This window comes from Halospina sp. K52047b, assembly GCF_008709855.1.
GTDB classification, from domain to species: Bacteria; Pseudomonadota; Gammaproteobacteria; order Pseudomonadales; family Oleiphilaceae; genus Halospina; species Halospina utahensis_B.
The window spans coordinates 1-57,671 of the sequence record NZ_VYJH01000013.1 but is presented as its reverse complement, the minus strand read 5'-3'; the positions used below and the strand labels follow the sequence as shown (position 1 = coordinate 57,671).

The window sequence follows — 57,671 nt, the reverse complement described above, 5'->3', positions numbered from 1 at the left end:
TCCTGGATCAAGCCCACCCGCGCGGAAGACCTTGCCATTGCCTCCCTTAATCCCGTGGGCACCAGCCGCGCCCTGATCCTGGTGCTCGGTGCGCTGCTTGGCGGCATGCTGGGCGTGTTCATGGCGTTCTTCGTGGAATTCGCCGCCCGCGTCCGCGAGGCGGAAACCTCCTCGTAGGAGCGAGCCTCGCTCGCGATTTTTGGGTATCGCTTGCGGGGCAAGCTCCTACGGAACAGCGTTTCCGTATTGCCATGTAGGAGCGAGCTCTGCTCGCGATGGTCTCTGGTATCGCTTGCGGGGTTCGCTCCTACAGTGGGGGAGGCGGCTTTTCCCGGGGGTGCAATGGTGAAAGGGTCCCCCTTTCACGATGAAATACCCTCCTGAGACACCCCGGCTTCTACGTATTGCTTTCCTTTCATTAACGTCCTTCCAGAACAACGCTTTAACAGCGTCTTTGTTGTTTCCGAACGCTCTGGCACAGCGCCTGCAATAGGTCAGGCAGAGCTGAACCAGAGACTGAACGTGCAGGAGGTGGAGCCTTCTGCGTTCCCGGACAACAACAAGGCGCTGACCAGCCATGACCAAACCACTCGAAGATGTGCGGATCATTGATCTGACGCACATGCTCTCCGGACCCTACGCCGGCATGCTGCTGGCGGATCTGGGAGCGGAGTCGATCAAGGTTGAGCCGCTCAAGGGGGAGGGCACCCGCTCGCTGCTTGCCGGTAACCCCAAGTTCTCCCATGGCGGGCAGGGGGCGTACTTCATCACCCTCAACCGCAACAAGAAAAGCGTGTGCATCGACCTCAAGAGCGAGGATGGCCTGGCCATCTTCTATGATCTGGTGCGTGATGCGGACGTGGTGCTGGACAACTTCTCCGCCGGCGTTCCCACCAAGCTGAAGATCGACCACGAGCACCTTTCCGAGATCAACCCGCAGATCATCACCTGCTCGGTCACCGGCTTCGGCGAGGACGGGCCCAACTACCAGCGCCCAGCCTTCGACCAGGTGGTGCAGGGCATTGGCGGTGGCATGTCGATCACCGGCCATGACGCCGAGCACCCGGCGCGCGCGGGCATTCCCATTGGGGACCTTGGCGGCGGCATGTTCGCGGTCATGGGCATTCTCTCGGCCCTGCACTCGCGCACCACCCATGGCTACGGCCAGCACGTGGACATCTCCATGCTCGACTGCCAGGTCAGCATGCTCAACTACATGGCCACCATGTATTTCCTTTCCGGCGAGAACCCCTCGCCCATCGGCAACAGCCACTTCGTGCACGTGCCCTACGACGCCTTCCGCACCAGCGATGGCTTCGTGATCATCGCGGTGATCTTCGACAGCTTCTGGGACAACCTGGTGGAGCTGCTCGACATCGATGAACTGCGCGACCCGGAGTACCGCACCCAGCCCGGGCGCTTTGCGGACAAGCACCGCATCAACGGCATCCTGACCGAGCTGCTGCGCACCGAGTCCACCGCGCACTGGGTGGAGCTGCTCTCCGGCGCCCGCATTCCCTGCGCCCCAGTCAATCGTCTGTCCGATGCGTTGAACGACCCCCAGGTGCTGTTCCGCAACATGGTGGTGGATATTCCCCAGCCGGACGGCGGCACCGTTCGTGCGCCCGGCAACCCCATCAAGCTCTCCATTGACGAGCCCGACTCCTACACACCGCCGCCGCTGCTGGGCCAGCACACCAGTGAGGTGCTGGAGAAGCTGGGCTACAGCGCGGACCGGATCCGTTCACTTCTGGATAAGGGGATCGTTGGATGATGGCAACCGCCGTAAACGATTCAGTCGTCATCAATGAGGTCGGCCCCCGGGACGGCCTCCAGAGCCAGGGCAAGACGCTGACACCAAGGGAACGCCTGGAGCTGATCCAGCGTCTTGTTAATACAGGGCTGCGTCACGTTGAGGCGGGCAGTTTCGTCTCGCCGAAGGCCGTGCCGCAGATGGCCGGCACGGATGAGGTCTTCCAGGGTCTGCCTTCAAAGGATCAGGTGCGCTACGCCGCCCTGGTTCCCAACATGAAGGGCTATGAACTGGCCGTGGCGGCCGGTGCGCGGGTGGTGAACGTGGTGCTCTCGGTCACCGAGACCATGAACTACGAGAACATCCGCCGCACTGTGGATGAATCCGCCACCGACTTTGAGGGGATCCTCGAGCGCGCCAGTGCCGAGGGCGTTGCGGCCCAGGCCTATCTGGCCGTGGCCTTTGAATGCCCCTTTGAGGGGCCGGTCAATCCGGAAGTGGTCCGCCATTACGCCGATCGCATGACGGCGGCCGGTGCGGAGAAGATCATCATCGCCGACACCATCGGTGCTGCCAACCCGAAAGGGGTGCAGGCAGTGCTTGAGGCCGTTGGCGCTGTGGTGCCGGTCAGCCGGATCGCCTGCCATTTCCACGACACCCGCGGCATGGCCCTGGCCAATGTGCTCGCCTCGCTCAACTACGGGGTCCGCGAGTTTGACGCCTCCATCGGTGGCCTTGGTGGCTGCCCGTTCTCGCCCGGTGCCACCGGCAATGTGGCCACCGAGGATGTGGCCCAGATGCTGGAAGCCATGGGCTACGACACCGGCATTGATCCGCTGGCGCTGGTGCCGGTGGTCCGCCACGCCCAGGCGCTGACCGGAACGGAGCTGGGGGGCAAGAGCTTCCGCTGGCTCGCCCGCCAGTACGACGGCCAGCAGGGAGGTGAACCCAATGGTTGCTAAGGTTTTCGGATTCGTCGCCCAGATCGCCCCCTGGGCTGTGGTCGCCAGCCTCGGCTATGCCGCGGCCTTCATCCACCCGACGGTGGAACCGCTGCCGCTGCCCCAGCCGCTGAAAGAACCACGGGACATCTTCTACGACGTGGCCAGCGCCAATGGCGAACGCTTCTGGTTCGTGGGCAACGCCGGCACCGTGCTGGAGGGCACCCGCGAGCCGCAGGGCTGGGAGCGCCACACCATGCCCGAGGCCATCAACCTCCAGGGTGTGGCCGTGACCCCTGAGGGTACCGTGGTGGCCGTGGGGAACGAGGGTGCGGTCTTCATCCGCCGGGCGGGGGAGTCGGAATGGACATCCCAGCGCCTGCCAGTGTCCGAACGCGCCGGCAAGATGGTGGACGCGGCCTGGCTCAAGGGTGAGCTCTGGGTCGTGGGCGAGATGGGCGCGATCTTCCGCAGCGATGACGGCGGCCGCAACTGGCAGTCACTGGGCCTGGATGAGGACATCGGGCTCAACGACATCAATGCCGCGCCTGACGGCACCCTCTGGATCACGGCCGAGTTCGGGGAGCTGATCCACTCGCAGGACAACGGCCAGAGCTGGCAGACCCGGACCTTCGGTTCCGAAAGCCTGCGCTCGGTCGACTTCACCCAGAACGGCGCCGGCGTGGTGGTCGGCAACAACGGCACCATGCTGTACCGCGCCGGCCCGGACAGTGACTGGCGCAAGCTTGACCCCGTGACCTCCGAGCACCTGTACGACGTGGGCTTTGACGGCGAGCGCTGGCTGGCTGTCGGTAACTCCGGCGCCCTGGTCACCTCCACCGACGGGCAGCAGTGGCAGAGCCGCGAGCCCGAGAACTTTGGCAGCGGCTACCACACCCGCCTCCAGACCACTGAACGCGGCACCGTGATCGCCGGCCAGACCATTGGCCTGCTGCGGGCCTCCGACTGGAACACCTGGCCGGTAGCAGAGGAGAACCAATGATGTCGCTCAGCCGTTTCGCTCAGGCCCTGTCTGAATTCTGTATTCGCCACCGCAAGCCGGTGACGGCCCTGATCGTGGTCTCCACGATCGCCATGGCGGCACTGCTGACGCGCCTGGAGGTCTACACCGAGTTCAGTGACATGGTGCCTCAGGGCCACCCTTACGTGGACGTGCACCAGGAGTACAAGGAGACCTTCGGGGGCTCCAACAAGGTGTCGATCATGGTGGCGGCCGAGGAGGGCACCATCTTCCAGCGCCCAATCCTGAAGGAGGTGCAGCGCATCACCCAGGAGCTGGCCAAGGTCAGTGGTGTGAATCCCTTCCAGATTACCTCCCTGGCCTCGCGCAAGCTCAAGTCCGTGAACGCCTCTTCCCGGGGCATCGAGAGCGTGCCGCTGATGTGGCCGGATGTGCCCGAGACCCGCGAGGGCGTGGACAAGCTTCAGAGCGCGGTGCTCAACAACCCGCTGGTCTACGGCATCTACGTGGCCCAGGACCAGGGGTCGACGCTGATCCAGGTGGACTTCTACGACAACCTGGTGGACTACACCAAGATCTTCCCGCAGATCCAGTCGATCCTGGATGCCTCGCCGGTCGAGGACCAGGTCGAACACCACATTGTGGGCCAGCCGGTGCTGTACGGCTGGGTGAACCATTATCTGGGCGAGACCGTGAACATCGCGCTGGCCTCGCTGGGGGCGATGCTTCTGGCGCTGTTCCTGCTGAACCGGACCTGGCGCGGGACGCTGCTGCCGTTGCTCAGTGGCGTGGTCTCGACCATCTGGGCGCTGGGCATCGGGGTGCTGCTGGGCTTCAACTTTGATCCGCTGGTCATCGTGGTGGCGTTCATCATCACCGCGCGCTGCTTCAGCCATGCGGTGCAGCTGATCACCCGGTTTGATGACCTGTGCGACGGCGAGGGCGTTCAGCCGAAAAAGGCCGCCGAGCAGACCATGAAGGAGCTCTTCCGGCCCGGGCTTCTGGGGCTGGTCTCGGACGCCGGCGCCATCCTGTGCGTGGTGCTCACGCCCATCCCGCTGCTGCAGAAGGTGTCCATCATCGGTGCCATCTGGGTCATGACCATCGGCTTCTCCGCCGTGATCCTGACCCCGGTACTGCTGAGCTGGGTTAAGGCGCCGCTGCGCAACGCCCACCCGCTGAACCTGCGCTTTCTGCTGACCGCGGTGCTGAGCGTGGCGGTGAAGGTGGTCGAGACCCGCGCCCGCTACGTGGTGCTGCCGGTGACCGCCATCGCGGTGGGCCTGCTGGTGTTCAAGGCCACAGACCTGACCGTGGGCGATGCCACCCCCGGCTCGCCGATCCTTTGGGAGGACTCGTCCTTCAACCGGGACAGTGCGCTGATCAATGAGCAGTACCCGGGCACCGAGCAGATGTTCATCGTGCTCTCCGGCGGCGACGACGTGCTCAAGCGCCCGGATGTGCTCGACTGGATGCAGCGCTTCCAGCGCCGCATGGAGCGCATGCCGCAGGTCGGGGGCAGTCTCTCGCTGGCGGACATCGTGGTGGACGTGCGGCGCAACCTCTATGAGGGCAACCCGCGTTACCGCGAGCTGGGCAACAGCCAGATGGAGAACGGCGAGCTGATCAGCTTCTACATGCAGGGCGCGGCGCCGGACGATCTGGCCCAGTACGCCAACCCCATGTTCAGCGACGGCTCGGTGATCCTGTTCCTGCAGGACCGCAAGGGCGAGACCCTGCGTCAGGCGACCTACCAGATCAAGCGCTTCATCAATAACAACCCGCTGGATGGCGTGGACGTGCGCATGGCGGGCGGCTCGCTGGGCATTATCGCGGCGGTCAACGAGGTGCTTCTGAGGGACCAGGTCGAGGCGATCGCGCTGGCGCTGCTGGTGGTGATCCTGTCCTGCCTGGTGGTGTATCGCTCTTCCGCCAGCGGCATCTTCTTCATGGTGCCGGTGCTGATCTCGAACGTGGTGACCTTCGCGTTCATGGCCTGGCAGGGCATTGGCATGAGCATCAGCACCCTGCCGGTGGTCGCCCTGGGCATCGGGCTGGGGGTGGATTACGCCTTCTACATCGTGGACTCGGTCAAGGAATACCTTGAGAAAGAGCCTGATGGCGATGCCGTGGAAGCCATCCGCCAGTCCCTCTATTCCGCTGGACGCGGGGTGCTGCTGACGTCAGTGACCCTCGCCGCCGGCGTGCTTCTCTGGTCCTTTTCCTCTCTCCGCTTCCAGGCGGAGATGGGCATGCTTATCGGGTTGTGGTTGCTCGTTTCAGCGTTCACCTCGCTGTTCGTCATGCCCTCCCTGGTAAGGGTTCTGCGCCCGAAGTTCATCTTCGGCCAGGCCCCGCAGACTACCCCGGCTGATCAGACAGCCGGAAAACCTGCTCCTTCCACGTACTGACTACGGGTGAACGACATGAGCACATACAACAAACGCGGCCTGGTCCGCAAAAACGTCCCGAGGCGTCTGCTGCTGGCAGGGGCAATTGCTGCGGCATCAGCCGGGGTCACCACGCCGGTGTATGCCGAGGAACCGAACTGGCTGCTCAAGGACTGGGAAATCAGTGGCTATCTGCGCCAGTACGTTGGCATGAACCTGGAGAACCCGACGCTGATCGGCCCCGGCCCGGCGATCTTCGATGGCACGCAGGAGGACGATTACAAGTACGACCTCTCGATGCTGCGCTCCGTGGGCAAGCTGAACCTGTTCCGGGACTTCGGCGACGGCACCCGCTTCAAGTTCAGTGGCCGGATCTCGCGCGAGGTGAACACCGAGTACATGCGCGACATGCAGCGGGTGGCCGAGGAATGGTCGCAGACCCCGGGCGGCGATGGCACCGCGTACCGGGATCTCAAGCGCGACGTCTACAACGACGAGGAAATACGGGCGGCCTGGGTCCAGATGGACCTGACGGATTCGACGAACCTGAAGCTGGGCCGGCAACAGGTGGTCTGGGGCGAGACGGACTTCTTCCAGCTGATGGACGTGGTTCACGGCTACGACTTCCGCTGGCGGTCCTTCCTGGAGCCGGAGAACGAGGAACTGCGTAAGCCGCTCAATATTGTGAACCTGCGCCAGCGCATCGGCGACGGCGATCTGCAGGCAATCTACATTCCGGGCGAGCTCAACGACAAGGAAGACTTCGGCAACAACTACGACGTTGAGGGTGGGCGCTGGGCCAACCAGCCGAACCGGGGTGTGCAGTTCCAGTCGGCCCCGTTCGGCGCGAGCGTGCGCTACAACTACGAGCACCCGGACGCGGATGTGACAGATGGCGCTGGCGGTCTGCGCTGGAACAGTACGATCGGCAACTGGGGCTACTCGCTGGCCTGGTTCCACGGGCCCAACCCGAACCCGGTGGCCAACCCAAATCCGGCCACCAACAACACCGCGCCCACACTGAGTGATGGGCCCTATGAAGGGGTGTATGAAGGCGAGTCGAACTGGGCCGGGGAGTTCATCTTCCCGACCATCGATGTGTTCGGGGTGACCGCGAACAACTACTTCCCGGCACTGGATGTGGTGTTCAGCACCGAGCTCGCCTACATCCCGGATGCGCCCTATAACTTTGGCCTTGAGAGTAACGGTAATCCTGCGTCCACGCAGGCCTGCGGGTTTTTCCCCGGCTTCTGTGGTATTAAGGAGAAGAACCTCTTTCGGTCGATGTTCCGCATCGACAAGCAGCTGGACCTCACCGACCTGATCGGCACCAGCCGCCCGTCGTTCGCCAGTATCCAGATCTTCAACAACTGGATCACGGATTACGAGGGCAGCGACCAGCTGGTCAACACCGCCGGCTTTGGCGGCAAGACCGAGGAGTTCAGTTCCATCCTGACCGCCGTGCTCTCGGCGAACTACGCCAACGACACGGTGAATCCGTCACTGGCCGCGGTCTCCGACCTGACCTATGGCGGTGGCGTGATCATACCGGCTGTTGAACTGGTACAGGGGGACCACATCCGTATTCGTCTCGAGGGGAACTTCTTCTTCCACGAGACCGACCAGGACCGCCCGCTTCAGGGTTTCAACGACACCAACCTGTTCGGGTACTTCTCAGGCAATGACCAGCTCATGGCCCGCCTGACCTACCAATTCTGAGGAGAACAACAATGACCATCCAACCCACGATCCGAAAGATGACACTGGCGCTGGCCATGGCGGCTGGTTCCAGCGGGGCCCTGGCGGCGGCGCTTTCCCCGGGGGACAAACTGAACGCGGACAACCTGGAGCAGCGCCTCCAGGATACCTTCGAGGGCAACACCATTGAGTCGCTGCTGACCGATGTGCAGCAGCGCCTGATCCAGGAGGAGGGGCTGGTGATCACCCTCAAGGAATCCGAGCCCGTGAAGCTGGGCGAGGACTACATGGCGGCCACCGAGAAGTATTCGGACCAGGCCACCTTCGATCCCGAGACCCGGCTGATGGAAGGCTGGGTGGCGGGCATGCCGTTCCCGGATGTGACCGAGGACACGCCGCACGCGGCGGAGAAACTGGTTTGGAACCACCACGTGGCCCAGCCCACCAAGAACTTCCAGGACTACCCGAAGTTCGCGTACCTGTTCGTGGATGACGAGGACGGACTGGAACGCCGCCAGGAGTGGGTGTTCAAGCGTTTCTACACCAAGGGGCGCCTGGGCGAGGAACAGACCGAGGTGGGCGATGAGGATGTGCTGTTCAAGCAGCTGCTCTACGCCACCTACCCGAATGACATCCGGGGCCTGGGCCTGTTCACCATCCGCTACGACGGCCCGCAGCTGGATGACAGCTGGGCCTACCTGAAGACCGTGCGCCGGACCCGGCGGCTGTCCGGCGGGACCTGGATGGACCCGATCGGCGGTACCGACCAGCTCAACGACGACATCGAGATCTTCAACGCCCACCCGACCTGGTACCCGGAGTACAAGCTGCTGGGCAAGCGCACCATCCTGGCCGTCGCCCACAGCCAGAACCGCTCCTGGAACCTGGACGCCAGCGGCCCGGAGGAGTTCCCGATCATCGACCTGGACGACGCCCCGCACTGGAACCCGCAGGACGAGTGGGAGCCGCGTGACGTCTGGGTGATCGAGGCCACCGCGCCGCCGGAGCACCCCTACAGCAGGAAGGTCATGTACATGGACACCGAGTTCCCGCGCTTCTACATGGCGGACGTCTATGACCGCAAGGGCGAGTTCTGGAAGTGGATGAACTACAACCTCAAGACCGTGCCCACCGAGGACGGTGATCGCGGGATTGTCTCGGCCGCCGGCTTCACCATCGACTACCAGCGTCGCCACGCGACCATCTTCATCCTGCACCCGGATGTGCGCCTGAACACGCCCGGAACCGGTCCTGAAGACATCAGTCTGCGTGAGCTCGAACGGGCGGCGGAACGCTGATGCCTCGCCTTTCAACCATCGAGCAACGGGCGGCTGACGCCCGTTGCCACCAATCGTCTGTAGGAGAGCATCTATGAGCTTCAGATTGGGTGTGGATGTCGGGGGTACGTTCACGGACCTGCTCCTGATCAACGATGCCACCGGTGAGGCGTTCACCTGCAAGGTGCCCTCAACGCCGAGTGACTCCTCCCAGGGGGTACTCAACGGCATTGAGCAGATCTGCCGCACGTCCGGGGTCAAACCACAGGACATCACCTCGGTGATGCACGGCACCACGGTGGCCACCAACGCCATCCTGACGCAGAAAGGCGCCCGGGTTGGATTGGTAACAACCCAGGGCTACCGCCAGGTGCTGCACATTGCCCGTTCCTACGTGCCGGGCGGCATCGGCGGCTGGGTGATCTTCAACAAGCAGCCACTGCTGGCCTCGCTGGAGGACACGGTCGAGGCCCATGAGCGTATCGGGGCCAAAGGGGATGTGGTGACGCCGCTGGATGACAACGACATCCGGGGCAAGCTCCAGGCGCTCAAGGAAGCGGGCGTGGAGGCGGTGACGGTCTGTCTCATCAACGCCTACGCCAACGGCGAGCACGAGCGCCGCATCGGTGAGATCGCCGCCGAGGTGATGCCGGACATTCCGGTGTCGCTGTCCTCGCGGGTGGTACCGGAAATGCAGGAGTACGAGCGCACCGAGACCACGGTGGTGAACAGCTTCGTTCACCCGGAGGTGTCGAGTTACCTCAGTCACCTGGAAAAGGAAATCGCCCACCGGCTGGCCGATGATGTGCACCTGTCGATCCTGCGCTCCGACGGTGGTCTGGCGGCCAGCGAGGCGGCGGCCGCGACACCGGTCAACCTGTTGCTCTCCGGCCCTGCCGGCGGCGTGGCCGGGGCTATCTGGTTCTGTTCGCGGGGTGGCTTTGACCGGGTGCTGACCTTCGATGTGGGGGGAACGTCCACGGACGTGGCCCTGATCGAGAACAGCAGCGCCCGGCTGCGCCGCGAAACCCAGGTAGGGGACGTGGCGGTACGCGCGCCCTCGGTGGACGTGCGTACGGTCGGGGCCGGCGGCGGCTCCATCGCCTTTGTGCCAGAGCTGACCAAGGCCCTGCGCGTGGGCCCGGATAGCGCCGGTGCCACACCAGGCCCGGCGGCCTACGGCCAGGGCGGTGAAGCCCCGACCGTGACCGACGCCGACGTGGTGCTGGGTTACCTGCCCGCCGACCAGAAACTGGGCGGCAACATGGCCCTGCGCAAGGATCTGGCGGAAAAAGCGGTCCAGACCGTGGCGGACGCCATGGACCTGTCGATCAAGGACGCGGCCGAGGGCATCGTGCGTATTGCCAACGAGCACATGTTCGGGGCCCTGCGCCTGATCTCCGTGGAGCAGGGCTATGACCCCCGGGACTTCGCGCTCTGTGGTTTCGGTGGCGCCGGCCCGCTGCACGCCAACGCCCTGGGGATCCTCATGGATGCCTGGCCGGTGATCATCCCGCCCTCGCCAGGGGTGCTGTGCGCCTACGGGGATGCCACCACCCGGGTCAAGGACGAGGCGTCGCGCTCACTGGTCAGGGGCTTCTCAGGCCTGACGAAGGAGGACGTGGTCGCGACCCTGGACCAGCTGACCCAGCAGGTGAATGACTCGCTTGCGGACCAGGACATTCCCCGGGACCAGCAGGTGGTGACCTGGGAGGCGGATGTGCGCTACCAGGGCCAGGCCCTGCTGCTGACCCAGGTGGTCGAGCCCGAGACCCTGCGCAGCGAGGGACTGGACGTGCTCCGGCGCGCCTTCGATGCCGAGCACCTGCAGCTGTTCAGTTTCTCGCTGGATGAGGAGCACGAGCTGGTGAACCTGCGCGCCACCGCCAGGGCGCCGCGCCCGAACATCCGGGAGCGCCAGTGGGCGGTCAGCGAGACCAGTTCGGATGTCGCCATCGTGGGCGAGAGCCCGATCTATTACGAGGGCCGGGACTACAACGCCACGCTGTACGACCGCGACCACCTGAGTCCGGGCCATGTGGTGGAAGGGCCGGCTATTGTCATGGAGATGGACTCCACCACCGTCATCCTGCCCGGTTACCACGCCACCGTGGACAGGGTCGGGAACCTTCTGATCGAGCCTGCCAGTCCGGGCAAGGAGTAACTGCGATGCCAGCCACACTGAACGAAACCAACAATACTCCGCTGAAGCGGGTCGATGTGGACCTGGTCACCCTCGATATCATCGAGAACGCCATGTCCAACGCCCGCAAGGAGATGGACGCGGTGCTGATGCGCACGGCCATGTCCCCGGGCATCCGCGAGCAGGGCGACGCCTTCCCGATGATCGCCAACCACGAGGGCAAGATGGTGGTGGGCCAGTTCGGCTCCTTCATCTCCGGGTTCGTCAATTCCTATAACGGCGACATCAACGAAGGCGACGTCTTCCTCACCAATGACCCCTATGCCTGTGACGGCGCGGTCAGCCACCTGCCGGACTGGCTGATCCTGGTGCCGGTGTTCAAGGACGGGCGGCTGATCAACTGGGCGGCGATGTTCGGGCATATGTCCGATGTGGGCGGCAAGGTGCCGGGCAGCCTGCCCACCGATGCCACCTCCATCTTCGAGGAAGGCATCCGGATCCCGCCGATGAAGATCTACCGCGGCGGCGTGCTCAACGAGGACGCGCTGGACATCATCCTGCACAACGTGCGGGTGCCCAGCTGGGACCAGTCGGATTTCAATGCCATTGTGGCGGCCTGCCGCACGGCGGCGCGGCGCTGCATCGAGCTGGCGGAACGCTTCGGTGACGACATCTTCACCAGCGCGCTGGGCGAGATGCTGGAGCGCAACTACGTGGCCATGCGCGAGATCATCCGCAACGTGGTGCCCGAGAGCAAACGCTCCTTCGAGGATTACATCTGCGATGACGGCGCGGGTCTCGGGCCCTACACCATGCGCTGCACCCTGTGGCGCGAGGGCGACAAGGCCATCTTCGACTTCGAGGGCACCGACCCCCAGGCACCGTCATCGGTGAACTTCTACCTCAACGAGGAGATGTTCAAGATGTTCTTCGGGGCCTTCACCATCAACCTGTTCGATCCCTCGATCCTGTTCAATGATGGCTTCTACGACCTGGTGGAGGTGCGCATTCCCCAGGGCTCGATCCTCAAGCCCAACTTCCCTGCGGCGCTGTCGTGCCGGACCCACCTGCTGGGGCGGCTGTTCGATGTGATGAGCGGGCTGCTGGGCCAGGGCTCGCCGGATGCCATGAACGCGGCCGGGTTCTCGGACTCGCCGCACTTCATGTACTCGGGTTACGACGACAACGAGGAATGGTTCCAGCTGTTCCAGATCGGCTTCGGGGGTATTCCCGGGCGCCCGCTCGGTGATGGGCCCGACGGTCACTCGCTGTGGCCGGGCTTCACCAACGTGCCCAACGAGTTCGTGGAGGCGTACTTCCCGATCCGGATCGAGACCTACGAGACCATCACGGACTCCGGAGGTGCGGGTAAACATCGCGGCGGTAATGGCATCCGCGTGGGCTACCGCTTACTGGCCAACGGCGAGGTCTCGATCCACGACGACCGCTGGCTCACCTACCCCTGGGGCGTAAACGGTGGGGATCCGGGCATGCGCAGCCGCAAGACGCTGCTGCGGGCGGACGGTTCCGAGCAGATCCTGCCCTCCAAGTGCGACCACGTGACCGTGCGCAAGGACGACCTGCTGCTGTTCGACACCTGGGGCGGTGGTGGCTGGGGCAACCCGCTCGAGCGCGACCCCGAGGCCGTTGCGACCGACGTGAAGCGTGGACTGGTGAGCGTGGACGGGGCGCGGCGCTACGGCGTGGTGCTGGACGCCAATGGCCGGATCGATGCCGCCGCGACGGAAAGCCTGCGCGGCGAGATGGCGCCCGGCCGGGATACCACGGAGCTGTTCAACCGGGGCGGCACCATTGCCGAGATCAAGGCGCGCTGCCTTGAGGAGACGGGGCTGCCGGCACCGGAAACTCCGACCTGGGACAAGCAGGGAGCCTGACCATGAGCCTGACTTCCCGATCCCTTGCAAGGGCAGAGCGTTACGCGCTGGTACTGGTGGACATGAGCGTGGGGTTCACCGACCCCGTGCAGAGCGCCCTGGGCACCGAATCGGCCGCCGTGGTGGCGGCCAACCAGCAGTTGCTGGCGTACTTCCGCGAGCAGGGGCTGCCGGTGTTCTACACCACGGTGGCCTACAGCGAGCCCGACCAGGCCCGGATCTTCCGGGAGAAACTGCCGTCGCTGGAAGTGCTGGCGCTGGGTTCCGGCATGGAGGTGATCGACCCCAGGGTCGCGCCCCGTGACAACGAACCCGTGATCATCAAGCACTGGCCCAGTGGCTTCTTCGGCACCGACCTGAACGAGTTCCTGAAACAGGCCGGTGTGGATGGCGTTGTGGTGACGGGCATGACCACCAGCGGCTGTGTCCGGGCCACCGCCCTGGACAGCCTGCAGAACGAGTACCGCACGATCGTGGTGCGCGATGCCGTGGGCGACCGTGATGCCCAGGCCCATGACGCCAACCTCAAGGACCTGGAGACCAAGTATGTGGACGTGCTTTCCCTGCAACAGACACTGGCGCTGCTGGCCGGTGATGATTAGCCGGACGGTGGTGCCCGTGGCGCTGCTGGCGCTGGCGGGCTGCAGCGCGCTTCCGGGCCTCGGTGAGGATCCGCTGAAGGCGGAGCTGGAGGCCAGGCTGGCGAGTGAACCGGCGGCCTGTGCCGACTATCGCGCGGCCTACGTGGCGGGGTTCGAGACCCACGTCCAGGGGCTCAGTGTCGATCAGCAGGCGCTGACGCAGCAGGGGCTGGAACGGTTGGAGAGCAGCCGCGCCATCCTGGCGGCCAATGACCTGGCGCGCACGGACTGCACACGCCCCCACTGCATCATCGAGCCGTTGGATGCGGGCAAGCTGGACAGCTGGTGCGGCTACCGCCTCGACCGCAGTGACGGGCCCGAGGTGTTCCAGTGGTTTGAGTGGTCGAAGGTGGAGAATGAGTGATGATGGCAAGAACCCTGTACGACAAGCTCTGGGACAACCACCGGGTCGATGATCTGCCCGATGGCAGTTCGCTGATCTACATTGACCGCCAGCTCCTGCATGAGGTCACCTCGCCCCAGGCCTTTTCCGGGCTGCGCATGCAGCACCGGCCGGTGTGGCGCACCAGTGCCAGCATCGCCGTGCCGGATCACGCGGTCCCCACCCGTGACCGGGAGGCCGGCGTAACGGGCATTGCGGACCTTGTGGCCCGTCGTCAGGTCCAGCGCCTCACCGATAACTGCGATGAGTTTGGTATTGAACTGTTCCCGCTGTCGGACTCACGCCAGGGGATCGTGCACGTGATCGGCCCGGAGCAGGGCCTGACCCTGCCGGGCATGACCATTGTCTGTGGCGACTCGCATACCGCCACCCACGGCGCCTTCGCGACCCTGGCCATGGGCATCGGCACCAGCGACGTGGAACACGTGCTCGCGACCCAGACCCTGAAAATGCGGCGCCAGAAGAACATGCGCGTGGTCTTCGACGGCCGGCTTTCGCCCTGGGTCACGCCCAAGGACCTGGTCATGGCCATGATCGGGCGCATCGGCACTGCCGGTGGCACCGGTTACGCCATTGAGTACGCCGGCTCGGCCATCCGCTCACTGAGCATGGAAGGGCGCATGACCATCTGCAACATGAGCATCGAGGCCGGCGCGCGGGCGGGCATGGTGGCCTATGACAGGGTCACCGAGGATTACGTGCGTGGGCGCCATTACGCGCCGAAAGGCGATATGTTCCAGCGCGCGATCGGTGTCTGGCGGGACCTGGTCTCTGACGAAGGGGCGCATTTCGACCGCGAGGAGCACTTCGATGCCGGGGCACTCTCACCCCAGGTCTCGTGGGGCACCTCCCCGGAGATGGTTTGTGGTATAAGTGAATCCATACCCCGGCTGGAAGAGGTCGCCGACCCGGGGTTGCGCGAGGCCTACCGGCGGGCGCTGGATTACATGGCGCTGGAACCAGGGCAGCCGCTGGCGGGCATAGAGCTGGATAAGGTGTTCATCGGCTCCTGCACCAATGCGCGCATCGAGGACCTGAGAGCCGTTGCGGCGGTGGTTGAGGGCCGGCGGGTGCACGAGCGGATCCGCCAGGCCCTGATCGTGCCGGGCTCGGGCCAGGTCCGCGAGCAGGCTGAGCGTGAGGGGCTCGACCGCATCTTTCTGGAGGCCGGCTTTGAATGGCGGGCGGCCGGGTGCTCGATGTGTCTGGGGATGAACGACGATCGCCTGTCCGAAGGCGAACGCTGTGCCTCGACCTCGAACCGCAACTTCGAGGGGCGCCAGGGTAAGGGAGGACGTACCCATCTCATGAGCCCGGTGATGGCCGCTGCCGCTGCAGTAACCGGGGCCATCACCGACGTACGGGAGTTGTGACCATGCAGCCTTTCAGTACCCATACCGGTATCGTGATCCCGTTTGACCGGCGCAATGTGGACACCGATGCCATCGTGCCCAAGCAGTACTTGAAGATGCTGGAGAAGACCGGCTTCGGGGCCTTCCTGTTCGATGACGAACGCTACCTGGACCCCGGTGATGTGGAAACGCCGATCACCGAGCGCCGCCCGAATCCGGACTTCATTCTCAACCAGGCGCCGTACGACAAAGGCAGCATCCTGCTGGCACGGGATAATTTCGGGTGCGGCTCCAGCCGTGAGCACGCGGTCTGGGCGCTGGCGGATTTCGGCATCCGGGTGGTGATTGCGCCGAGCTTCGGCGAGATCTTCTACAACAACTGCATCAACAACGGCCTGCTGCCGGTGATCCTGAAGCAGGCCAGTGTGGAGGAACTGTTCGCCTGCTGCCGCGAGCACGCTGGCTTTGAGCTGACGGTGGACCTGGAAAACCAGACGCTGGTGAACCCGGCGCAGGGAGAGTGGCCCTTCCGGATGGAAGACGGTCACCGCCAGGCGCTGTTGCAGGGGCTGGATGAGATCGGGCTGACGCTGGAACGGGCGGAGGCCATCCGGGCGTTCGAGGCCAACCGCCGCGCCCGCGAACCCTGGTTGTTCACTGAGTGAGGGGCAGGCCGTGGAGTTCAACAATGCGGAGTCACGACGGGTCCAGATCTGCCTGATCGGCAATTCCAAGCTCAACCAGATGGTGCACTCGCTGATCCCGGAATACCGGGGCGTGGCGGACATCACCATCATCGACAGCATCTTCCACGATGCCCTGGGCGCGGCCCGGCGGATGGTGGAGTCCGATGCCGTGGATATCTTCATCAGCGCCGGCGCCAACGCCCACTACCTCAAGGATACCCTGCCCAAGCCGGTGGTGGTGCTGGAGGTGCGCCAGTCGGATATGATCAATGCCGTTCTGAGGGCGTCTGGGATCAGCAACCGGATCCTGCTGCTGACCTACAAGCACCAGCCCACCTGGACGGAGTTCCTGTCCTACTTCAATGGCCTGGAAGTGGTGCACAAGACCTACGGCACCGCCGAAGAGGCCCGGGATCTGTTCCTCAGCACCGACCTCAGTGAGTTCGGTGTGGTCATCGGTTCCAGCTATGTCTGCGATCTGGCGGAAAAGGCCGGACTGCCGGGAACCCTGCTGTATTCCAAGGCCTCATGCCGGGCCATGATCGAGCAGGCGGTTGATACCGCGGCCCGGAACAAGGTGGAGCGCGAGCGCGATGCCTTCATCGATTTCCTGCTCTGGCAGTCGACCAAGGCGCTGGTGGTCACGGATGTGATGGACCGGGCGGTGGCGTTCAATGAGCGGGCGTTTGAGCTGATGCCGAAGCTCAAGCGGGGGCGCGGCGTGAAGCGCTTCCTGGACCCCAGGTTCGAAAACCACACGGAAATGGTGGCCGAGGGCATGGTGCTCAACGACCGGCTGTGCCGGGTAACCAAGCGCCTGTTCGAGGTGGACGGCAATCACGTGGGCCACCTGTTCTCGATTGTGGCCTCGCCCGTAAGGCGCGAGGACGACAGCGATGATGCCTCACGCTCGCTCGTGTTCCAGTCGCCGCAGATGACCGAGGCCAGCCACTTCCTGTCCATCTATGGCGCCACCCCGGGGCCGGTGCTGCTGCGCGGGGAGACCGGCACCGGTAAGGAACTGGCGGCCCGCCAGATCCATGAGGTCAGCCTCAACAGCAAGGGGCCGTTCGTGGCCATCAACTGCGCGGCCATTCCCAGCGAGCTGTTCGAGGCGGAGCTGTTCGGCTATTCCGACGGTGCGTTCACCCATGCCCGCAGCGGCGGCAAGTCCGGTCTGCTGGAGTCGGCCAACAACGGCACCTTCTTCATGGACGAGATCAATTCGCTGCCGCTGCCCCAGCAGGCCAAGCTGCTGCGCGTGTTGCAGGAGCGCGAAATCAAGCCGGTGGGCTCGCGCACCACGGTGGCGCTGAACATCAAGTTCGTGGCCGCCTGCAACCATGACCTCTACGAGGAGGTCCAGGCCGGGCGTTTCCGGGAGGATCTCTACTACCGGCTGAATGTGTTCAACGTACGCCTGCCGGCATTGCGCGAGCGGATCGAGGACATCCAGCCGTTGAGCCACCACTTCCTGAAGAAGCTTGATGAGCAGTATCAGGTGGATGTGGACATTGAGGCGCTGGCCACGCTGTTGCAGCCGTACTTCGTGCGCTTCAACTGGCCCGGGAACGTGCGCCAGCTGGAGAACATGCTGGAGCGGTTGCTGGTGTCGGTCACGCTGTACGAGTCGCTGGCGGATTTTGAGAAGGCATTGCCGAGGCTGGTGCCGGAACTGTTCCCGGAGGACTGCGTGGAGCCTGAAGGGGTGGCCGTGGAAGGGCGCCTGCGCCAGGTGGAGCGCGAGGAGATCCTGAAGGTGCTCGGTCAGTTCGGGGGCAATAAGACCCGGACCGCCGAGTACCTGGGGATCAGTCAGACGACGCTGTGGCGCCGTCTGAAAGAGCTGTGAGGCCCGTTAAAGGGCCTGCATCTGCTCCGGGTTGAACTGCTCCAGCGAGCCCGGCTCGATGTAACGCTTCCAGTTGTCGAAGATTTCCCGACCCGCGAGAAAGCCCTCGAAAATGGCATGGTCCGTCATCCGGGGCGTGACGCAGTCGCCCACCCGGTGGACGTTGGGCAGCTGGGCTTTCAGCTCGAAGTACAGGTCTTCCAGCGGCAGGTGCCGTACTGCCATCACCACTGAATCAATGCCTTCCAGCGTTTCGGTCTCGCCCGTGTAGAGGTTGAAGATGTCCACGCTGTTGTCGTGAATGGCGCCGACCCAGCTGTTGAGGGTGTGCGTCATGCCCGCCTTGAACAGGTTGGCGTACACCACCGGCTGGTCCAGGGTGGTGGCCAGCTTGTGGAACAGTGCGTTCCAGCGCGTGACCACATGCACCTGGTGGCCGCGTTCGGTCAGAAGCTCGGCGATGCCGGCGGAGTAGCGTGTGCCGTGTTCATCCACGATCAGCACCCGCTTGCCGATGCTGTCGGGCTTGCCCAGAACCTCGTCCACGGTGATCACGTGGTTGCTGTCCGCGCCCGGGACCTGGGCGACAAGGGGGTTGATGTCGCTGTAGCCGCTGCGATCCGGAGTGGAGCCGGTGGCCACGATGATGCCGTCCGGGTTCAGGCCCTTCACGGAATCCAGGGTGGCGGTGTGGCCGGTCCTGATGTCGACCCCCAGTGTCGCGATCTGGGCCTTGAGGTCCTTCACGATCCACTGGAAGGAGTCCCGCCGGGGGAGCTGGACGATCTGGTTCACCTGGCCACCCAGCTGGTTTTCGCGCTCGAGCAGGGTGACCTTGTGGTTGCGGCTCGCTAGGCCTTCGGCGGCCTTCATGCCGGCGGGCCCACCGCCGATCACTACCCAGTGCTGGGCACGGCCGGCCATCTGGATGGTCTCCGGGCCGAACACCGCTTCGCGCCCGGTGGCCGGGTTGACCTGGCAGGTCATGGAGGTGCCATGGAACAGGCGCGCCACACAGCCCTGGTTGCAGCGGATGCAGTGGTAGATCTCGTCCTCGCGGCCGGCCTCGGTCTTGTTCGCGAACGCCGGGTCGGCGATCTGGGCGCGCGTCATGGCCACCATGTCGGCACCGCCATCTTCCAGGATCCGCTCCGCTTCGGTGGCATTGCTGATGCCGGAAACGGCGAACACCGGCAGTGACAGGGCCTTCTTCAGGCGGGTGATGGGTGGCACCAGCCAGGAGTCCGGTACATCGTAGGGCGGCATGATGTAGGAGGCGGACTGATAGATCCCGGCGGTGGTCATGACGTAGTCGATCAGGCCCTCGGCCTCGATGATCCGTGCGATCTCGATCCAGTCATCGGCCTGGAGCCCGCCCGGGACCATCTCATCCACCGGCAGGCGGATGCCCACGATGATGTCATTGCCCACGCGCTCGCGCACCGCCCGGATAACCTCCAGCGGGAAGCGCATGCGGTTGGCCAGTTCACCGCCGTATTCGTCGGTGCGCTTGTTGAAGGCCGGCGACAGGAACTGGTGCAGCAGGTAGCTGTGGGCCAGGTGCACCTCGATGCCGTCGAAACCGGCTTCCCTGGTGTACTCGGCGGAGCGGCACCAGCCTTCCACCACCTCGTCCATGTCGCTGCGCTCCATGGCCTTGGCCATCTCGCCGAACACCGGCGACTTGATGTTCGAGGAGGACCACAGCACACGGTAGTCATCCATGGCGTGGGTCTCGCCCATGACACCGAAGTGGTTGAGCTGGGCGAAGATGTGCGAGCCGTGGCGGTGAACGGCGTCGGTCAGTTCGCGGTCCCGCTCCACCATCTCGTGGCGGTAGCCGTAGGGGTAACCGCGGGTGAAGGTGTTGGAGGTGGGGTGGATCAGCCGGTTGCCGGTGATCATCAGCCCGATGCCACCCTTGGCGCGGGCCACGTGGTAGTGGATGTCGCGGTCGGTGGTGATGCCGTCGCGCGTGTTGAACGCCATGGCATGGGCGGACTGCATGATCCGGTTGCGCAGTGTGACGTTGCGGATCGTCAGTGGCTTGAACAGGTTGGGGTATTGGGCGTGGGTCATTCCGATGGCTCCTTGATGGGATTGTTATTGCTCTGGGATATGGGCCTTTCGGAAGGCCCGGAACGGCGCTGGGCGCCGGGTTGGTAATGACTGATCAGGATGCCCGCGAATACGGCGATGGCACCGGCGATCTGCGCCACGGTCAGGGCCTGGTCGAGCACCAGGTAACCCAGCAGCATGGCGGAGATGGGACTGAAGAACAGGAAGGCGGTGATCAGCACCGGCTCGAGGTGGCGCAGTGCGCGATACCACAGGAAGTAGGGCAGCAGCGTGCCGATCACCGCCAGGTAGAAGTAACCGCCCAGGTGGCCGGTCTCCAGCTGCTGGAAGGGCAGCTCGAAGGCCAGGGCAAAGGGCAGCAGGAAAAGCCCGCCGAGCAGCAGCTGCCAGCCCGTGAACGCGAGCGTGGGGATGGCCAGCTGCCAGCGTTTGACCAGCAGGATGCCCAGGGCCATGGAGAACGCCGCTACCAGAGCGGCGGCGATGCCGACCGTGTCCCAGGCGAGGCGGCTGGGCGCGATCAGGATCATCGCAACGCCCCCCAGGCCAATGAACACACCCACGGCGACGTGCCGTGGTGTGCGGGTTCCGAAGAGAAGCCAGCCCATGACCATGATCAGCAACGGCTGTGAGGCCACCAGCAGTGCGGCCAGCCCGCCCGGTAAGCGGTAGGCGGCAACAAACAGCGGCCAGTGCAGCAGCGACATGCACAACAGGCTGACCACCGCCAGCTTACCCCACTGGCTGCGGTCCGGGCGGTAGCGGGTCATCAATGTGATGACCAGCCCCACCGGCAGTATCCGCAGCACGGCCGCCATCAGCGGCTTGTCCGGGGGCAGCAGCTCGGTGGTCACCAGGTAGGTGCTGCCCCAGATTGCCGGGGGCAGCGCCGCCATGAGCAGGATCAGGGCACGGTGAGCGGGGCTCACAGAAGCTCCTTGCGCCAGCTCTCGTCAAAGCCCTCCAGCGCGCCGTGCTCGATGAACCGGTCCGGACTGTCCAGCAGTTCCCGGCCGGCGAGCATGCCCTCGTAGATCACGTCCTGGAGGGGACGGGGGAGCTGGGCATCACCGACGCAGTGCAGGTTCTCGATGCGCCCCTGGAGCGCGCCGTAAAGGGCGTTGTCCGAACGGTGGCCACAGGCCATGACGAAGGTGTCAGTCTCCAGAACCTGGGTGTCCTGGTCGGTGAACAGGTTGAACAGCTGCGTCCTGCCGCCGTCGATCCAGCGGACCCAGGCATTGATGGTGTACTCCAGCCCCTTGCGGAAGACGTGCTGGTAGTTCACCGGCAGGTCCAGTGTTACGGCCAGGTTGGGGGCCAGGGCGTTGAAGCGGCTGATCAGGTGCACGTTGTGGCCCCGGTCCAGCAGGAATTCCGCCGCGCCCAGGGCGTAACGGCCGCCATCCTCGTCGAACAGCACGACGTTTTTACCCACGGAGCCGGGGTTGTCCAGGATGTCCATCACGCTGAGCACGTTGGCCTGGTTGGTGCCCGGGACTTCGTCCACGGCGGGGCGGGTGGAGGTGAAGCCGGTTTTCAGCGGTACCGAGCCGGTGGCGATGATGACGCCGTCCGCCCCGAACGCTTCAATCTCGTCGGCGCTCCAGCTGGTGTTGAGCCGGATATCGACGCCGGCCTTGCGCAGCTGGCGTTCCAGGTCGCGCGGGATGAAGCCGAACTTGTCGCGCCGTGGCAGCTGGGCGGCGTAGTTCACCTGCCCGCCCAGCTTGCCGGCACGTTCGATGAGGGTCACCTCGTGACCGCGCTGCTGCAGCGTCAACGCGGCTTTCATGCCGGCAGGGCCGCCCCCGACAACAAGCCAGTTCGCCGGTTTCCGGGCGGGCTGCAGCGTGTGCGCCCCAAAGGCCTGCTCACGCCCGGCGGCGGGGTTCACCACACAGGAGATGGCATTGCCCATCATCAGCCGCGCAATACAGCCCTGGTTGCAGCGGATGCAGTGGTTGATCTCGTCCTCACGGCCTTGCTGGAGCTTGTTGGCGAAGGCCGGGTCGGCGATCTGGGTGCGGGTCATGGCGACCATGTCCGTGGCGCCGCTGGCGACCAGTTCCTCGGCGCTGTCCGCATCCACGATGTGGCCGACGATGAACATGGGCACGTTCGGGTTGACCGACTGGATGGCCTTGCGCATGCGGGCGCCGTCCTTGACCAGCCAGTTCTCGGCGTAGTCCCCGGGCGGGATCTGGTCGGCGTGGGCGGCGTAGGTGCCGGCGGTGGCGCTGACGTAGTCCACCTTGCCGGTGGCGACCAGCAGCTTGGTCATCTCGATGGCCTCATCGGCCTGCATGCCGCCAGCGGTGCACTCGTCCATGGAAACGCGGATGCCGACCATGAAGTCCGGCCCCACGGCCTCGCGCACCCGATCGATGGTCTCGATCGGGAAGCGCACGATGTTCTCACGGCTGCCGCCGTACTCGTCGGTGCGCTTGTTGTAGACGTAGGACAGGAACTGCTGGTGGAGGTAACCGTGCGAATAGTGCAGCTCCACGCCGTCAAAGCCGGATTCCTTGGACTGTACCGCCGTGTGGGCAAAGGCCTCGGAGACTTCGTCCATCTCGGCCTTGGTCATCTCCCGGGCCCACTCGTTGTAGGCGGGGGATTTCATGGTGGAGGGGCCCCAGACCACGCGGTAGTCGTCCTGGGAGCCGCTGCGCCCCTGGGGGCCGAAGTGGATGAGCTGGGCCACGATCCGGCCGCCGAACTCGTGCACCGCCTGGGTCATCTGGGCGTCGCGCTCGACAATGGCCCTGAGGTTGCCGCGGGCCATGGTCCGGTGCGGGCCGGTGGAGTTGGGGTGGACATGGCGCGCGCCGGTGACGATCAGGCCAATGCCGCCCTTGGCGCGCTCGGCCTGGTAATAGATGTCGCGGTTGTTGGTCAGTCCATCGCCGGCATGGAAGCCCTTGGCATGGGCGGTCTGCATCAGCCGGTTACGGATGGTGACGTTGCCGATGGTCAGCGGCGTGAACAGGTTCGGGTAGGCGTGGGAATTGTTATTGGTGCTCATGGTGGACCCCTTTGTGTGGTTCAAGGAGGTGTAGCAAACCGCAGGCCAACCCGGATAGGCTTTTAAAAACATGTGGTTATGGTTGTGGTTCGGGGTTTGGGAGGTGGGGGTGATCCATTGTGAAAGGGTGCGTCTTTCACAGCTGAAAAAAAGGCGCCGACCCGGAGGTCGGCGCAAGGACAGCGCTCGCATCGCTGTATCGGAGGCAGGGTGGTGCGCGAGTTGATGCTGGCTTACTTGAGAACGTTGGGGCCGCTCATGAACACAAAGACCCGGGAGAATTTGCCGTCCTCGACGTACCAGAAATTGCAGTTGGTGAGTTTGATCTCGCCGCCGTCTTCGGTTTTCAGGTAGACGTTGAAGCGGGCGGCGATGCTCTGGGTGGCTTCATCCGCCGTGCACTCGAAGTCGCCGTGCCAGATCTCGGTGTAGGAGTCGAACAGGGTCTGGAACATCTGGCGAATCCCGTCATCCCGGCCTTCGTGGACGATCGGGTCCGTGGGCACGGTGAGCGTGGCGTTGTCGTGGAAGTTGGCGAGCACGCCATCCATGTTCTTCCTGTCGACGTTGGCGAAGTAATCCATGGTCGCCTTTTCGATGAGCTGGTCGCGTGTGAGCTTGGTCATTGGGGTTATCCTCTCTGGTGTTGTTGGTGGCCTCGGACAGTCTCAGCCGCCTTTCACGATCTGGTGGTAGACCTCGAAATTGGGCTTCTCCGGTGCGGGATAGGCCTTCTTGCTGTGGGTCAGCCCCAGTTCCAGCATCATCTGGCAGGTCTTGAACGTGACCTGGCCCGGGTTGACCACCGGCACCGGGAGTCGTTCGGCCAGGAAGGCGTGGGACTGGTGCATGGTGGTCGAGCCCAGAATGATGGTGTCGGCGCCGTCTTCGGTGATCGCCTTCTGGGATTCCTCCAGAAGCTTATTGAACACCACTTCTTCCTTGCCGGCGAGCAGTTCCGACAGGTCCGGGCGTGTCTTGATCGAGCGCATGCACGCCAGACGGTCCCACATGCGGTATTCGGTCAGGGTCTTGTCGTAGAGCGGGAACCATTCGTCCCACATGGTGACAATGCCGAACTTCTTGCCCAGGTTGGCAGCCATGTAGAAGCTGGACGCGCCGGGGGCCACAACCGGGATGTTGAGGCACGAGCGCAGGGCGTTGATGCCGGAGTCGCTCATGGTGTCGATGCAGACGGCGCTGTAGCCTTCCTTCTCGGCGGTCAGCGCGGCCTCGACCACGCTCACGTCCATCAGCAGGGCATCGTGGAAGCTGTCGCCCAGGGCTGCGCCGGCCTTGACCGCCTCAAACACGACCTCGTAGTCCGGAGGCAGCAGACCCTCCGGCAGCTGGGCCTGGCGCGCGGCCACGCCGGCGGCATCCACCGGGATGGGAATGATCACTTTGATTCGGTGGCTCATGGTGCAGTGTCCTTGTTGTGGCGTTGTTGTGAAGAGACAGCAGCATGCTCTGTGCCATGTTGTGATCGGATGGAAAGGGTCTTTTTAAAACAGGGTCTTAAAGGGGCGCGAGCGATAAGGGATGGGCACGGATTCTTCAATTCTGAAAAGCCTCCGTCCACGAATGAAACGCCCCCTATCGCGGCCATGGCCGCTCCCACAGAACCCCGCTACCCCTCCCCCTGTAGGAGCAGCCATGGCTGCGACAGGAAAAGGTCGCGGCCGCTCCCACGGGTGAGCCTGGATTTGTAGGAGCAGCCATGGCTGCGACAGAAACAGGCCATGCCATCACTGCGATAGGACAGGAGTCGCGGCTATAGCCGCTCCTACAGGGATGGTGGGGGTTCCGTTGCGGTAGGCTGCGTGGGATCATTCCGGCCGGAACGCGTCTACAACCAGGGAAGGAGACCGCCCATGGAACGGGCCACCCAACCTGCAGGCCATCGCCTGCGTCGAGGCCGGGTCAGCGAGCCGGGCCGCATCTATCTCGTTACTGCAAACTGCTGGAACCGGCACACCGTATTCAGGGAACTCGAATCCGGCCGAGCCGTTGTTGGAGGGCTTCGTGAGGCGGAAGACCTCGCGGAGACCTGGTGTTTTGTGGTCATGCCCGACCATATCCATTGGCTGATGCAGCTGCGCGACGGCGCGTCACTTGAACGGGCAGTGGGCAAGGTAAAGGCCAGAGCTACGCTGCGCCTCAGAAATCTTCGTCCGGAACTGGCCGAAGCCCGTATATGGCAGCCTGGGTTCCATGACAGGGCGTTGCGCCGGTACGAGGATTTGCGGGCAGTGGCGCGTTACGTTGTGGCCAACCCCCTGCGGGCGGGGCTGGTCGAGCGGATTGAGGATTATCCGCTTTGGGATGCTTGTTGGTTGTGATGGGGGATGATCGCGGCCATGGCCGCTCCCACGGGTGAGCCTGGATTAGTAGGAGCAGCCATGGCTGCGACAGGAAAGGTCGCGGCCGCGGCCGCTCTCACGGGTGAGCCTGGATTTGTAGGAGCAGCCATGGCTGCGACAGGAAAAGGTCGCGGCCGTGGCCGCTCCTACGGAGGAGGATGGGTGTTTGGTTGTAGGAGCAGCTATAGCTGCGATCAGTGAATCGCGGCCGTGGCCGCTCTCCTACGGGGATCAGCCTTCCATTTCTTTCAGGATCATCAGGGCCTCTTCCCGGCTGTTTCCGCACACGCTGTGTTCGGCCTGGAAAGCTTCACACACGGCGGGGCGGCTGGGGTCACCGAAAAGTTTGCAGTGGTAATTCTCATCGAGTTGCACACAGGGCGTGCCGGCGGGCTTGCCGTTGGGCATGCCAGGGATGGGCGACGAGATGGAGGGCGCGATGCAGCAGGCACCGCAGCCGGCGCGGCATTCGAAGGTGTTGGTATGCATCAGGGCATGATACCAGCCACCGCCCAGTGCCTGTAGGAGCAGCCAGGGCTGCGATAGAAGCAGGTCGCGGCCATGGCCGCTCCTACGGGGGAGGATGGGCTTTTGGTTGTAGGAGCAGCTATAGCTGCGATCAGGGAATGGCGGCCGTGGCCGCTCCTACGGGGTAGGAAGGGTTTTTTGGTTGTAGGAGCAGCTATAGCTGCGATCAGTGAATCGCGGCCATGGCCGCTCCTACGAGGGGGTGGTCAGAAGGACATGCCCAGCTCCACGGCGCCGCCTACTTCCTCGCTGCTGAACAGCGCGCCGGCCTCGATGCGCAGGGCCCAGGGGGACAGGGCAAAGCCGGCGGTGTACTGGGTTTCCTCCTCAATGCCGTCCTCCCCAGTATCGCTGGCGAGGTTCTGGCGGGCGCCGGCGCGCACGTTGATCCAGTCGTAGACGTTGAATTCACCACCCACGGCGAGCCACTGCTGGTCGGCGGCCGGGCCGATGCCTTCGTTCTTGGTCAGGTCCAGGTCCGCGGTCAGGGTGTGCCAGCCGCTGGTATGGGCGACGCCGACGGTGACCAGGGGGTCGAGTTTCATTTCCTCGCGATCGTAGCGGCCCGGAACAGGGCTGCCGTTGTCCTCAACCGTTTTCAGGGTTTGCGGGATCAGGTTGCGGACGGAGGCACCGACCCGCCATTGGTCACTGCTTCCAAGATCGGCGCTGGCGCCGATGTCCACGTTGATGTGGGAGTCCTCGGTCTCGTATTCGGAGGCGTCGAAGTCGTCTTCGTCAAAATCATCCACGCCCTGAGCGTAGTCGAAGGTGCGCATCTGGACGAGTTTGGGGGTGACGCCGAAGTTCACGCTCTGCCCCTGGATCTCGAAGGAACGGGCAAGGGTGAGACCGATTTCGCCGACGGCTGAGGCGAGGACGCGGCCATCGGATTTCGGGTTGATTTCGCCGGACTCATAAAGTGAGCCGAGAGCGTTCTCAATGTCATTAGCATCTTGAGGGTTGTTGAGATTTGCTACTTCGTCCAATGCCTCAAGGTCTTGTGGGTCAATTCGGCTCTCCACGGTGGCGCGAAGCTGGGCGTTGGCGTGTAGGCTTACTCCCAGCGTGGGTGAGGGCAAAGCGAACAAGGTGCCAAGGCCCACATCTCCCCGGACGAATTCGTTATCGATACCGCGCAGTTGGCTGGCCAGTTCGCCGGCCTGGTTCTGGACTGCATCGATATCCGATTGGGTCGCAGTGTTCGTGTTAAGACTGTTAAGGGTGGCTTCCAGATCTTCAATCGTATCCTGGATCCGGTCGACTTCATCCACCACCTCCTCGTTCTCCGCATACCGAGCATTCACGGAAGGCAGGGTGACTGAGAACCCATCGTTCCAGCCGCTGTGATCGGCCGCCAGCAGCGATGGGTTGAACAGCGCGGCACCGCTCGGGCGTGCTGCGGCGACGCCGGTGCCGCCCATGCCAAAGGCTCGGACGTCGTTGAACTGGGGTGGCGCGGCCTGGGTGCTTGCAGCTGCCGTAGTGAACGCAACCGCCATGGCGAGGCGGGTCCGGGCACGGGAGGAGCTTGTGGTCATGGGGTGATTCCCTCTCAGTGACGTGGATTTAATCCGGTGAACACTGGCAGCGTAGTCAAAGCACGGGGAAAGGCCATGTTTTGCTACGTGCGGAAACGACTTTTTACAGGCACTTGCAGAGTGATCAGATGCTGTACTGTCGGAGTATGGAAGGTGTTCTTTCTGGTCCGGTATTTGCACGCATCTACTGACGGCAAACCTGAGGGGAGCTCCGGCAAAGCGTGAAGATTGTGCAACTGACCCTTGCCATGGTGGTGGCACTGCTGGCGGCAGGCTGTTCCAGTCTGCCCTGGATGGATACGCCTTTCGGTGCCCCGGAGGAGGCCTGGTTGCTGCTGGCCCGGGGGGAACTGGATGAGCCCACGGCTGAGTTCGGTGAGGTTGAGGACTACTGGCGCCAGCGTCTGTGTGAGACCGAGCAGCAGGCGAGAAGCCGACTGGAACACCGGGTGAGGGCGGAACTGGAAACGGCATGGGCCGAGGCAAGGCTGGCCGGGGGAGGCAATGCCTTGCCGGCGCTGACCCAGGGGAAACGGGAACAGATGGTCTCGCAGGTGATGGCCGAGGCCCGTCTGCTCGGTCGGGTCCGGCCTGAGTCGGGGCGTTTTGAGTCGTTCCATGGGGTCCGGTTGAGTGGCCGGCTGGCACAGTGCCTGAGCGAGACCGCAGGGGCGAAGGGGTGCGCCCGTCCGCCGGTAATGGAGCCGGTATCGGCCTGCGGGGATCTGACTCCCGCGCCTGAGCCACTGTATTTCCTGGAGGGGGCATGAGAATCACATTGATGGGAGCGCTGCTCATGGCGCTCGTGGCCTTGCCGCTGGATACCAGTGGTGCCCAACAACAGAGCGCTGGCGCGGATAAGCAGCCCGTGCAGGTCCACTTCCCACAGCAGCTGCGCCCCCAGCCTGCGGTCTCGAGACTGGGCGGGCCGGGCAGTGCCGGGCAGGGTGAGGCAGTGAAAGAGACCCGCCCGGTCGCGCTGGTACCCCGGGATACGGACAACCGTGAGCGCTCGGCCGCCAACCTCCGGCGTTTGCAGCGGGCGCCCTCGCTGCAGGAAGGGTCCTCCTGCCCGGGGCGTGATACCAGCCGGTTCCGCAAGAGTGTGGCCATCACCCGTTTCCCATTGCTGGACTCCGATGGGGCGATGCTGGGGCGGCTGGGCAACGTTGTCCGGGCCCTGCCGCGGATGCTCAACGATGATCTGAGTTCCCGTGAAACCATCCTTATGCATCAGGCCTTTGACCGCCGGCTCTATGATCGGGCGGTCAACGCCCCGACCGTCCAGGCGGTCGACCGGCATCTGACCCGTGCCTCGGAGCTGACCCGTGCCATGGGGGTGCAGTTTGTGATCTCCGGAGTGGTTCACGACATCGGCGTTGAGAACCCGGACGCCTGGGGAACCTCAGCCGCATCCTGGCTGGGTCGCGGACTGGGCGTCGCGAATCAGCAGCGCCGGCTGGCGGTGGATCTCTTTGTCTATGACGGGCTCAGTGGTGTGATGGTGATGAGCGACCGGCTGGAGGTGCGTGGCGAGTGGGATCACGCTCGGGAAGCCGATGTCGGCTTCGGTACGCCGGCATTCGCGGAGACCGAATTCGGGAAACGGATTGGTGAGCGGGTTTCTGAGCTGGCGGACGAGGTGGCGGTGAATCTGGGCTGCCAGCCGTTCATCGCCTCCGTGGAGCGGGTGGACAGTCGCCGCGTACGGATCAGCGCCGGTGCGGATTCCGGGCTGCGCCCTGGCCAGACCATGGAAATTCTGCGCGCTGAGCGCTATCTGGATCAGCCCCAGGAATACCCGGCCCTGAGACCCATTGGCCGGACCCTGGAAATCCAGCAGGTCCAACCGCGCTTCAGCAGTGGTCAGCTGCCAGTGGAAGGTGGGCGGATCAATGTTCAGCGTGGGGATCGTGTGGTGATCTGGTAACCAGAACGGCGCCGTCACTAACCGTAGGAGCGGCTATGGCCGCGAAACCCGAAACAGATTGCAGCTATAGCTGCTCCTGCAAATCCAGCGCGTGGGAGCGGTCATGGTCGCGACCCGGATCCATCGCAGCTGTAGCGGCTCCTACAGGGAATAGGTGGGGCGGGTCAGGTGTACTGCTGGGCGGTGGCGCGGATCTGTTCGACCATGGCGCGCAGGCCGTTGCCCCGGGTGGGCGAGATATGGCGCATCAGGTCCAGTTCCTCGAACAGGCCCTCGATGTCCACCGCCAGAAGGTCATCCGGTGTGCGGCCGTTCAGGGCGATCATGATGATGGCGGCGAGACCGCGCACGATCATGGCGTCGCTGTCGATCAGCAGGTAGAGCCGGCCACTTTCCGGGTCTTTCCAGTGGATCAGCCAGACCTGGCTCTGGCAGCCGTGGACGTAGTTCTTCTCGCGCCTCTCGTCGTCCGGGAAGGCGGGAAGCTTCTTGCCCAGGTCCATGATGTAGCCGTAGCGCTCTTCCCAGTCGTCCAGCAGCTCAAAGCCGTCCCGTACATCCTCGGTTGTGATGTCGGTGCCGAGTTCGGTGTTGGTGAAGTTGGTATCCGTCGTCATGGGAACCTGTTCATCAGTAGGAGCAGCTATAGCTGCAATCTGTTTTGGGGTTCGCGGCCATGGCCGCTCCCACATGTTCTGTGTTTTTTGTAGGAGCGGCTATAGCCGCGATTTGTTTCGGTTTCGCGGCCATGGCCGCTCCTACGTGTTCTGCGTTTTCTGTGGAAGGGGCTATAGCCGCAATCTGTTTCGGTTTCGCGGCCATGGCCGCCTCTACGTGTTCTGTGTTTTCTGTAGGAGCGGCTATAGCCGCGATCTGTTCGGGGTCTCGCGGCCGTGGCCGCTCCTACAGTGGGGGATCAGAGCAGGCCGAGTTCGAGTTTGGCCTCTTCAGTGAGCATCTCACTGCTCCAGGGCGGATTAAAGGTGAGTTCCACCTCGACATCGTTCACGTTCGGAACGGACTCTACCTTACGCTTTACGTCATCGGCAATCACAGGGCCCATGCCGCAGCCCGGCGCAGTCAGGGTCATCAGGATGTAGGCGTGGTTGCCTTCGCTGTCGTTCCAGACCTTGCAGTCGTAGATCAGGCCCAGGTCGACGACGTTCACGGGAATTTCCGGGTCGTAGCAGGTCATAAGGGCTTCCCAGACCTGGTCCTCGTTGATGCTGCCGTCGCTGGGGGTCTCGAACTCGCTTTCGGCTACCTGTTTGCCGATGGCGTCGGCGTCCTTGCCGTCAAGGCGCGCCAGGTTGCCGTTGACGGCCACCGAGAAGCTGCCGCCCAGCGCCTGTGTGAGCGTGACAAAGGTGCCCTCGGGGATGGTGATGGCGGTGCCGGAGGGCACCAGCCGGGCTTCCACATCCCGTTGGGTTACGACAACTTCCCGATCCTGCATAGTCTGTTCCGGTTGCCTCAGTTCACCGCAAAGCTTTCGCCACAGCCGCACTCGGCGGTGGCGTTGGGGTTGCGGAATTCGAACATGCTGTTGATGCCCTGAGTGACGAAGTCGATCTCAGTGCCGCCGACCATCGTCAGGTCCTTGGCGCTGACGTAGACCGTTACGTCCTCTGACATCTGAAACGCGGTGTCATCGTCGCCGGGGTCGCGCACGAAATCCGTGGTGTACTTGAACCCGGAGCAGCCGGATTTTTTCGTACCCAGGCGGATGCCGGCCATTTCCGGCCGCTTTTTCAGCTGTTCACGACAGTGTTCGATGGCTGCATCGGTCATGGTGACGCCGGTCTGGGGCGTTACGGTTTCCACTGTCATGTTGCCCTCCTTATTCCGATGGGCATTTTTTTCCGTGGGAATCGCTTGTTAGCAAGCGCCTACGGTAACTCTGTTTGCAGGGTTTCGCAGCTGTAGCTGCTCTTACTGAAACCCGAACCTTGGGAGCGGGCGCCGCGGCGATCAGCACTGATCGCAGCTGTCGCTGCTCCTACAATAAATCTGGAGTCGTAGGAGCGGCCATGGCCGCGATTACCACCGGTCGCAGCCATGGCTGCTCCTACTGTTTATTTGCCGGTGAACAGGCGCTGGATCCTCTGCAGGCCCTGGAAGAAAGTGTCCACCTCTTCCACCGTATTATAAAACGCGAACGAGGCCCTGGCAGTACCCGCGATGCCGAAGTGCTCCATCAGCGGCATGCAGCAGTGATGACCGGTGCGGATCGCGATGCCCTGCTGGTCGAGCAGGGTGCCCAGGTCGCTGGGATGCAGGCCTTCGAGCCAGAACGAGAGGACCGGAACCTTGTTCTGCGCCTGGCCGTAGCGGGTCAGGCCGGGAAAATCAGCAACCCATTCGTCCACGCGCCGGCCCAGTGCGGCCTCGGCCTGCTGCAGGTCGTTGTGGCCCAGGTCGTTCAGGTAGCGCATGGCGGTGGCCAGGCCGATGGCCTCGGCGATGGCCGGTGTGCCAGCCTCGAACCGGTAGGGCGAGTTCTGGAAGCTGGTGCCCTCGAAGCTTACCCGGTGAATCATCTCACCGCCGGTCTGGTAGACAGGCCACTCGTTGAGCAGGTCCTCGCGGCCGTAAAGCACGCCGATGCCGGTGGGGCCGAACAGCTTGTGGCCGGAGAAGACGTAGAAGTCGCAGTCCAGAGCCTGAACGTCCGCGCCCAGATGCGGTATGGCCTGGGCGCCGTCGACCAGGGTGTAGGCGCCGGCTTCTTTCGCTGCGGCTACCATTTCCCGGGTGGGATTGATGGTGCCAAGCACGTTGGACACTGCCGTGATGGCGAAGACCTTCGTGCGCTCACTCAGCTGGTCGCGGAAGCTCTGCTGGTCCAGCTCGCCCTCGGGGGTAACCTCGATCACCTTCAGGCTCGCGCCGGTCGCCTCGGCCAGCATCTGCCAGGGCACGATGTTGGCGTGGTGCTCCATGCGCGAGACCAGGATTTCGTCGCCCTGTTTAAGAGAGCGGTAGAACCCGTTGGCCACGAGGTTGATGCCCTCGGTGGTGCCGCGCGTCCAGATGATCTCGTTGGCGCTGGAGGCGTTGATCTGGCTGCGGACCGTCTCGCGGGCACCCTCGAACAGGGCCGTGGCACGATCACCCAGGCTGTGCGCGCCGCGGTGCACGTTGGAGTGCGTCTCGCGGAAGTACTGGGTCATGGCGTCCATGACCGCCTGCGGCTTCTGGGCCGAGGCGGCGTTGTCCAGATAGACCAGTGGCTTGCCGTTGACCTCCTGCTCGAGGATCGGGAAATCCGCGCGCACCTGCTCCAGATTCATTCAGCCGCCCTCCGGAAGCTGGCTTCGATGAAGTCCGTCAGGCGGGTGTTGACCGCCTCGCGGATGTCCTCCAGCGGTACCTGGCCCACAAGCTCGTGCACGAAGGCCATGCTGAGCATGGTTGCCGCCGTGTCGCGGTCAATGCCGCGCGAGGTCAGGTAGAACAGCGAGCCTTCGTCCAGCTGGCCGACGGTGGCGCCATGGGCGCAGGTGACGTCGTCCGCGTAGATCTCAAGCTCGGGCTTGGTATCAATCTCGGCGTTGGTCGACAGAAGCAGGTTCTTGTTGTTCATATCCGCGTGGGACTGCTGGGCGTCCGGGTGGATATGAATGCGGCCGTTGAAGATCGCGTGTGAGCGGTCCGCCGCGAGGCAACGGTAGTTTTCGTCGCTGTCGCAGTTCGGTACCACGTGGTCGATGGCCGTGTGGTTATCGTAGTGCTGGCGGTCCTGGGTCAGGGCAATGCCGTTCAGCCGTGCGTAACCACCCTGGCCTTCGAGCCTGACCTGGAGGTCGTGCCGGCGCAGGTCGCCGCCGAAGCCGATGCAGTGGCTGTCGAGTTTGGCATTGGCGCCGACCTTCACGCCGGTAGCGCCGATGTGGCGCACGTTGGCCGGGTCCATGCACAGCCGGATGTAGGTGATGTTGGCGCTGTCGTCGAGCAGCAGTTCGGAGACACTGTCCACCAGCACCGGCTGGTCGCCGTTGCTGATGTATTCTTCCACCAGTGTCATCTTGCTGCCGTGGCCGGCTTCGACCATGACGCGGGGGTAGTTGGAGCCACTGGCGCCGGCATCGGTGACGTACTGGATGTAGACCGGTTTGTCGACGCTGGTGTCCGCTGAAAGCCGGATCAGTACGCCGTCTTCGAGCCGCGCGGTGTTGAGCGCCGCCAGCTGGGTGGTGCCGTGGTCGAGCGTGGTGTCGAGTTTCTTGGCCACGCTCTGGGCGGCGACATCGTCCAGATCCACAAAACGGCGAATGTCCACGCCGCTGGCGCTGGGCAGGTTGCTGCTGTCGAGATCGACCACCCCGTTGCGGATGACCAGACGGTAAACGCCTTCAACGCTGCGGTAATCAGCGTCACCCGTGGCCTGGGTCTGCGGCGCCAGTTCCGGATCCAGCTTGAGGTAGCGGCTGGAGTATTTCCAGTTCTCGGTCCGGCGGTTGGGCAGTGCCATGCCAGTGATGGCCTTGCTGCGGATGTCACGCAGGCTCTTCAGCGGCGCGGGCAGCTGCTTGCCACCTTCCGGTGTGAAGGCATCGTCCAGCGGTGTCAGGGGCGTCTTGTGCGCAAGTGTCATGGAACCTCCTTCAGCCGGCGGCTTCCGCTTCGTTGATGCCGAGCCAGCCGTAGCCGTGTTCTTCGAGTTCCATCGCCAGCTGCTTGTCGCCGGTCTTGATGATCTGACCGTTGGCGAGCACGTGCACGACGTCCGGCACGATGTGGTTGAGCAGGCGCTGGTAGTGGGTGACGACGAGGAAGGAGCGGTTGTCGGCCCGCAGGGTGTTCACGCCGTTGGCGATGGTTTTGAGCGCGTCGATGTCGAGGCCGGAGTCGGTCTCATCGAGGATGCCCAGGCGCGGCTCCATCATGAGCATCTGCATGATCTCGTTGCGCTTTTTCTCGCCACCGGAGAAGCCTTCGTTGACGCCACGCTTGAGGAAGTCGGGGCTGAGGTCAACCTGCTTGGCTTTTTCCTTGGCCAGCTTCATGAAGCTGGGGGCGTCGAGTTCGTCCTGGCCGTGGTGCTTGCGCAGGGTGTTGAGGGCGGTGCGCAGGAACTGGAGGTTGCTGACGCCGGGGATTTCGACCGGATACTGGAACGCCAGGAAGAGGCCGGCGAGAGCGCGCTCTTCGACTTCGAGTTCGAGCAGGTTCTGGCCGTCGAACAGGATTTCGCCTTCGGTGACTTCGAAGGCTTCGTGGCCGACGAGGACCTGGGCGAGGGTGGACTTGCCGGAGCCGTTGGGGCCCATGACGGCGTGGACTTCGCCGGGTTTGATCTCGAGGTTGATGCCCTTGAGGATCGGGGTGCCCTCGACGCTGGCGTGGAGATTTTTGATGGTCAGCATGTGGGTGCTCTCTACCTGTTTTCTCTAGACTGGTTAATCTGTTGCCTGCGGTGGCTGGGGCACTGCTCCCCGGGAATCGCTGTGAATACGTCCATGTACGCTGCTCTTCCGCCATCCATGGCTCCAGAGCTTCCCGGTGAGCAGTACCCCACCCACCTCGATTCAGCCGCCTTGGATTCGCTCGGCCGGGACCGCGTTACCCGACGGAGCCTTCCAGGCTCACTTCCAGCAGTTTGCCGGCTTCGACCGCGAACTCCATGGGCAGTTCCTTGAAGACTTCCTTGCAGAAGCCGTTGACGATCATGGACACGGCCTGTTCCGGGTCGATGCCGCGCTGGCGGCAGAACAGCATCTGCTCGTCGCTCACCTTGGAGGTGGTGGCTTCGTGTTCCACCGTGGCGGAGCTGTTCTTGTTCTCGATGTAGGGGAAGGTGTGCGCGCCGCACTTGTCCCCGATCAGCAGGGAGTCGCACTGGGTGAAGTTGCGCGCGCCTTCGGCGGTGGGCTGGAACTTCACCAGGCCGCGGTAGCTCTGGTCGCTGTGGCCGGCGGAGATGCCCTTGGCAATGATGGTGCTGCGGGTGTTCTTGCCCAGGTGGATCATCTTGGTGCCGGTGTCGGCCTGCTGGTAGTTGTTGGTCAGCGCTACGGAGTAGAACTCGCCGACGCTGTTGTCGCCCTTGAGTACGCAGCTGGGGTACTTCCAGGTGACGGCGGAACCGGTTTCGACCTGGGTCCAGGAGATCTTGGAGTTTTTGCCGCGCGCCATGCCGCGCTTGGTGACGAAGTTGAAGATGCCGCCGTTGCCGTTTTCGTCACCGGGGTACCAGTTCTGTACCGTGGAGTACTTGATCTCGGCGTCGTCCAGCGCTACCAGTTCGACCACGGCGGCGTGGAGCTGGTTCTCATCGCGCTGGGGCGCGGTGCAGCCTTCGAGGTAGCTGACGGAGGCGCCTTCGTCGGCGATGATCAGAGTGCGCTCAAACTGGCCGGTGTTCTCGGCGTTGATGCGGAAGTAGGTGGACAGCTCCATGGGGCATTTGACGCCCTTGGGCACGTACACGAAGGAGCCGTCACTGAACACTGCCGAGTTGAGTGAGGCGAAGTAGTTATCGCCACGGGGCACGACGGAGCCCAGATACTGCTTCACCAGCTCCGGATGCTCCTGCAGGGCTTCCGAGATGGAGCAGAAGATGACGCCGGCTTCGGCCAGCTTTTCCTTGAAGGTGGTGACCACGGAGACGGAGTCGAAAACCGCGTCCACGGCGACGTTGCTGTAGGCGCCGCCACGGCCGGTGCTTTCAGCCTCGGACTCCGCCGGTGTGCCGGCGCCGGCCACGCCCGCCAGCGCTTTCTGTTCGTGCAGCGGGATGCCGAGCTTTTCATAGGTGCGCAGCAGCTCCGGGTCGACCTCGTCCAGGCTCTGGGGCTTGTCGCTGTCCTTCTTGGGCGCGGAATAGTAGGAGATGGACTGCAGGTCCACGGGCTCGAAGTTGACCTTCTGCCAGTTCGGCTCGGTCATTTCCTGGAACTGGCGATAGGCTTCCAGGCGCCATTCGAGCATCCATTCAGGCTCGCCCTTGATCTGGGACAGGCGCTTGATGACGTCCTCGTTCAGGCCGGGTTCGAAGGTGTCCGATTCGATGTCGGTGACAAAGCCGGCTTCGTATTCGTGCTTGACGAAGTCTTCGGGCTTATTGGATTCGGCCATGGCTGCAACTCCACTGGTTCTGGGCCTGTGCGCGCGTGGCACCGGCCTTTCATGAACGGATAAATTCGGGGAAGACTGTGCAGTGCAGTGTCTTGCCGGAATTCATCCAACCCCTTTGAAAAGCGTCTCCTGAAGCGGATTCCCGCGAGTTACGCTATCACTGGCTTCTACGTCCAGCCTTGTTCTGGAGATTGATTGTACAATACCTGAGTAAATATGTCAGGTATTCCGCCTGAGTGGTAACCATTATACCGGAAGCGGCATGGGCGGGGTTAATCGTGCTGATAGGGATCGGCTCCGGGTATAATCCGTGGCTCCTGGATTGACTCTGGAGAGAGCTGTAATGGAGACCATTGAGTGGGGTGATTTCGAGCGGGTTCAGATCCGGGCCGGCACCATTGTTGAGGTCGAGGACTTTCCGCAGGCCCGGCGCCCGGCCTACAAACTGCGCGTGGATTTCGGGGCCGGGCTCGGGGTTCTCAAATCCAGCGCCCAGATCACGGATCTTTACGCCCGTGAGGAACTCGAGGGGCGCCAGGTTCTGGCGGTGGTGAACTTCCCCGCCAAGCAGATCGGCCCCATCCGCTCGGAGTGCCTGGTCACCGGCCTGCATCGTGAGGACGGCGCGGTCGTGCTGGCAGTACCGGACAAGCCGGTGCCGAATGGGGCGCGGCTGGCCTGAGCTCGGCTGGCTGGCGGATCAGTTGGGCAGTCTCAGGCGCAATGCCAGAGGAACAGTGAGTGCTGTGCACAGGGTGATGAATCCCACGGCGGCGAGTGCGGCCCCGGTGGTGTCCGCCAGAAGGCCGCCGCCCAGGGGTACGAGGAACGCCACGGTGTAGCCGATGGTGAAGGTTCCTGCCGACAGCCGGCCGGCCTCGGCGCTTGGGACCAGTTGGGGTGGCAGTGAGACGATCAGGATGAGCAGGATGCCGGCAAAGAAGCTCATGGCCACGGCGAAGGCAACACCGGGCCAGCCGTCGACCAGGATGAAGCCGAGCATGGCGGCCACGCTGAGACCGGCGCTGCACAGGATTGGGCCGCGCCGGCCGACCCAGTGCCGGGCCATCCACAGCATCAGGGCCGAGGCGACGACCTGTGCGAAGTTGAAGCTGAACAGGGTGGTGTCCAGCCGGGCCAGTTCGCCGCGGTCCTCAAGGACGCTGGCCATGTAGGCGTTGGTGCCGAAGAAAAGCGACGCGGTGCCGGCCAGGAGCAGGCCGAGCTTCCACATCAGCGGGTCGCGCAGGCGCGGCAGCCACTGGCTGCTGTCGCTGCTATCGCTGGAGGCGGTTTTCGGCAGCATCAGAAGAAGCGCGATCAGCAGGGCCGGCAGCGACCACACAAGCAGTGTCAGTCGCCAGCTGTTTCCAGTCAGCGGCATGATGACCGGCAGAGTCAGGCCGGCGCCGATGAACTCGCCCATCAGCATGCCGTTCATGTAACAGGCCGAGCCCAGAGCGAGCCGTGTGGGAGTGAGCCAGCGTGGGAGAAGCGCCGGCAGCGACGGCTGCATGACGGCTATCGCCAGACCCATGACGGCACTGGCGCCCAACAACAGGACGGGTCCCTGGGCGAGCCCCCGGGTTGCGGACATGACGCCGACCACGGCCAGGGCAGCTGCCAGTGCGTTGCGCGGGCCCATGCGCATGATCAGAAGCGACCCCGCGAGTGCCCCCAGGGCGAGCATCAGAACCGGCAGGGTGGTCAGTGCCCCGATGTGGGTCTGGCTCAGGGCCAGTTCTTCGCCGATGGCCGGTGCCAGGGCGGGAGCCACCAGTATGGGCAGGCGCATGTAGAGCCCTGCCAGCCAGAGCAGGACCAGCAGGCCGATGTCCCTGGTACGGTCGTTCATGGAATCCCCCTGACAGTACCCCCGTAGGAGCGGCCATGGCCGCGATTGCCTGTGACCGCCTTTCGATCGCGGCCATGGCCGCTCCTACAGAGGGGTGTTGCTGTATGCCGTTGTGGAGCAGGCTAGGCCCGGAGCGCAGTCCGGGCCATGGGGATAAACCGAGATGCGGTGTCAGAAGTGATACTGGATCGAGCCGGTAATCAGGCTCAGGTCGTCCTCATCCAGTGCCCCGTCGCTGTAGTCAACGTTGGGGACGTAGTCGTAGTCCGCGCGGATATAGAGGTGCTCGGTTATACCCACCTGGGCACCGACACCGGTTCGCAGACTGATGCCGGTGTTATCCACCGTTGCTGTCGCTATGTCCAGTTCTGAGTCCCAGAAGAAGCCGCCGGCTTTGGCGAAGACATCCATCCGGTTACCCAGCGGCAGGTGAACGAGGCCGGTTACATCCAGTCCGTGCAGGCTGAGTTCCGTGTCTGTTGTATCGTTCAGCTCAAAGTCCTGACTCCGGGTATAGCCCACTTCCACGCCGAAGTTCGAAAGCAGCCGCGCACCGCTGTAGACGCGGAAAGCCGTGGTCCCATCGTCACAGTCGGAGCCCTGGTTGTCGCAGGCATCGGCCAGTGATGCCATGCCGCCGCCAATGCCGGAGTAGGGATACTCATAGTCCCCGCTGGCGTTCGCCTGGAAGGGAACGGCGGTGGCGAGCAGTGCGACGGCGGGAAGAAGTCGATTCATTGGTTGCCTCTTTTGCTGGAATGCGCGGTAAGGGTTTGATTCATCTGAGCAGAGATATAGCCGCTGCGATGCACCCTGTCAACGTGGGGGGCTCGCCGACAGCCCCGGTCGCAAAGGCAAATGCAATGCAAGGTGTTCTGTGGTTTGCTGTTTCCGTGTCGCGTTGGAGTAGCCAGTACTGAATCGCAGCTGTAGCTGCTCCTACACAGAGGTCCGTAGGGGGCCCATTGGCGCGGGCAAATCGCAGCTGTAGCTGCTCCTACACAGGGGGCCCGTAGGAGCGGCCATGGCCGCGACTGGACCGCAGGTGCTCTGAAGGGATCTGAAGAGAGGTTGATTATGACAGAGAACGATGCCGGCCCGATCCTTGATCGGCTTCTCGAGGCGCACGTGCAGCACGAAATGGCACGGATGGATCATGACGCGCTGCGCGAGGACCTGGAAAGGGAACTGGGCCATGCCCTTGAGGCAGCCAACAGCATCCGGCTGAACGAGGTGATCAGTGCGGACACGGTCAATGCCATCATTTACCGCCATACCGTGGAGCGGGAGATGCCGCCGATTATCCCCGAGATGGCGGCCACCTTTACCCAGGATGTGGTTGGCTCGCAGTTCCACCGGGATGCCACACCGGGTGATCTGATGGACCGCCAGCGGCTGGAGGCCTTCGTGGACCAGGTGCTGCTTCTCAGGGAACAGCGCCAGAAGCTGATTGACCGGATGCTGGAGCAGCCGGTGTACAAGGAGCTGGTGGCCAACCTGATGTACGAGGCCATCGTGCGCTACGTGTACGAGGAGAACCTTCTGAGCCGGCGGGTTCCGGGGGTGAGCTCGGCGCTTAAGTTCAGCTCGAAGGTGCTCAACAGGGCCGTCTCCGGGCTGGACGATGTCTGGGAGAAAAGCATCAAGGGCTACATCTCGCGCAACGTTGAGAAGCTCGCACGCCACAGCGCGGACTTCCTGGCGGAGCAGCTTACGGATGAGGAGATCAAGGCCAGCGTGATGGATGCCTGGGATACGTTCAGCGACCGTCCCCTCTCCGAGCTGGAGCAGGGCCTTGGTGAGGTTGAGTGGAGCGAGTTTGTGGTGATGGGCTACGACTACTGGCTGGCCTTCCGCAAGAGCGATTACTACCGCAACGCCTACGAAACGGTGGTGAACCAGCTGTTCGAGCGTTATGGCGACCGCACCCTGGGTGATCTGCTGAACGAGTTCAACATTGACCAGTCAACCATCATGACGGAACTGGACGCGGTCCTGCCCCGGGCTCTGGAAGCACTGAAGGCCAGTGGCCTGCTGGAGGGGATTGTCCGGCGTCGGCTGGAAGGGTTCTATAACAGCGAGGCGGCACGCGCGGCGCTGGATGGATGAAAAGCGGGCGGCCGAAGCCGCCCGCGGTGTGTCGTGCTGCCCTGGTGCACCTCAGAAGGCGACGTTCAGCCGGATATAGCCAGGGATGCTGACCTCGGTAGAGGCATCCGCCAGACCGTTGTTCGGGGTGGCCTGGATCATCGACACATCCAGGGTCACATTTTCGTTGTACAACCAACGGGTGCCCAGCATCAGCGAGGGGTCCACGCTGTCGCCGAAGCGGTCTTCCCGGGTCGTCACGTTGACCTCAAGGCCGGGCTCAAAGCGCCCGAAATCAGTCTCCGGCAGGGCGTAGTGGGCGCCCATGCCCAGGTTCAGGTAGGCATCACTGGCGTCATTCCGGGCACCGTCGTCGAACACCAGTTCCGGGTTGAAGTTGAGGATGAACCGGTCGATGTCGGCCGTGAAGGCGGCGCCGGCACCCAGGTTGGTAGTGCTTTCCTCGGTATAACCCTGCTGTTGTTGGGCATCGTCTGAATCGTAGTGGGCAACCGCACCGTAGGCCGCCCAGTCAATCACCACGTCATCGCCGGCCTGCAGGGGGCGCAGTCCCACCTTGAACAGCGCTTCATTCTGACTGGTGCGTGGGTTGATGCGGCTGTGGTTGAGAACCAGCTCGGAGCCGGGCAGTCCCAGCCGTACGCCGGCACTGAAGTCCTGATCACCCCCGGTGCGCAGATCAACACTGGCCTTTTTGTTGGGGGCCGTGGTGCCGCGCTCGAGCATGAAGCCACGCGTGGGTTCGTTGTAGCTCTGGTTCTGGGCCAGAGCACCGGTGGAAACAGCGGCGGTTGTCAGCGCCAGAGTGGTAACACGGAACATCTTGTTCATGGTGCTCTCCTTGGTGTTGAGCTGCATGATTGTCAGGTCTGTATTGCAAAAGCAATGTAAACGCGGGGCTGCGACTGGTTCAATTAAACCTGTGACAGGAAACACATTTGTGGGGTAGTAGCCTGTTCCCGCCATGACAGAGCGTTATCCTCAACGCTGCGTATTCCGTGGCAGTAAGGGAGAGTGAAGACTATGTCATCCAGGTTTTTTGTGGCGTTGCTGGCCGTTCTGGCGATGCCTGTCTGGGCCCAGGGCCCATCCTTTTCCTACGCGGAAGCCGGTCTGGCACTGTATCCGAACTTCGAGAGCGAGCCACTGCTGGGGGCCCAGGTGCGGGGCAGCCAGGCGCTGAACACGCAGTGGTTCATGTTTGGCGGGCTCAAGGCGCTGACGGGGGATATTGATGTCACGGCCCTGCATGGAGGCGGAGGGTATCGCTATTCGGTGGATCACCGGACGGATGTCTGGGGCGGCCTGACGCTGGAGTATCAGGATATTGAAGTGGAGCGTTGTCGGAGTGTTATGCGCCCCGGCGGCAACTTTGTGCGTTCATGTGCCAGTGTATCCAGCGATGACACCGCACCGGGCCTGCGCGGCGGTATACGGCGCCAGCTGCACCGGGACCTGGAGATCGGCGCCTCGGCGCGCTACATCACCGGCGATCTGGACTACCTCGGATTCACCGGTACTGCCCGCTACCGCTGGCAGCCCAATGTGAGCGTGCTGGCGGAAGCGGACTATTACGATGGCAATTTCGGGGTGATCGGCGGTCTGTCGCTGCGTTTCTGATGGTGTAAAGGGTCGCGGCCATGGCCGCTCCTACGGTTGTTGTCTGCAGGAGCAGCTACAGCTGCGATTGGGTCGCGGCCGTGGCCGCTCCTACGGTTGTTGTCTGTAGGGGCAGCTACAGCTGCGATTGGGTCGCGGCCGTGGCCGCTCCTACGGTTGTTGTCTGTAGGGGCAGCTACAGCTGCGATTGTGGGTCGCGGCCGTGGCCGCTCCTACTGGTTGTTGTTTGTAGGAGCAGCTACAGCTGCGATCCTGATCAGGCGGCGTTGTTGTGGCTGCCGCCCTCGGGCGGCATGCGATAGCGTTCCTTGACCTCGCCGTTGTCCACACTCTCCAGAACCACATCGAAGCCCCAGAGCCGGTGCACGTGTTTGAGCACCTCCTGGGTATCATCGTCCGCCATGGGGATGCCGTCCACCCGGGTGTGGCGCAGCAGCAGGGAGCGGTCGCCGCGGGTGTTCACGTTCCAGACCTGGATGTTCGGGTCCTTGTAGCTGAGGTTGTACTGGCGCGCGAGCTTCTCGCGCACGCGCCGGTAACCGCGGTCGTCATGAATGGCCTTGATCTCGTAGGCATCGTCGCCTTCTTCGTCAGCAATGGCGAACAGTTTGAGATCCCGGATCACCCTGGGCGAGAGGTACTGGAGGATGAAGCTCTCGTCCTTGAAGTTGCGCATGGCGAAATCCAGGGTCTGCTGCCAGTCACTGCCGGCGATGTCCGGGAACCACGCCTTATCCTCCTCGGTCGGGTTCTCGCACATGCGTTTTAGGTCCATGTAGATGTTGAATCCGAGCGTGTAGGGGTTGAGCCCGGAGTAGTAGGGGCTGTCGAACGGCGGTTGGTAGATCACAGCGGTGTGGTTCTGCAGAAATTCCAGCATGAAGCCGTCGTCCACCAGGCCCTCGTCGTACATCCGGTGCACGATGGTGTAGTGCCAGAAGCTGGCCCAGCCCTCGTTCATGACCTGGGTCTGGCGCTGCGGGTAGAAGTACTGGGCGATCTTGCGCACGATGCGCACCAGCTCACGCTGCCAGGTTTCGAGCAGTGGTGCGTTTTTCTCGATGAAGTAGAGCAGGTTCTCCTGGGGTTCGGCCGGAAAGCGTCGCTTCTGGGACTCGGGGTCGTCGTCGCCCCCCATATCGGGGATGGTGCGCCAGAGGTCGTTGACCTGCTCCTGGCGGTATTCCTCGCGTTCCTTCTGGCGGCGGCGCTCTTCTTCGGCGGAGATGGGGGCGGGGCGCTTGTAGCGGTCCACACCCTGGTTCATCAGCGCGTGGCAGGAGTCGAGGATGGCCTCCACTTCCTCCACACCGTAGCGCTCCTCGCATTCGGCCACGTAGTTCCGGGCGAACATCAGGTAGTCGATGATGGAGCTGGCGTCCGTCCAGCTTCGGAACAGGTAGTTGTTCTTGAAGAACGAGTTGTGGCCATAGCTGGCGTGGGCGATCACCAGCGCCTGCATCATCATGGTGTTTTCCTCCATGAGGTAGGCGATGCAGGGGTTGGAGTTGATCACGATCTCGTAGGCCAGCCCCATCTGGCCGCGCCGGTAGCCCTTCTGGGTGGCCATGAACTGCTTGCCGAAGGACCAGTGGTGGTAGCCCACGGGCATGCCCACGGAGCTGTAGGCGTCCATCATCTGTTCGGCGCTGATCACCTCAATCTGGTTGGGGTAGGTATCCAGGCCGAAGTCGGCGGCAATGCGGGCGATCTCGCGGTCGTATTCCTCGATCAGCTCGAAGGACCAGTCGGAGCCGCTGGATATTGGTTTGGTCATAGCCACCTCATAGCCCGTGTTTCTGTTCACGTGGTTGCGGCCGTGGCCGCTCTTACGGGTTTGTGTTGTCTGTAGGAGCGGCTATAGCCGCGATTCCCGTGTCTTTATTCCCGTGATCGCGGCCATGGCCGCTCCTACGGTTCGTGATCAGGCGGTTTTGGGCTCGAACAGCTTGCGGAAAACGGGGTAGATCTCGCTGGCGTCCGACAGCTGCTGCATGGCGAAGCGGTCCGGGAAGTTCGCCTGTACCGTTTCGTACTCCTCCCAAAGGGCCTGGTGCTCGTGGGGGGTGATCTCCACGTACGAGTAGTACTGCACCATCGGCAGGATCTTCTCCTCGAGCAGTCTGCGGCAGATGGGCGAGTCGTCGTTCCAGTTGTCGCCGTCCGAGGCCTGGGCCGCGTAGATGTTCCAGTCGTCGCTGGGGTAGCGTTCCTCAATGATCCGGTGCATCAGCTTGAGCGCGCTCGACACGATGGTGCCGCCGGTCTCGCGGGAGTAGAAGAACTCCTCCTCATCCACTTCCTTGGCGGCGGTGTGGTGGCGTATGAACACCACCTCGATGCGCTTATAGTTTTTCTGCAGGAACAGGTACAGCAGGATGAAGAAACGCTTGGCGATGTCCTTGTGCACCTGGGTCATGGAGCCGGAGACGTCCATCAGGCAGAACATGACCGCGCTGGTGGAGGGCTTGGGCTCCCTGCGGTGCTGGCGGTAGCGCAGGTCGATCTCGTCGATCCAGGGGATGCGCTTCACCTGCCGGCGCAGTTCGTCCAGCTCCTCCTGCAGGCCTTCGATCTGGCGTTCCCTGGAGAAGGCCGGGTCATCCGAGTCCGGCTGGGCTTCCAGAGCCGCGATCTGCTGCTCCAGCTCCCTGATCCGGCGCTTGCGCTTGCCGGCCAGGCTGATGCGCCGGGCGTAGGCCTTGCGCAGTGAGCGCACGACGTTGAGTTTGGCCGGGGTACCGTCAGTGGTGAAGCCGGCGTGCACATACTGGTACGAGTCCGCGCTCTTGAGCTTCTTGCGCACCAGGAAGGGCAGTTCCAGGTCGTCGAACAGGAAGTCCAGGAACTCCTCCTGTGTGATCTGGAAGACGAACTCATCCATGCCCTCGCCCTGGTCGCTGGCCTGGCCCTCGCCGCTGCCGCCACCGGAGCCGCCGTCGGGCTTGGGCAGGCGGTCGCCGGTGACGAACTCCTTATTGCCCGGATGAACCATCTCGCGGTTGCCGCCGGCGCCGTGGTGGAACACCGGCTCGTGGATGTCCTCGCTCGGGATACTGACCTGCTCGCCCTGCTCCATGTCCGTGATGGAGCGGTTGTGAACGGCTTCCGATACCGCCTGCTTGATGTGCTTGCGGTAGCGGCGCAGGAACCGGTTCCGGTTCACCGCGCTCTTGTTCTTGCCGTTGAGGCGGCGGTCAACAACGTGACTCATGCCCATGCAGACACCTGCTTACCCTACTGGGATTTCCGGACGCGCAGGTACCACTCCGCCAGCAGCTTGACCTGCTTCTCGGTGTAGCCCCGTTCGATCATCCGGTCCACGAACTGCTGGTGCTTGCGCTGATCCTCCTCGGAGGCCTTGGGATTGAACGAGATCACCGGCAGCAGCTCCTCGGTGTTCGAGAACATCTTCTGTTCGATCACGCTGCGCAGCTTCTCGTAACTGAGCCAGGACGGGTTCTGGCCGTTGTTGCTGGCCCGTGCCCGCAGCACGAAGTTGACCACCTCGTTGCGGAAGTCCTTGGGGTTGCTGATGCCGGCCGGCTTCTCGATCTTTTCCAGTTCCTCATTGATGGCCGCGCGGTCGAACATCTCGCCGGTTTCCGGATCCCGGTAGTCCTGGTCCTGGATCCAGAAGTCGGCGTAGGTGACGTAGCGGTCGAACAGGTTCTGGCCGTACTCGGAGTAGGACTCGAGGTAGGCCGTCTGGATCTCCTTGCCGATGAACTCCACGTATTCCGGTGCCAGGAATTCCTTGATGAACCGGAGATAGCGCTCGTGGGTCTCCGGCGGGAACTGTTCCTGCTCGATCTGCTTCTCCAGCACGTACAGCAGGTGCACCGGGTTGGCGGCCACCTCGGTGGTGTCGAAGTTGAACACCTTTGAAAGAATCTTGAACGCGAAACGAGTGGACAGGCCGTCCATACCCTCGTTCACGCCGGCCGCATCGCGGTACTCCTGGATGGACTTGGCCTTGGGATCGGTGTCCTTGATGTTCTGGCCGTCGTAGACCTTCATCTTGGAGTAGATGCTGGAGTTCTCCGGCTCCACCAGCCGTGACAGCACTGTGAACTGGGCCAGCATGCTCAGGGTGTCCGGCGCACACGGGGCACCGGCCAGGGAACTTTCGCGCAGCAGCTTCTCGTAGATCTGCTGTTCCTCGGTCACGCGCAGGCAGTAGGGCACCTTGACGATGTTCACCCGGTCCAGAAAGGCTTCGTTGTTCTTGTTGTTGCGGAAGGTCTGCCACTCGGACTCGTTGGAGTGGGCGAGGATGATGCCGTCGAACGGGATCGAGGACATGCCTTCGGTGGTGTTGTAGTTGCCTTCCTGGGTGGCGGTCAGCAGTGGGTGCAGCACCTTGATGGGCGCCTTGAACATCTCCACGAATTCCATGATGCCCTGGTTGGCGCGGTTCAGGCCGCCGCTGAAGCTGTAGGCGTCCGGGTCGTCCTGGCTGAAGTCCTCCAGCATGCGGATGTTGACCTTGCCGACCAGCGCCGAGATGTCCTGGTTGTTGTCGTCGCCGGGCTCGGTCTTGGCCACGGCCACCTGGTCCAGGATGGAGGGGTATTTCTTGACCACCCGGAACTGGCTGATGTCGCCGCCGTATTCGTGCAGGCGCTTGACCGCCCAGGGCGACATGATGGGCTTGAGGTAGCGCTGGGGAATCCCGTACTCCTCCTCGAGGATAGGGCCGTCCTCTTCCGGGTCGAACAGCCCGAGGGGGGATTCGTTCACGGGCGAGCCCTTGATGGCGTAGAAGGGCACTTTCTGCATCAGGTGCTTGAGCTTCTCGGCCAGCGAGGACTTGCCGCCGCCGACAGGGCCGAGCAGGTACAGGATCTGCTTCTTCTCCTCCAGGCCCTGGGCGGCGTGGCGGAAGTACGAAACGATGTTCTCCACGGCTTCTTCCATGCCGTAGAACTCGGAGAATTCCGGGTAGCGCTTGATAACCTTGTTCTGGAAGATCCGGGAGAGGCGCGGGTCGCGGGAGGTATCGACAAGTTCCGGCTCGCCGATGGCGAGCAGCATGCGCTCGGCGGCGGTGGCGTAGGCGGAGGGATCCTCTTTGCAGATGCTGAGGTATTCCTCGAGGCTCATTTCCTCTTCCTTGGTTGCCTCGTAACGGTCCTGATAGCGCTGCAGTATGCTCATGCTTGGCCCCCTTGCTGTGACCTGGGTAAGGGGTGGTGCCTGCGCTGGCCGCACTCGCCCCTGATGGTGTCAGTTCATCATGCCTCTGTTCCGTTGGGTTCTGTCTTCAATTATGGGTAAGCCGGCGCGGGTTGCGAGTCTGATTGACGTTTCTGTGACCCGTTCGCGGCCGGGGTGCTTTCCATTGAGATTAGTAGACGGTGGTGGGGTTGAACAGGGGCGTGTGGATTAAGGTTTGATCTTTTCGGGGGCGTAACGGGCTGGCCGCGGCAGGATTGCTGGCTTCTGGGTGGTTGAGACGCCGAAGCGGGGTGCTCCTTTCCGGGACCGCTGTCGATACATCCCTGTACGCTGGCGCGATGGCATCCCTGCCATCGAGCCTCCCGGAAAGGAGCACCCCACTCCGGCGCTTTGACGTTTATGCATGGGATCCGCGATGTTGTAGGAGTCTGCTTGCAGACGAATCTGGGGGTATCGCGTGCGGGGCACGCTCCGACGGAAATGGGAAAGGGCCCACTGTAGGAGCGCGCCTCGCGCGCGATGGTTTCGCGGATGCGCTGCGGCAGTCAGTCCGGCATATCCGTTACCGCGCCCTCAGAGGCGGAATTCACGGTCTTGGCGTATTTGGCCAGGGCGCCGCGCCGGTATTTGGGGGCCGGTTTCTGCCATTGGGAACGGCGCTGCTCCAGTTCTGATTCGCTGAGATCGACGTCGATCCGGTTGGCTTCGGCGTCGATCGTGATGGTATCGCCGTCCTGGAGAAGGGCGATGGGGCCGCCGTCGACCGCTTCGGGGGTGACGTGGCCGACCACAAAGCCGTGGCTGCCGCCGGAGAAGCGCCCGTCGGTGATCAGCGCTACCTGATCGCCCAGGCCGCGGCCCATGATGGCGGAGGTTGGCGTGAGCATCTCGCGCATGCCGGGGCCACCCTTGGGTCCTTCGTAGCGGATGACCACCACGTCGCCGGCCTGTACCGTGCCGTCGTTGATCCGCGCCTGGGCTTCCTCCTCGGACTGGTAGCAGCGCGCGGTGCCGGTGAAGTGCGTGCCTTCCTTGCCGGTGATCTTGGCCACCGCGCCGGTGGGCGAGAGGTTGCCGTAGAGGATCCGCAGGTGGCTGTCCGGCTTGATGGGGTTGTCGAAGCTGTGAATGATGTCCTGGCTCTCCGGGTAGGGCTCCACGCCTTCAAGGTTCTCGGCGAGTGTCTTACCGGTCACCGTCAGGCAGCCGCCGTGAAGCAGGCCGCGATCAAGCAGCATCTTCATCAGCGGCTGGATGCCGCCGATGGCGACCAGCTCGGACATCATGTACTGCCCGCTCGGACGCAGGTCCGCCAGCACCGGGACGCGCTTGCCGATCTCGGTGAAGTCTTCCAGCGACAGCTCCACGCCAATGGTGTTGGCCATGGCGAGCAGGTGCAGCACCGCGTTGGTGGAGCCGCCCAGAGCGATGACCACGGTGATGGCGTTCTCGAACGCCGCGCGGGTCATGATGTCCGAAGGCTTGATGTCCTTCGCGATCAGGTCCAGCACCGCCGCACCGGCAGCCCGGCAGTCCTCTTCCTTGGTCTTCGACACCGCGTTCTGCGCCGAACTGTCCGGCAGACTCAGCCCCAGCGCCTCAATGGCCGAGGCCATGGTATTCGCCGTATACATGCCACCACAGGAGCCCGGCCCGGGAATCGCTGTTTCCTCAATCTGTTTCACATCGATCAGCGACTTGTCGCCCTTGGTGTAGGCCCCGACAGCCTCAAACACCGAGACCAGATCCGTGTGGTTCTCACCCGGCTGGATGGTACCGCCGTAAACAAACACCGAAGGCCGGTCCAGTCGCGCCATACCCATGACCAGCCCTGGCATGTTCTTGTCGCAACCGCCAAGCGTCACCAGCCCGTCAAAGCCCTCACAACCGGTCACCGCCTCCACCGAGTCCGCGATGATCTCGCGCGATACCAGCGAATACTTCATTCCCTCGGTGCCGTTGGCGATGCCGTCCGAGATGGTGATGGTGTTGAAAATCACACTCTTGCCACCGGCCTCATCCGCCCCGGCGCCTGCATGTTCCGCCAGTTTATTGATGTGCATGTTGCAGGGCGTGACCATGCTCCAGGTGGAGGCGATCCCGATCTGGTTCTTCTGGAAATCCTCGTCCTCGAACCCCACCGCCCGGAGCATCGCCCGGCTGGCGGATTTGCCGACTCCATCGACGACTTGGCTGGAATAGCGGCGGTTGTTGTCTTCGGCCATGGCGTGACTCTCTTTTATCCTGCTGATTGTTTTCAGGCTTTGGCGTTAACCGGGGCGTTTGAAGTAAGGGAGCGGGGAGTCCTGATCGGGAAGCTCTGGAGCCATGGATGGCGGAAGAGCAGCGTACAGGGATGTATTCACAGCGTTTCCCGAGCAGGACTCCCCGCTCCCTTACCGCAACAAACCGGAACGCTGGTATGGTAAAGCTTAAAGGCGTAATAGTACCGCGACTGAGAACTCAGGGTAAGGGACTCCATCAATGTGGCAGCAACGCATTCTCCAGTTATCCCCGAAATCCAAGGGCTTCCACCTCATCAGCCGTGAAGTCCTCGACCAGCTCCCCGAGATCGCCGACATCCAGACCGGCCTGCTGCACCTGTTCATCCAGCACACCTCCGCCTCCCTGAGCCTGAACGAAAACGCCGACCCCAGCGTACGCGGTGACATGGAACGCCACTTCCAGCACGCCGTGCCCGAAAATGCGCCATACTACGAACACACAATGGAAGGCCCCGACGACATGCCAGCCCATATCCGATCCGTGATGCTGGGCGAATCCCTCAGCCTGCCAATCGGGCAGGGACGGCTGCTGCTGGGCACATGGCAGGGCATTTACCTGGGCGAACACCGCAACAACGGCGGCGCCCGCAGGGTCGTGGCCACCCTCAACGGCGATTAACGGGAGCAGCACGTGATACCCGAGTACCTGACCGCACGTCTTAAGGAATGGGAAAACTGGCTGCTGGAAAAGCCGGACGCCGAGCACCCCCGTTCGGTGGCCTTTGCCCGCCGCCAGCTGCGCGTCGCCTATGCCGTGGTCCGGGACCTGATGGCCGGCCAGCTCAACCTCCACGCCATGAGCCTGGTCTACACCACACTCCTCTCAATGGTGCCGCTGCTGGCACTGAGTTTCTCCGTGCTCAAGGCCATGGGCGTGCACAACCAGCTCACGCCAGTGCTGTACCAGTTCTTTGAACCCCTGGGTCGACAGGGAACCGAGATTGCCGAGCAGGTCATCACCTTCGTGGACAATATCAAGGTCGGCGTGCTCGGGTCGGTGGGGCTGCTCCTTCTGGTCTATACCGTGATCGCTCTGGTTCAGAAGATCGAGCGCTCCTTCAACATGGTCTGGCGTGCCCCCATGGGCCGCTCACTCGGGCAGCGGTTCTCCAACTACCTGAGCGTGATCACCATCGGCCCGCTCCTGATGGTGGCCGGCATTGGCCTCTCGGCCACGGTCTTCGGCTCCGACATTGTCCAGCAGCTCAGCGCCATCGAGCCCTTCGGCACCCTTATCGCCGTGGTCAGCCGCTCCACTCCCTTCCTGATCACGGTGATCGCTTTCACCTTTGTCTATGCCTTTGTGCCGAATACCCGGGTCCGCTTCCAGAGTGCCCTCGTGGGCGGGCTTGTCGCGGGTGTGGCCTGGCAGGCCGCGAGCCTCGCCTTCGCCTCCTTTGCGGTGAATGCCAGCCGCTACGAGGCGATCTACTCCAGCTTTGCCATTGGCATCCTCCTGCTGATCTGGCTCTACATCAACTGGATCATCCTGCTTTCAGGCGCCAGCATCAGCTATTACCACCAGCACGAACAGGCGATCTCCTCGCGTCGGGAAGTGCGGTCGTCACCGCAGGTGGAGGAGCGCCTGGCGCTGGCGCTGATGGAGCGCGTCGCGAAAGCCTTTGACCAGGGCGATAAGCCACCCCGCCAGGAGCTTCTGGCGCTGGATTTCGGCATTCCCGGGGACATCACCCAGCACGTGAGCGACAAACTGATCCGTGCCGGCATCCTCCACCCTGGCGGGGATGATGGTGAGGAACTGATCCCCGCCCGGTCCCTTGACCGGATCCGCCTGGTGGATATCCTCAGCGCCGCCCGGGCGGATGAGGACGGGTTGCTCGCGCGTCTGCCGGCTGTGGATGCGCCGCAGATGGAAGAGATTGCGGATGCCCGGCTTACGCAGACACTGGCGGACTGGGTGCGATGATCCTGGGTCGTGCAGCGTCTAATGGCTGATCCCTCCCGGAAGCCTGCGCGTACTCCTCCCCCATATGGCTCTATCAGAAGCTGCCCCTTGTTGAGGTGCTTTTCCTCCGGGGCAGCAATGACGCCTCTTTCGCCCTGTGTTTGGACCGGATCCTGCTGGATCTGCTTTCCTTGACGGCAGGACAACCGGCTCCGGGAGTAGTAACCCATGACGACCCTGAATCAACAGGCGCATGAACGCCTGCCCAATGACAGACTGATGCTTGGCCTGCTTCTGGCCCACGTGCCCGTTGTCGGGCTGATCATTCCCTGGGGGTATGAAACCACGGCGTTTGCTCTGACGGCTTCCGTGGTCCTTGGATTGCTCGTGGCCCTCGCCCACGCGGCTCTGAAGGGTCAGCGTGCGTTCTCCGTCGTTGTGGCAATGGCGCTCATGGCGTTTTCGGCGATCATGATCCAGGCCCAGATGGGGCGCATTGAGATGCACTTCCACATCTTTGGTGCCCTCGCCTTTGTGATTCTCTACCGGGACTGGCTGCCGGTTGTCGCTGGTGCCCTCGTGATTGCTGTCCACCATATGGTGATGACGGCACTGCAGCTTGAGGGCGTGTCCGTCGGTGGTATGCCACTGATGATTTTCAGCCATGACTGCAGCTGGGGGGTGGCTTTCCTGCACGCGGCCTTCGTGGTGTTTGAGGCTTCCGTGCTCGTATTCCTGGCGCGGCGTCTGGGCGCGGAGAAAGAGCGAACCCACCGTATGCGTGAACTGGTGGAACGCGTTGCCGGGGATGGGGATCTGAGTGTGCGCCTGGATGCTGGCGGGCAGGATGCCAGTGCCACGGCCTTTGACCGGTTGATGGAACAGTTTGAAGGGCTGGTCCGCGACGCTACCGGGCTCTCCCGGAGGCTTCAGTCCGTTTCCGGCAATGTGGATGAGCTCAGCCAGGGCACTCTTGCCGCGGCGGATAACCTTCAGGGCCAGACCACGCAGGCGGCTTCGGCCATGGAGCAGATGAGCTCCTCGGTCAGGGGCGTTGCCGACAATGCGGCCCAGGGCTCCGAGGCAGCCACCCGTGCAGCGGCCCACGTGGGCGCCAGCCGCCAGGATGCCGATCAGGCCCACCAGGTGACCCGGGCCAGTAACGAGGCCATGGAGCAGGCGAGTAGCGTGATCCGCCGACTGAGTGATCAGGTGGCGGAAATCCACGGAGCCGTGAGCGCCATCAATGAGATCTCCGACCAGACCAACCTCCTGGCACTGAATGCGGCCATTGAGGCCGCACGCGCCGGTGAGCACGGGCGTGGCTTCGCGGTGGTGGCCGATGAGGTGCGCAGCCTGTCCCAGCGTACCCAGTCCTTCACGCAGCAGGTGCAATCCATTGTGGCCCAGCTCAACGAGGGCAGTGAGCAGGCGCTGGCGGCGATCGACATGGGGACCACCCGCTCGGGCGAGGCGCTGCAGCAGATGGAGCGGGTCAGTGAGGGCGCCCAGGAACTGGAGACGCTGGTGAACGACCTCAGTGGTTTGAGCCAGCAGATTGCTGCTGCCGCGGAACAGCAGTCCTCCGCTGCGGATGAGATCAGTGGCAGTGTCCAGTCCGCGGCGGATGAGAATCGAACCGTGGCGGAGAAATCGGGTGAGACCCGCGAATCCGCGTCCGAGCTGCGCGCCCTGGCGACGGAAATGGATCAGCTTCTGAGCGGGTTCAGTATCAGGCGCGATTGAGCCCGGTCTACGGGCTCTTGATGTTGTAGGACCCTTTAGACGGCAGTCGATCGCGCTGCTTGAGGTCTCTCAGGTTCTGATCCCAATCATCAGCCAGGGCCTGAGCGTTTGCCAGCATCTTTGAGACGAAGAAATGGACATCCAGTCGAGCGATGACATCGCTCTCAAGGCCGGTGAGCCCATACTGGGCAATGGTGGTGTCCGCCGACGTCTGGTAGTTCAGCAGGTAGTCGGCACGCCCAAACTGGATCATCTGGAGCGCTGACTGGTGCGTTCGGGCCTCAGTGATGCGCATGGCATCGCTTTCAGCCTCAAAGAAGCGCCCGAGCTGGCCGTAGGAGTAGCCTTTCATCAGCACCACGTGATGGCCCTTCAGTTGCTCCACATCGCTGACGGGTTGGGTGTCCTTGCGGTGGTACACGGTCAGGTTGAGGGTGATGGCGGGTTCTTCGGCCTCGACCGCAGTGTTTTTCAGTCGGTGCAGGTCGGCTGCTGCCAGTGTGAAAGCGGTCTCGCCGGAGTCAATCTGGCGATAGAGGCGGGTGGCCGGGTGCTGTACGAAGCGCACGGGCTGATCCATGGCACTGAATACCTGGCGAGCCAGCTCTACAAGGTATCCCTTCGACTGGCCCTCACTGTCCGTGTACCCGAAAGGCGGCAGGTGAATATAGCCGAATTCCAGTGGCTCGGGTTCCGTCTGCGCGGATGCCTCCGTGGACAGGAGCAGGGTGCTGAACAGCAGAGACATGAACAGTGAGGTTCGGGAACTGCGGCGCAGGGACATCGTTCACCTGTCAGAGGGGGGATAGGGGAAGGTGATTCTATCGGCTGCACTCACTTTATGCGTTGGTCAGGATGTAAACAATTTCAAAACATTGTCCGGCACTCAGTCAGGTTGACCTGGATGCTGTGTTAACATCTTCTCAGAATGATCTCCTGTGTCAGTCGGGAGTTGATCCCTATCAAGCGCGAGCGCTAGCCTGATTTGGACTTTGTGCGAAGTCTTTGTCTGGAAACAAGGAAAAGGAGTTCCTCATGTATCTATGGAAAGTTGATCGTCTTGCCGATGAACTGGGCAACAATCAGGTTTCCCAGAAAGAAGAGTTCAAGTATACCCTCGCCTTCACGCTCCTCGGCATCCTGCTGCTGGGACTGGCGGCCTTCGGGTCCGGTGCTGTGCCGCACTGGCTGATGGCGGCGGATCTCGCCATTATGCTGATCATCACCGGTGCCGGCATCGTGTATTGCTACAAGCGCAATCAGGGCTCGGATAACCGCGACTTCATCGTCCGCTTCATATGCCTGGGGCTGCCGGTGACGGTACGCATCACGATCCTTGGGCTGGTGGTTGGCTTCATCGTGGGAGCCGTTGCCGGCATTGTGCTCGAGCCGGAGTCTTTTCAGCACTCGGAAGCCGAACCCGGAGCCATGGTGTTCATCAACCTTGGCGTCGGCTACCTGATCCATGCCCTCTATTTCATCTATCTGGCGCGTTGGATGGCTGCGGCGGGTGATGCTTTCAGGAATCCTGTGGGCTGACCTGTAGAGAGCCTTGTGATCGGTCCCCCTCGCGATTATTGGGGATCGATCGTCCCACCTTCAGGTCGCTTAAACATCGTCTTTGAACTGGCTGGTGCTGGTAGCAGTATCTGCGGATGCCTTTCTATAAACCTTGTCTGATGTCAGAAATATAAAGACTTCTGTGATGCCTGACAGTATATGGAGAGTCGTGCCCTGAGAAATATCGAAGATGTTTTCGGGTATCGACCTTGCTATCGCTAGGGAAAATATGGCCAGGAGTGAGTTCTTCGCCGGTATTAGGAATGCATTCTTTTTCAGGGAAGGGGGAAATTTTTTATAATATGGCGTATCAGGGGTAAAGGAGTGATGAATGAATGGAGGCGGTGCGTATGGTTGCGTCGAGTGTATGAACTGTCGCAACTTCTTAATTCATCTTTAAATATCTCGAGATAGCTTGTATACCCAACTAATGTTGCATAGTTTTTTTGGGGGTATTTTTGAGTGCATTTTAATAATGTTAGTGAAAGGGGCGTGGATTTCATCTATCCGGTTTGATGATTTTTTGATATTTGGGTGCAGCGCATACTTCTTGGTGTGTAAATGCCGATATAACGCCAAAAATTATTGCCTCATTGGAGATTATAGATGATCTCAAAAGTTTTCTTTATGTCCTTGTTAGTATTGTAAAAAATAGGACACAAAAGGAATATTTTAACCGTGTCGTGGTCATTCCTAAATTTCTTTTGTTCAAGTGGGTAGGTTGTTAATGCACATTAAATATTGGGCATCATTCGTTGGTTTTGTGATCGCTCATCGAGTTTGATATATATAGGAGGGTATGCATGATTTCGACGAATTAGGGTAGATTGTTTGAGGCAGGTTATTTTTTTATGAGACTTTCTATGCTTTTTAGAGCAAGTATTGTGTATCTCGTCGTCAAAAACATGAAAGCGGAATGTATTAATAAAAAAGCCATAACTAAGTGGGTGGATGTTGTGTTGTTGTGATTGTAGACAATATAAAATAATGCGGCTAGAAAAGGTATATAAATATAATTGAGGGCAGCTAATCTTCCCGTTATAGAAGGAGTATTTTTTTTCATAATAATGCCCTGCCTTCGGAGTTTTTGAGTGGGTTGTTTTCACGGCACCCGATAAAGGGTACCGTGAAAACTAAGATTTACTCACTTACATAGTACATTGCACCCGCAATGGGGTAGCCAAATGCCATGGTTGTAGGTCCACCAGCTGTGGCAAGAGCCGTAATCATGGTGGCACCCTCATTCCAAGTTAACTCTCCGCCGCCAACTTTTTCAACTTCCTGCATATTCAGTTCACGCATTTGTCTTCTCCTTTCAGTCATAGAATGATACTACCAACTATTTCCGTGTTGTCCCTGACCGGTCATGGAGCAACAGCCTCAACCTATGGTGGGCCATTACTTGCCTTCAATACTTGCCTTTTTCTGTGCGTGAAATAATTCACAGAATTGGTGTAGTGATTATTGCGGAGTTGCCGCCGGATTTTCGTCTGGTGCATGGTTCTGTTCAAGGACGAAGCGGCGGAATGCTGAGGCGATAGCGCTCCGCTAAAAGGAACACCACAGGGACTGCCGGTGTGATGCGAAGGAGAGCACTTGCCATGTCGCTATTTGCGGCTTGCCTGATACTGCCCGAAACGGGGGCACCTTCCGAGGTCAGATCTGACCTGACAGAACTGCATGCGCTTGCTCTTGAACATGATGCAGAGCTGGAAGCAGCGCGGCATCGCCGTGATGCCGGAAAGGAGGCTTTGGAGCAAGGGCGTGCCAGCTTATTGCCGAAGTTGTCTGTTTCCGCGGAGTATTCGCGGAACCGTGAATGGTCCGATCAACGTAAGCGGTCCACGAACCCCATCTTAACGGCCTGAGCCGGATTCGCCAGACTGCCTGCGTGGTTTCAACGGAGGTACTCATGACGCACCGACTGACCGACACCCAGGCGTTCTGGCTGGGGCACCTGTTCCGGGCTTACTCGTTGGGGCAGAGCCTGAGTGCCTATGCCGCACACCAGCAACTCGATTTCTCCGATCTCATGCAGTGGCGCCAGCGCCTGGCAGTTCAAAACATTGAGCTGCCGCCCCAGCACCGCCCGGATCGGTTTGTCCGTGTTGAGGTGGCCTCGTGATCCGCCCCGCAACCGATGTGGCCGTCTACCTGTGCCGGGACGTGGTGGACATGCGCAAGTCCATCGACGGGCTGGCGCTGCTGGTGCAAGAGGCGATGGAACTGAACCCTTTTGAGCCAGCGGTTTTCGTGTTCTGCAACCGCCAGCGCGACAAGGTCAAGATCCTGGCCTGGGAGCGCAACGGTTTTGTGCTGTGGTACAAGCGTCTGGAGCAGGAGCGGTTCAAGTGGCCGGAGCAGGCCGACGGCTCGCCGATGGCGCTGACAGGCCAGCAGCTGAACTGGCTTCTGGATGGGTATGACATCGCCCGGATGAGGCCGCATCAGGAGCTGATTTTTGACACCGTCGGATGATTTCAAGTGGCTGATTGATGGGCGATTTAGTACAATAGCGTCATGTCAGACGCCGCCTCCAGCCCCGCTTCCACCGTTGCCGAACTGCAGCGCCAGCTGCAGCAGCAGAAGGCGGAAAATGCTCGTCTTGCCAAGCGTAATCAGTCGCTGGAAAAGGCCAAGCGCGATCTGTTTGAGCAGCTGCGGCTGCTGATCGAGAACCGCTTCGGGCCCTCCTCCGAGAAGTACCGCGTTGAGCAGGCGGACATGTTCTTCAACGAAGCGGAAACGCTGGCCGCTGAGACGGAGGAGCCCCCGCCGGCGGCAGCCCCCAAAGACGAGGATGACGCTCAGACCGAGGCGGGTCGCTGCCGGCGCCAGAGCTCCAGT

The 57,671-nt window shown here is 62.5% G+C and carries 51 protein-coding genes (1 of these 51 running past the window's edge); 28 read left to right on the top strand and 23 right to left on the bottom strand.

Translation table 11 applies throughout. From position 1 onward, the window contains the following. The 14 genes from F3089_RS13985 to F3089_RS13920 all read left to right on the top strand — a co-directional run. Positions 1-177, top strand: the final stretch of a protein-coding gene (locus F3089_RS13985; RefSeq protein ID WP_192497395.1) for a Wzz/FepE/Etk N-terminal domain-containing protein. 717 nt of this gene lie to the left of the window's left edge; the window shows 177 of its 894 coding nt (coding positions 718-894); its start codon lies off the left edge, out of view; it ends in the stop codon at positions 175-177. Between the two features lie 400 nt (positions 178-577). Then, the gene (locus F3089_RS13980; protein ID WP_151441398.1) at positions 578-1,774 is read left to right on the top strand and encodes a CaiB/BaiF CoA transferase family protein; all 1,197 of its coding nucleotides are present in this window, start codon (positions 578-580) and stop codon (positions 1,772-1,774) included. Further along, positions 1,771-2,715 (top strand): hydroxymethylglutaryl-CoA lyase, encoded by a 945-nt coding sequence (locus F3089_RS13975; protein ID WP_225741770.1) that lies wholly within the window; start codon positions 1,771-1,773, stop codon positions 2,713-2,715. The genes F3089_RS13980 and F3089_RS13975 overlap by 4 nt, the downstream gene beginning before the upstream one ends. Next, complete coding sequence (locus F3089_RS13970; RefSeq protein ID WP_151441397.1) at positions 2,705-3,697, top strand: WD40/YVTN/BNR-like repeat-containing protein; 993 nt, start codon at positions 2,705-2,707, stop codon at positions 3,695-3,697. The genes F3089_RS13975 and F3089_RS13970 overlap by 11 nt, the downstream gene beginning before the upstream one ends. Further along, positions 3,694-6,087: an efflux RND transporter permease subunit gene (locus tag F3089_RS13965; RefSeq protein WP_225741769.1), complete on the top strand. Its 2,394-nt coding sequence runs from the start codon at positions 3,694-3,696 to the stop codon at positions 6,085-6,087. The genes F3089_RS13970 and F3089_RS13965 overlap by 4 nt, the downstream gene beginning before the upstream one ends. 15 nt (positions 6,088-6,102) lie before the next feature. After that, positions 6,103-7,785 (top strand): DUF1302 family protein, encoded by a 1,683-nt coding sequence (locus F3089_RS13960; protein WP_151441396.1) that lies wholly within the window; start codon positions 6,103-6,105, stop codon positions 7,783-7,785. 11 nt (positions 7,786-7,796) lie between these two features. After that, positions 7,797-9,062 (top strand): DUF1329 domain-containing protein, encoded by a 1,266-nt coding sequence (locus F3089_RS13955; protein ID WP_151441395.1) that lies wholly within the window; start codon positions 7,797-7,799, stop codon positions 9,060-9,062. A gap of 73 nt (positions 9,063-9,135) precedes the next feature. Next, positions 9,136-11,205, top strand: coding sequence for a hydantoinase/oxoprolinase family protein (locus F3089_RS13950; protein WP_151441394.1), 2,070 nt, complete (start codon positions 9,136-9,138; stop codon positions 11,203-11,205). 5 nt (positions 11,206-11,210) lie between these two features. After that, positions 11,211-13,079: a hydantoinase B/oxoprolinase family protein gene (locus F3089_RS13945; RefSeq protein ID WP_151441393.1), complete on the top strand. Its 1,869-nt coding sequence runs from the start codon at positions 11,211-11,213 to the stop codon at positions 13,077-13,079. Positions 13,080-13,081: 2 nt separating this feature from the next. Continuing rightward, positions 13,082-13,681 (top strand): isochorismatase family protein, encoded by a 600-nt coding sequence (locus tag F3089_RS13940; protein ID WP_151441392.1) that lies wholly within the window; start codon positions 13,082-13,084, stop codon positions 13,679-13,681. Continuing rightward, positions 13,674-14,084, top strand: coding sequence for an isopropylmalate isomerase (locus tag F3089_RS13935; protein WP_151441391.1), 411 nt, complete (start codon positions 13,674-13,676; stop codon positions 14,082-14,084). Before F3089_RS13940 ends, F3089_RS13935 begins: the two co-directional genes overlap by 8 nt. Then, complete coding sequence (leuC, locus tag F3089_RS13930) at positions 14,084-15,496, top strand: 3-isopropylmalate dehydratase large subunit (RefSeq protein WP_151441390.1); 1,413 nt, start codon at positions 14,084-14,086, stop codon at positions 15,494-15,496. The genes F3089_RS13935 and leuC overlap by 1 nt, the downstream gene beginning before the upstream one ends. 2 nt (positions 15,497-15,498) lie before the next feature. Continuing rightward, positions 15,499-16,140 (top strand): 3-isopropylmalate dehydratase small subunit, encoded by a 642-nt coding sequence (gene leuD / locus F3089_RS13925; protein WP_151441389.1) that lies wholly within the window; start codon positions 15,499-15,501, stop codon positions 16,138-16,140. A gap of 10 nt (positions 16,141-16,150) precedes the next feature. Then, positions 16,151-18,013, top strand: a complete 1,863-nt coding sequence (locus F3089_RS13920) for a sigma 54-interacting transcriptional regulator (protein ID WP_225741768.1) — start codon at positions 16,151-16,153, stop codon at positions 18,011-18,013. A gap of 6 nt (positions 18,014-18,019) precedes the next feature. On the opposite strand, the gene F3089_RS13915 is transcribed toward F3089_RS13920, so the two are convergent. The 5 genes from F3089_RS13915 to F3089_RS13895 form a co-directional block, all read right to left on the bottom strand. Further along, positions 18,020-20,092, bottom strand: a complete 2,073-nt coding sequence (locus F3089_RS13915) for an oxidoreductase (RefSeq protein ID WP_151441388.1) — start codon at positions 20,090-20,092, stop codon at positions 18,020-18,022. Then, positions 20,089-21,021, bottom strand: coding sequence for a DMT family transporter (locus F3089_RS13910; protein WP_151441387.1), 933 nt, complete (start codon positions 21,019-21,021; stop codon positions 20,089-20,091). Before F3089_RS13910 ends, F3089_RS13915 begins: the two co-directional genes overlap by 4 nt. Beyond that, positions 21,018-23,120, bottom strand: a complete 2,103-nt coding sequence (locus F3089_RS13905) for an oxidoreductase (protein WP_192497394.1) — start codon at positions 23,118-23,120, stop codon at positions 21,018-21,020. Before F3089_RS13905 ends, F3089_RS13910 begins: the two co-directional genes overlap by 4 nt. Positions 23,121-23,353: 233 nt before the next feature. Beyond that, a complete protein-coding gene (locus F3089_RS13900) occupies positions 23,354-23,746 on the bottom strand; it encodes a nuclear transport factor 2 family protein (protein WP_151441385.1) in 393 nt (130 codons plus the stop codon). Positions 23,747-23,788: 42 nt separating this feature from the next. After that, a complete protein-coding gene (locus F3089_RS13895; RefSeq protein ID WP_151441384.1) occupies positions 23,789-24,541 on the bottom strand; it encodes an aspartate/glutamate racemase family protein in 753 nt (250 codons plus the stop codon). Positions 24,542-24,994: 453 nt separating this feature from the next. On the opposite strand from F3089_RS13895, the gene F3089_RS13890 reads away from it, so the two are divergent. After that, positions 24,995-25,462, top strand: coding sequence for an REP-associated tyrosine transposase (locus F3089_RS13890; RefSeq protein WP_151441383.1), 468 nt, complete (start codon positions 24,995-24,997; stop codon positions 25,460-25,462). A gap of 252 nt (positions 25,463-25,714) precedes the next feature. Here F3089_RS13890 and F3089_RS13885 read toward each other — a convergent pair whose 3' ends face one another. Both F3089_RS13885 and traF read right to left on the bottom strand, forming a co-directional pair. After that, the gene (locus F3089_RS13885) at positions 25,715-25,972 is read right to left on the bottom strand and encodes a YkgJ family cysteine cluster protein (protein ID WP_151441382.1); all 258 of its coding nucleotides are present in this window, start codon (positions 25,970-25,972) and stop codon (positions 25,715-25,717) included. A 245-nt stretch (positions 25,973-26,217) separates the two neighbouring features. Further along, the gene (gene traF / locus F3089_RS15930; protein WP_192497393.1) at positions 26,218-27,552 is read right to left on the bottom strand and encodes a conjugal transfer protein TraF; all 1,335 of its coding nucleotides are present in this window, start codon (positions 27,550-27,552) and stop codon (positions 26,218-26,220) included. Between the two features lie 221 nt (positions 27,553-27,773). Here traF and F3089_RS15925 point away from each other — a divergent pair, with 221 nt between their 5' ends. Then, positions 27,774-28,322, top strand: a complete 549-nt coding sequence (locus F3089_RS15925; RefSeq protein WP_192497392.1) for a hypothetical protein — start codon at positions 27,774-27,776, stop codon at positions 28,320-28,322. Then, positions 28,319-29,482, top strand: coding sequence for a flagella assembly protein FlgT middle domain-containing protein (locus F3089_RS13875; RefSeq protein WP_151441381.1), 1,164 nt, complete (start codon positions 28,319-28,321; stop codon positions 29,480-29,482). The genes F3089_RS15925 and F3089_RS13875 overlap by 4 nt, the downstream gene beginning before the upstream one ends. Before the next feature lie 164 nt (positions 29,483-29,646). Here the strand turns inward: F3089_RS13875 and F3089_RS13870 are convergent, their stop codons facing one another. From F3089_RS13870 to sufB, 7 genes are all read right to left on the bottom strand, one after another. Continuing rightward, positions 29,647-30,099, bottom strand: a complete 453-nt coding sequence (locus tag F3089_RS13870; protein ID WP_151441380.1) for a SufE family protein — start codon at positions 30,097-30,099, stop codon at positions 29,647-29,649. Positions 30,100-30,398: 299 nt separating this feature from the next. Continuing rightward, positions 30,399-30,938, bottom strand: a complete 540-nt coding sequence (sufT, locus tag F3089_RS13865; RefSeq protein ID WP_151441379.1) for a putative Fe-S cluster assembly protein SufT — start codon at positions 30,936-30,938, stop codon at positions 30,399-30,401. A 17-nt stretch (positions 30,939-30,955) separates the two neighbouring features. Beyond that, a complete protein-coding gene (locus F3089_RS13860; RefSeq protein ID WP_151441378.1) occupies positions 30,956-31,312 on the bottom strand; it encodes a HesB/IscA family protein in 357 nt (118 codons plus the stop codon). Positions 31,313-31,557: 245 nt separating this feature from the next. Further along, a complete protein-coding gene (locus F3089_RS13855) occupies positions 31,558-32,775 on the bottom strand; it encodes an aminotransferase class V-fold PLP-dependent enzyme (RefSeq protein ID WP_151441377.1) in 1,218 nt (405 codons plus the stop codon). Beyond that, the gene (gene sufD / locus F3089_RS13850) at positions 32,772-34,079 is read right to left on the bottom strand and encodes a Fe-S cluster assembly protein SufD (protein WP_151441376.1); all 1,308 of its coding nucleotides are present in this window, start codon (positions 34,077-34,079) and stop codon (positions 32,772-32,774) included. The genes F3089_RS13855 and sufD overlap by 4 nt, the downstream gene beginning before the upstream one ends. Before the next feature lie 10 nt (positions 34,080-34,089). Then, positions 34,090-34,851, bottom strand: a complete 762-nt coding sequence (gene sufC, locus F3089_RS13845; RefSeq protein WP_151441375.1) for a Fe-S cluster assembly ATPase SufC — start codon at positions 34,849-34,851, stop codon at positions 34,090-34,092. 196 nt (positions 34,852-35,047) lie between these two features. Then, positions 35,048-36,562 carry a Fe-S cluster assembly protein SufB gene (sufB, locus tag F3089_RS13840; protein WP_151441374.1) on the bottom strand — a complete coding sequence of 505 codons (1,515 nt, stop codon included), beginning with the start codon at positions 36,560-36,562 and terminating at the stop codon, positions 35,048-35,050. 343 nt (positions 36,563-36,905) lie between these two features. On the opposite strand from sufB, the gene F3089_RS13835 reads away from it, so the two are divergent. Continuing rightward, positions 36,906-37,244: a tRNA-binding protein gene (locus tag F3089_RS13835; protein WP_151441373.1), complete on the top strand. Its 339-nt coding sequence runs from the start codon at positions 36,906-36,908 to the stop codon at positions 37,242-37,244. A gap of 18 nt (positions 37,245-37,262) precedes the next feature. Here the strand turns inward: F3089_RS13835 and F3089_RS13830 are convergent, their stop codons facing one another. After that, positions 37,263-38,417 carry an MFS transporter gene (locus tag F3089_RS13830; RefSeq protein WP_151441372.1) on the bottom strand — a complete coding sequence of 385 codons (1,155 nt, stop codon included), beginning with the start codon at positions 38,415-38,417 and terminating at the stop codon, positions 37,263-37,265. A 171-nt stretch (positions 38,418-38,588) separates the two neighbouring features. After that, positions 38,589-39,155, bottom strand: a complete 567-nt coding sequence (locus F3089_RS13825; protein ID WP_151441371.1) for a porin family protein — start codon at positions 39,153-39,155, stop codon at positions 38,589-38,591. A gap of 339 nt (positions 39,156-39,494) precedes the next feature. Here F3089_RS13825 and F3089_RS13820 point away from each other — a divergent pair, with 339 nt between their 5' ends. Next, entirely contained in the window at positions 39,495-40,526 is a 1,032-nt protein-coding gene (locus F3089_RS13820) for a hypothetical protein (protein ID WP_151441370.1), read from the top strand. 51 nt (positions 40,527-40,577) lie between these two features. On the opposite strand, the gene F3089_RS13815 is transcribed toward F3089_RS13820, so the two are convergent. Beyond that, positions 40,578-41,357: a hypothetical protein gene (locus tag F3089_RS13815; RefSeq protein WP_151441369.1), complete on the bottom strand. Its 780-nt coding sequence runs from the start codon at positions 41,355-41,357 to the stop codon at positions 40,578-40,580. 192 nt (positions 41,358-41,549) lie between these two features. Between F3089_RS13815 and F3089_RS13810 the strand changes: the two genes are divergently transcribed. Continuing rightward, on the top strand, positions 41,550-42,146 hold the full coding sequence (locus F3089_RS13810) for a hypothetical protein (RefSeq protein WP_151441368.1): 597 nt from the start codon (positions 41,550-41,552) through the stop codon (positions 42,144-42,146). 256 nt (positions 42,147-42,402) lie between these two features. Here F3089_RS13810 and F3089_RS13805 read toward each other — a convergent pair whose 3' ends face one another. From F3089_RS13805 to ilvD, 4 genes are all read right to left on the bottom strand, one after another. Continuing rightward, positions 42,403-43,923 (bottom strand): SpoVR family protein, encoded by a 1,521-nt coding sequence (locus tag F3089_RS13805; RefSeq protein WP_151441367.1) that lies wholly within the window; start codon positions 43,921-43,923, stop codon positions 42,403-42,405. 147 nt (positions 43,924-44,070) lie between these two features. After that, complete coding sequence (locus F3089_RS13800; protein WP_225741767.1) at positions 44,071-45,360, bottom strand: YeaH/YhbH family protein; 1,290 nt, start codon at positions 45,358-45,360, stop codon at positions 44,071-44,073. Positions 45,361-45,383: 23 nt separating this feature from the next. Beyond that, complete coding sequence (locus F3089_RS13795) at positions 45,384-47,306, bottom strand: PrkA family serine protein kinase (protein ID WP_151441365.1); 1,923 nt, start codon at positions 47,304-47,306, stop codon at positions 45,384-45,386. Positions 47,307-47,872: 566 nt separating this feature from the next. Further along, positions 47,873-49,552 (bottom strand): dihydroxy-acid dehydratase, encoded by a 1,680-nt coding sequence (gene ilvD, locus F3089_RS13790; protein ID WP_151441364.1) that lies wholly within the window; start codon positions 49,550-49,552, stop codon positions 47,873-47,875. Positions 49,553-49,811: 259 nt separating this feature from the next. Between ilvD and F3089_RS13785 the strand changes: the two genes are divergently transcribed. The 3 genes from F3089_RS13785 to F3089_RS13775 all read left to right on the top strand — a co-directional run bounded on the left by F3089_RS13785 (position 49,812) and on the right by F3089_RS13775 (position 53,264). Next, the gene (locus F3089_RS13785; protein WP_151441363.1) at positions 49,812-50,231 is read left to right on the top strand and encodes a secondary thiamine-phosphate synthase enzyme YjbQ; all 420 of its coding nucleotides are present in this window, start codon (positions 49,812-49,814) and stop codon (positions 50,229-50,231) included. Between the two features lie 12 nt (positions 50,232-50,243). After that, complete coding sequence (locus F3089_RS13780; RefSeq protein ID WP_225741766.1) at positions 50,244-51,539, top strand: YihY/virulence factor BrkB family protein; 1,296 nt, start codon at positions 50,244-50,246, stop codon at positions 51,537-51,539. 207 nt (positions 51,540-51,746) lie between these two features. Next, complete coding sequence (locus tag F3089_RS13775) at positions 51,747-53,264, top strand: methyl-accepting chemotaxis protein (RefSeq protein ID WP_151441362.1); 1,518 nt, start codon at positions 51,747-51,749, stop codon at positions 53,262-53,264. Between the two features lie 7 nt (positions 53,265-53,271). On the opposite strand, the gene F3089_RS13770 is transcribed toward F3089_RS13775, so the two are convergent. Beyond that, positions 53,272-54,012 (bottom strand): substrate-binding periplasmic protein, encoded by a 741-nt coding sequence (locus tag F3089_RS13770; protein ID WP_192497391.1) that lies wholly within the window; start codon positions 54,010-54,012, stop codon positions 53,272-53,274. A 287-nt stretch (positions 54,013-54,299) separates the two neighbouring features. Between F3089_RS13770 and F3089_RS13765 the strand changes: the two genes are divergently transcribed. After that, the gene (locus F3089_RS13765) at positions 54,300-54,803 is read left to right on the top strand and encodes a hypothetical protein (RefSeq protein WP_151441360.1); all 504 of its coding nucleotides are present in this window, start codon (positions 54,300-54,302) and stop codon (positions 54,801-54,803) included. 1,161 nt (positions 54,804-55,964) lie between these two features. Here the strand turns inward: F3089_RS13765 and F3089_RS15920 are convergent. Continuing rightward, entirely contained in the window at positions 55,965-56,126 is a 162-nt protein-coding gene (locus tag F3089_RS15920; protein WP_192497390.1) for a hypothetical protein, read from the bottom strand. A gap of 278 nt (positions 56,127-56,404) precedes the next feature. On the opposite strand from F3089_RS15920, the gene F3089_RS16205 reads away from it, so the two are divergent. The 4 genes from F3089_RS16205 to F3089_RS13745 all read left to right on the top strand — a co-directional run. After that, positions 56,405-56,692, top strand: a complete 288-nt coding sequence (locus tag F3089_RS16205) for a TolC family protein (protein WP_151441359.1) — start codon at positions 56,405-56,407, stop codon at positions 56,690-56,692. Positions 56,693-56,736: 44 nt separating this feature from the next. Further along, positions 56,737-56,949 (top strand): IS66 family insertion sequence element accessory protein TnpA, encoded by a 213-nt coding sequence (gene tnpA, locus F3089_RS13755; protein WP_151441358.1) that lies wholly within the window; start codon positions 56,737-56,739, stop codon positions 56,947-56,949. After that, positions 56,946-57,302: an IS66 family insertion sequence element accessory protein TnpB gene (tnpB, locus tag F3089_RS13750; protein ID WP_151441357.1), complete on the top strand. Its 357-nt coding sequence runs from the start codon at positions 56,946-56,948 to the stop codon at positions 57,300-57,302. Before tnpA ends, tnpB begins: the two co-directional genes overlap by 4 nt. A 42-nt stretch (positions 57,303-57,344) precedes the next feature. Beyond that, the coding region (locus F3089_RS13745) for a transposase domain-containing protein (protein WP_502707346.1) at positions 57,345-57,671 on the top strand (327 nt) is incomplete at its 3' end.

Coding starts and splice junctions, on each gene's coding strand:
- F3089_RS13980 (WP_151441398.1), top strand. CDS start 578: ATGACCAAACCACTCGAAGATGTGCGGATCATTGATCTGACGCACATG.
- F3089_RS13975 (WP_225741770.1), top strand. CDS start 1,771: ATGATGGCAACCGCCGTAAACGATTCAGTCGTCATCAATGAGGTCGGC.
- F3089_RS13970 (WP_151441397.1), top strand. CDS start 2,705: ATGGTTGCTAAGGTTTTCGGATTCGTCGCCCAGATCGCCCCCTGGGCT.
- F3089_RS13965 (WP_225741769.1), top strand. CDS start 3,694: ATGATGTCGCTCAGCCGTTTCGCTCAGGCCCTGTCTGAATTCTGTATT.
- F3089_RS13960 (WP_151441396.1), top strand. CDS start 6,103: ATGAGCACATACAACAAACGCGGCCTGGTCCGCAAAAACGTCCCGAGG.
- F3089_RS13955 (WP_151441395.1), top strand. CDS start 7,797: ATGACCATCCAACCCACGATCCGAAAGATGACACTGGCGCTGGCCATG.
- F3089_RS13950 (WP_151441394.1), top strand. CDS start 9,136: ATGAGCTTCAGATTGGGTGTGGATGTCGGGGGTACGTTCACGGACCTG.
- F3089_RS13945 (WP_151441393.1), top strand. CDS start 11,211: ATGCCAGCCACACTGAACGAAACCAACAATACTCCGCTGAAGCGGGTC.
- F3089_RS13940 (WP_151441392.1), top strand. CDS start 13,082: ATGAGCCTGACTTCCCGATCCCTTGCAAGGGCAGAGCGTTACGCGCTG.
- F3089_RS13935 (WP_151441391.1), top strand. CDS start 13,674: ATGATTAGCCGGACGGTGGTGCCCGTGGCGCTGCTGGCGCTGGCGGGC.
- leuC (WP_151441390.1), top strand. CDS start 14,084: ATGATGGCAAGAACCCTGTACGACAAGCTCTGGGACAACCACCGGGTC.
- leuD (WP_151441389.1), top strand. CDS start 15,499: ATGCAGCCTTTCAGTACCCATACCGGTATCGTGATCCCGTTTGACCGG.
- F3089_RS13915 (WP_151441388.1), bottom strand. CDS start 20,092: ATGACCCACGCCCAATACCCCAACCTGTTCAAGCCACTGACGATCCGC.
- F3089_RS13905 (WP_192497394.1), bottom strand. CDS start 23,120: ATGAGCACCAATAACAATTCCCACGCCTACCCGAACCTGTTCACGCCG.
- F3089_RS13900 (WP_151441385.1), bottom strand. CDS start 23,746: ATGACCAAGCTCACACGCGACCAGCTCATCGAAAAGGCGACCATGGAT.
- F3089_RS13895 (WP_151441384.1), bottom strand. CDS start 24,541: ATGAGCCACCGAATCAAAGTGATCATTCCCATCCCGGTGGATGCCGCC.
- F3089_RS13890 (WP_151441383.1), top strand. CDS start 24,995: ATGGAACGGGCCACCCAACCTGCAGGCCATCGCCTGCGTCGAGGCCGG.
- F3089_RS13885 (WP_151441382.1), bottom strand. CDS start 25,972: ATGCATACCAACACCTTCGAATGCCGCGCCGGCTGCGGTGCCTGCTGC.
- traF (WP_192497393.1), bottom strand. CDS start 27,552: ATGACCACAAGCTCCTCCCGTGCCCGGACCCGCCTCGCCATGGCGGTT.
- F3089_RS13875 (WP_151441381.1), top strand. CDS start 28,319: ATGAGAATCACATTGATGGGAGCGCTGCTCATGGCGCTCGTGGCCTTG.
- F3089_RS13870 (WP_151441380.1), bottom strand. CDS start 30,099: ATGACGACGGATACCAACTTCACCAACACCGAACTCGGCACCGACATC.
- sufT (WP_151441379.1), bottom strand. CDS start 30,938: ATGCAGGATCGGGAAGTTGTCGTAACCCAACGGGATGTGGAAGCCCGG.
- F3089_RS13860 (WP_151441378.1), bottom strand. CDS start 31,312: ATGACAGTGGAAACCGTAACGCCCCAGACCGGCGTCACCATGACCGAT.
- F3089_RS13855 (WP_151441377.1), bottom strand. CDS start 32,775: ATGAATCTGGAGCAGGTGCGCGCGGATTTCCCGATCCTCGAGCAGGAG.
- sufD (WP_151441376.1), bottom strand. CDS start 34,079: ATGACACTTGCGCACAAGACGCCCCTGACACCGCTGGACGATGCCTTC.
- sufC (WP_151441375.1), bottom strand. CDS start 34,851: ATGCTGACCATCAAAAATCTCCACGCCAGCGTCGAGGGCACCCCGATC.
- sufB (WP_151441374.1), bottom strand. CDS start 36,562: ATGGCCGAATCCAATAAGCCCGAAGACTTCGTCAAGCACGAATACGAA.
- F3089_RS13835 (WP_151441373.1), top strand. CDS start 36,906: ATGGAGACCATTGAGTGGGGTGATTTCGAGCGGGTTCAGATCCGGGCC.
- F3089_RS13830 (WP_151441372.1), bottom strand. CDS start 38,417: ATGAACGACCGTACCAGGGACATCGGCCTGCTGGTCCTGCTCTGGCTG.
- F3089_RS13825 (WP_151441371.1), bottom strand. CDS start 39,155: ATGAATCGACTTCTTCCCGCCGTCGCACTGCTCGCCACCGCCGTTCCC.
- F3089_RS13820 (WP_151441370.1), top strand. CDS start 39,495: ATGACAGAGAACGATGCCGGCCCGATCCTTGATCGGCTTCTCGAGGCG.
- F3089_RS13815 (WP_151441369.1), bottom strand. CDS start 41,357: ATGAACAAGATGTTCCGTGTTACCACTCTGGCGCTGACAACCGCCGCT.
- F3089_RS13810 (WP_151441368.1), top strand. CDS start 41,550: ATGTCATCCAGGTTTTTTGTGGCGTTGCTGGCCGTTCTGGCGATGCCT.
- F3089_RS13805 (WP_151441367.1), bottom strand. CDS start 43,923: ATGACCAAACCAATATCCAGCGGCTCCGACTGGTCCTTCGAGCTGATC.
- F3089_RS13800 (WP_225741767.1), bottom strand. CDS start 45,360: ATGAGTCACGTTGTTGACCGCCGCCTCAACGGCAAGAACAAGAGCGCG.
- F3089_RS13795 (WP_151441365.1), bottom strand. CDS start 47,306: ATGAGCATACTGCAGCGCTATCAGGACCGTTACGAGGCAACCAAGGAA.
- ilvD (WP_151441364.1), bottom strand. CDS start 49,552: ATGGCCGAAGACAACAACCGCCGCTATTCCAGCCAAGTCGTCGATGGA.
- F3089_RS13785 (WP_151441363.1), top strand. CDS start 49,812: ATGTGGCAGCAACGCATTCTCCAGTTATCCCCGAAATCCAAGGGCTTC.
- F3089_RS13775 (WP_151441362.1), top strand. CDS start 51,747: ATGACGACCCTGAATCAACAGGCGCATGAACGCCTGCCCAATGACAGA.
- F3089_RS13770 (WP_192497391.1), bottom strand. CDS start 54,012: ATGTCTCTGCTGTTCAGCACCCTGCTCCTGTCCACGGAGGCATCCGCG.
- F3089_RS13765 (WP_151441360.1), top strand. CDS start 54,300: ATGTATCTATGGAAAGTTGATCGTCTTGCCGATGAACTGGGCAACAAT.
- F3089_RS15920 (WP_192497390.1), bottom strand. CDS start 56,126: ATGCGTGAACTGAATATGCAGGAAGTTGAAAAAGTTGGCGGCGGAGAG.
- F3089_RS16205 (WP_151441359.1), top strand. CDS start 56,405: ATGCGAAGGAGAGCACTTGCCATGTCGCTATTTGCGGCTTGCCTGATA.
- tnpA (WP_151441358.1), top strand. CDS start 56,737: ATGACGCACCGACTGACCGACACCCAGGCGTTCTGGCTGGGGCACCTG.